The 55,692-nt window shown below is 40.9% G+C and carries 70 protein-coding genes, 1 tRNA gene and 2 riboswitches (1 of these 73 only partly in view); of the genes, 55 read left to right on the plus strand and 16 right to left on the minus strand.

Translation table 11 applies throughout. The features are described from left to right. Positions 1-183, plus strand: partial view of a DUF308 domain-containing protein gene (locus ES896_RS08265; protein WP_008342359.1) — the 3' portion only. Its footprint begins 180 nt before the window's first position; the window shows 183 of its 363 coding nt (coding positions 181-363); the start codon falls outside the window, past its left edge; its stop codon occupies positions 181-183. 48 nt (positions 184-231) lie between these two features. Here the strand turns inward: ES896_RS08265 and ispG are convergent, their stop codons facing one another. Further along, positions 232-1,347, minus strand: coding sequence for a flavodoxin-dependent (E)-4-hydroxy-3-methylbut-2-enyl-diphosphate synthase (gene ispG, locus ES896_RS08270; protein ID WP_008342357.1), 1,116 nt, complete (start codon positions 1,345-1,347; stop codon positions 232-234). A gap of 106 nt (positions 1,348-1,453) precedes the next feature. After that, positions 1,454-1,756 (minus strand): hypothetical protein, encoded by a 303-nt coding sequence (locus ES896_RS08275; protein WP_007501268.1) that lies wholly within the window; start codon positions 1,754-1,756, stop codon positions 1,454-1,456. Positions 1,757-1,942: 186 nt separating this feature from the next. On the opposite strand from ES896_RS08275, the gene ES896_RS08280 reads away from it, so the two are divergent. Next, on the plus strand, positions 1,943-2,488 hold the full coding sequence (locus ES896_RS08280; RefSeq protein ID WP_135226696.1) for a GNAT family N-acetyltransferase: 546 nt from the start codon (positions 1,943-1,945) through the stop codon (positions 2,486-2,488). A gap of 39 nt (positions 2,489-2,527) precedes the next feature. Here ES896_RS08280 and ES896_RS08285 read toward each other — a convergent pair whose 3' ends face one another. Beyond that, on the minus strand, positions 2,528-3,280 hold the full coding sequence (locus ES896_RS08285) for a DUF1189 domain-containing protein (RefSeq protein WP_007501266.1): 753 nt from the start codon (positions 3,278-3,280) through the stop codon (positions 2,528-2,530). A gap of 143 nt (positions 3,281-3,423) precedes the next feature. Here ES896_RS08285 and ES896_RS08290 point away from each other — a divergent pair, with 143 nt between their 5' ends. The 9 genes from ES896_RS08290 (at position 3,424) to pstB (ES896_RS08330) (ending at position 13,025) form a co-directional block, all read left to right on the plus strand. Continuing rightward, on the plus strand, positions 3,424-3,909 hold the full coding sequence (locus ES896_RS08290; RefSeq protein WP_048001748.1) for a DUF456 domain-containing protein: 486 nt from the start codon (positions 3,424-3,426) through the stop codon (positions 3,907-3,909). 183 nt (positions 3,910-4,092) lie between these two features. Beyond that, complete coding sequence (sodA, locus tag ES896_RS08295) at positions 4,093-4,701, plus strand: superoxide dismutase SodA (RefSeq protein WP_007501264.1); 609 nt, start codon at positions 4,093-4,095, stop codon at positions 4,699-4,701. Positions 4,702-4,824: 123 nt separating this feature from the next. Beyond that, the gene (locus ES896_RS08300; RefSeq protein WP_008342348.1) at positions 4,825-6,111 is read left to right on the plus strand and encodes an MFS transporter; all 1,287 of its coding nucleotides are present in this window, start codon (positions 4,825-4,827) and stop codon (positions 6,109-6,111) included. Between the two features lie 122 nt (positions 6,112-6,233). Next, on the plus strand, positions 6,234-8,369 hold the full coding sequence (locus ES896_RS08305; protein ID WP_039964027.1) for a peptidoglycan D,D-transpeptidase FtsI family protein: 2,136 nt from the start codon (positions 6,234-6,236) through the stop codon (positions 8,367-8,369). A gap of 214 nt (positions 8,370-8,583) precedes the next feature. After that, a complete protein-coding gene (locus ES896_RS08310) occupies positions 8,584-9,501 on the plus strand; it encodes a phosphate ABC transporter substrate-binding protein (RefSeq protein ID WP_135226697.1) in 918 nt (305 codons plus the stop codon). Positions 9,502-9,580: 79 nt separating this feature from the next. Beyond that, a complete protein-coding gene (gene pstC / locus ES896_RS08315) occupies positions 9,581-10,507 on the plus strand; it encodes a phosphate ABC transporter permease subunit PstC (RefSeq protein WP_017357999.1) in 927 nt (308 codons plus the stop codon). Next, positions 10,507-11,391 carry a phosphate ABC transporter permease PstA gene (pstA, locus tag ES896_RS08320; protein ID WP_007501259.1) on the plus strand — a complete coding sequence of 295 codons (885 nt, stop codon included), beginning with the start codon at positions 10,507-10,509 and terminating at the stop codon, positions 11,389-11,391. The genes pstC and pstA overlap by 1 nt, the downstream gene beginning before the upstream one ends. A gap of 23 nt (positions 11,392-11,414) precedes the next feature. Further along, positions 11,415-12,227 (plus strand): phosphate ABC transporter ATP-binding protein PstB, encoded by an 813-nt coding sequence (gene pstB, locus ES896_RS08325; RefSeq protein ID WP_007501258.1) that lies wholly within the window; start codon positions 11,415-11,417, stop codon positions 12,225-12,227. A 15-nt stretch (positions 12,228-12,242) separates the two neighbouring features. Further along, complete coding sequence (gene pstB, locus ES896_RS08330; RefSeq protein ID WP_017367606.1) at positions 12,243-13,025, plus strand: phosphate ABC transporter ATP-binding protein PstB; 783 nt, start codon at positions 12,243-12,245, stop codon at positions 13,023-13,025. Between the two features lie 44 nt (positions 13,026-13,069). On the opposite strand, the gene ES896_RS08335 is transcribed toward pstB (ES896_RS08330), so the two are convergent. Together ES896_RS08335 and ES896_RS08340 are read right to left on the minus strand one after the other, a co-directional pair. Further along, a complete protein-coding gene (locus ES896_RS08335) occupies positions 13,070-13,570 on the minus strand; it encodes an endolytic transglycosylase MltG (RefSeq protein WP_008342335.1) in 501 nt (166 codons plus the stop codon). Beyond that, complete coding sequence (locus ES896_RS08340; protein WP_003217285.1) at positions 13,567-13,914, minus strand: hypothetical protein; 348 nt, start codon at positions 13,912-13,914, stop codon at positions 13,567-13,569. Before ES896_RS08340 ends, ES896_RS08335 begins: the two co-directional genes overlap by 4 nt. Before the next feature lie 451 nt (positions 13,915-14,365). Here ES896_RS08340 and rpmG point away from each other — a divergent pair, with 451 nt between their 5' ends. The 11 genes from rpmG to ES896_RS08395 all read left to right on the plus strand — a co-directional run bounded on the left by rpmG (position 14,366) and on the right by ES896_RS08395 (position 24,132). Further along, positions 14,366-14,515, plus strand: coding sequence for a 50S ribosomal protein L33 (rpmG, locus tag ES896_RS08350; protein ID WP_008360061.1), 150 nt, complete (start codon positions 14,366-14,368; stop codon positions 14,513-14,515). A 49-nt stretch (positions 14,516-14,564) separates the two neighbouring features. Then, positions 14,565-15,125, plus strand: coding sequence for a 5-formyltetrahydrofolate cyclo-ligase (locus ES896_RS08355; protein WP_135226698.1), 561 nt, complete (start codon positions 14,565-14,567; stop codon positions 15,123-15,125). Positions 15,126-15,210: 85 nt separating this feature from the next. Further along, on the plus strand, positions 15,211-15,675 hold the full coding sequence (locus tag ES896_RS08360) for a hypothetical protein (protein WP_135226699.1): 465 nt from the start codon (positions 15,211-15,213) through the stop codon (positions 15,673-15,675). Positions 15,676-15,775: 100 nt separating this feature from the next. Next, entirely contained in the window at positions 15,776-15,949 is a 174-nt protein-coding gene (locus ES896_RS20105; protein WP_017367602.1) for a hypothetical protein, read from the plus strand. An 86-nt stretch (positions 15,950-16,035) separates the two neighbouring features. After that, a complete protein-coding gene (locus ES896_RS08365; RefSeq protein ID WP_135226700.1) occupies positions 16,036-17,574 on the plus strand; it encodes a rhomboid family protein in 1,539 nt (512 codons plus the stop codon). Between the two features lie 70 nt (positions 17,575-17,644). Beyond that, a complete protein-coding gene (locus ES896_RS08370) occupies positions 17,645-17,848 on the plus strand; it encodes a YqgQ family protein (RefSeq protein WP_008342322.1) in 204 nt (67 codons plus the stop codon). A gap of 13 nt (positions 17,849-17,861) precedes the next feature. Continuing rightward, a complete protein-coding gene (locus ES896_RS08375; protein WP_007501244.1) occupies positions 17,862-18,815 on the plus strand; it encodes an ROK family glucokinase in 954 nt (317 codons plus the stop codon). Between the two features lie 212 nt (positions 18,816-19,027). Next, the gene (locus ES896_RS08380) at positions 19,028-20,947 is read left to right on the plus strand and encodes an LTA synthase family protein (protein WP_041091022.1); all 1,920 of its coding nucleotides are present in this window, start codon (positions 19,028-19,030) and stop codon (positions 20,945-20,947) included. Positions 20,948-21,031: 84 nt separating this feature from the next. Continuing rightward, positions 21,032-22,156, plus strand: a complete 1,125-nt coding sequence (locus tag ES896_RS08385; RefSeq protein ID WP_135226701.1) for a M14 family metallopeptidase — start codon at positions 21,032-21,034, stop codon at positions 22,154-22,156. Positions 22,157-22,486: 330 nt separating this feature from the next. After that, positions 22,487-23,740 (plus strand): MFS transporter, encoded by a 1,254-nt coding sequence (locus ES896_RS08390; protein ID WP_135226702.1) that lies wholly within the window; start codon positions 22,487-22,489, stop codon positions 23,738-23,740. A 77-nt stretch (positions 23,741-23,817) separates the two neighbouring features. Beyond that, the gene (locus ES896_RS08395; protein ID WP_017367597.1) at positions 23,818-24,132 is read left to right on the plus strand and encodes an MTH1187 family thiamine-binding protein; all 315 of its coding nucleotides are present in this window, start codon (positions 23,818-23,820) and stop codon (positions 24,130-24,132) included. Between the two features lie 24 nt (positions 24,133-24,156). Here ES896_RS08395 and ES896_RS08400 read toward each other — a convergent pair whose 3' ends face one another. Beyond that, a complete protein-coding gene (locus tag ES896_RS08400; RefSeq protein WP_003217333.1) occupies positions 24,157-24,330 on the minus strand; it encodes a DUF2759 domain-containing protein in 174 nt (57 codons plus the stop codon). 160 nt (positions 24,331-24,490) lie between these two features. Between ES896_RS08400 and ES896_RS08405 the strand changes: the two genes are divergently transcribed. After that, entirely contained in the window at positions 24,491-25,129 is a 639-nt protein-coding gene (locus ES896_RS08405) for an MBL fold metallo-hydrolase (protein ID WP_017357989.1), read from the plus strand. 48 nt (positions 25,130-25,177) lie between these two features. Here ES896_RS08405 and ES896_RS08410 read toward each other — a convergent pair whose 3' ends face one another. Beyond that, entirely contained in the window at positions 25,178-25,420 is a 243-nt protein-coding gene (locus ES896_RS08410) for a DUF2626 domain-containing protein (protein WP_003217440.1), read from the minus strand. A 212-nt stretch (positions 25,421-25,632) separates the two neighbouring features. On the opposite strand from ES896_RS08410, the gene ES896_RS08415 reads away from it, so the two are divergent. Then, positions 25,633-26,013, plus strand: a complete 381-nt coding sequence (locus ES896_RS08415; protein WP_007501232.1) for a Spx/MgsR family RNA polymerase-binding regulatory protein — start codon at positions 25,633-25,635, stop codon at positions 26,011-26,013. Positions 26,014-26,068: 55 nt separating this feature from the next. Here the strand turns inward: ES896_RS08415 and ES896_RS08420 are convergent. Then, positions 26,069-26,139 (minus strand) — tRNA-Gln (locus ES896_RS08420). A 99-nt stretch (positions 26,140-26,238) separates the two neighbouring features. Here ES896_RS08420 and ES896_RS08425 point away from each other — a divergent pair. The 9 genes from ES896_RS08425 to ES896_RS08465 all read left to right on the plus strand — a co-directional run bounded on the left by ES896_RS08425 (position 26,239) and on the right by ES896_RS08465 (position 31,773). Then, on the plus strand, positions 26,239-27,108 hold the full coding sequence (locus ES896_RS08425) for an STAS domain-containing protein (RefSeq protein WP_135226703.1): 870 nt from the start codon (positions 26,239-26,241) through the stop codon (positions 27,106-27,108). A 457-nt stretch (positions 27,109-27,565) separates the two neighbouring features. Further along, the gene (comGA, locus tag ES896_RS08430) at positions 27,566-28,636 is read left to right on the plus strand and encodes a competence type IV pilus ATPase ComGA (protein WP_135226704.1); all 1,071 of its coding nucleotides are present in this window, start codon (positions 27,566-27,568) and stop codon (positions 28,634-28,636) included. Continuing rightward, positions 28,617-29,657 carry a competence type IV pilus assembly protein ComGB gene (gene comGB / locus ES896_RS08435; RefSeq protein ID WP_135226705.1) on the plus strand — a complete coding sequence of 347 codons (1,041 nt, stop codon included), beginning with the start codon at positions 28,617-28,619 and terminating at the stop codon, positions 29,655-29,657. Before comGA ends, comGB begins: the two co-directional genes overlap by 20 nt. 17 nt (positions 29,658-29,674) lie before the next feature. After that, positions 29,675-29,968 carry a competence type IV pilus major pilin ComGC gene (comGC, locus tag ES896_RS08440; RefSeq protein ID WP_008342186.1) on the plus strand — a complete coding sequence of 98 codons (294 nt, stop codon included), beginning with the start codon at positions 29,675-29,677 and terminating at the stop codon, positions 29,966-29,968. Then, entirely contained in the window at positions 29,961-30,407 is a 447-nt protein-coding gene (comGD, locus tag ES896_RS08445) for a competence type IV pilus minor pilin ComGD (RefSeq protein ID WP_035702770.1), read from the plus strand. The genes comGC and comGD overlap by 8 nt, the downstream gene beginning before the upstream one ends. A gap of 19 nt (positions 30,408-30,426) precedes the next feature. Beyond that, the gene (gene comGE, locus ES896_RS20395) at positions 30,427-30,705 is read left to right on the plus strand and encodes a competence type IV pilus minor pilin ComGE (protein WP_268438649.1); all 279 of its coding nucleotides are present in this window, start codon (positions 30,427-30,429) and stop codon (positions 30,703-30,705) included. Beyond that, positions 30,647-31,144, plus strand: a complete 498-nt coding sequence (comGF, locus tag ES896_RS08455; protein ID WP_019743636.1) for a competence type IV pilus minor pilin ComGF — start codon at positions 30,647-30,649, stop codon at positions 31,142-31,144. The genes comGE and comGF overlap by 59 nt, the downstream gene beginning before the upstream one ends. Continuing rightward, positions 31,141-31,524 carry a competence type IV pilus minor pilin ComGG gene (locus ES896_RS08460; RefSeq protein ID WP_008342190.1) on the plus strand — a complete coding sequence of 128 codons (384 nt, stop codon included), beginning with the start codon at positions 31,141-31,143 and terminating at the stop codon, positions 31,522-31,524. Before comGF ends, ES896_RS08460 begins: the two co-directional genes overlap by 4 nt. A gap of 60 nt (positions 31,525-31,584) precedes the next feature. Then, a complete protein-coding gene (locus ES896_RS08465) occupies positions 31,585-31,773 on the plus strand; it encodes a YqzE family protein (RefSeq protein WP_008360237.1) in 189 nt (62 codons plus the stop codon). Positions 31,774-31,807: 34 nt separating this feature from the next. Here ES896_RS08465 and ES896_RS08470 read toward each other — a convergent pair whose 3' ends face one another. Further along, positions 31,808-32,134, minus strand: a complete 327-nt coding sequence (locus ES896_RS08470) for a DUF3889 domain-containing protein (RefSeq protein WP_019743005.1) — start codon at positions 32,132-32,134, stop codon at positions 31,808-31,810. Positions 32,135-32,386: 252 nt separating this feature from the next. On the opposite strand from ES896_RS08470, the gene tapA reads away from it, so the two are divergent. Genes tapA through tasA form a run of 3 tightly spaced genes read left to right on the plus strand, consistent with a single transcriptional unit; the run spans position 32,387 to position 34,395 of the window. Then, positions 32,387-32,914 carry an amyloid fiber anchoring/assembly protein TapA gene (gene tapA / locus ES896_RS08475; RefSeq protein WP_135226706.1) on the plus strand — a complete coding sequence of 176 codons (528 nt, stop codon included), beginning with the start codon at positions 32,387-32,389 and terminating at the stop codon, positions 32,912-32,914. Between the two features lie 49 nt (positions 32,915-32,963). Continuing rightward, a complete protein-coding gene (gene sipW, locus ES896_RS08480; protein WP_008342194.1) occupies positions 32,964-33,536 on the plus strand; it encodes a signal peptidase I SipW in 573 nt (190 codons plus the stop codon). A gap of 58 nt (positions 33,537-33,594) precedes the next feature. Further along, complete coding sequence (tasA, locus tag ES896_RS08485; RefSeq protein ID WP_008342195.1) at positions 33,595-34,395, plus strand: biofilm matrix protein TasA; 801 nt, start codon at positions 33,595-33,597, stop codon at positions 34,393-34,395. Positions 34,396-34,462: 67 nt separating this feature from the next. On the opposite strand, the gene sinR is transcribed toward tasA, so the two are convergent. The 4 genes from sinR to ES896_RS08505 all read right to left on the minus strand — a co-directional run bounded on the left by sinR (position 34,463) and on the right by ES896_RS08505 (position 37,663). Then, entirely contained in the window at positions 34,463-34,798 is a 336-nt protein-coding gene (sinR, locus tag ES896_RS08490) for a transcriptional regulator SinR (RefSeq protein WP_017357978.1), read from the minus strand. A 33-nt stretch (positions 34,799-34,831) separates the two neighbouring features. Next, positions 34,832-34,996 (minus strand): anti-repressor SinI family protein, encoded by a 165-nt coding sequence (locus ES896_RS08495; protein WP_008342197.1) that lies wholly within the window; start codon positions 34,994-34,996, stop codon positions 34,832-34,834. Positions 34,997-35,180: 184 nt separating this feature from the next. Beyond that, positions 35,181-35,978, minus strand: a complete 798-nt coding sequence (locus tag ES896_RS08500; RefSeq protein ID WP_019743007.1) for a YqhG family protein — start codon at positions 35,976-35,978, stop codon at positions 35,181-35,183. 14 nt (positions 35,979-35,992) lie between these two features. Continuing rightward, positions 35,993-37,663 (minus strand): DEAD/DEAH box helicase, encoded by a 1,671-nt coding sequence (locus tag ES896_RS08505; RefSeq protein WP_135226707.1) that lies wholly within the window; start codon positions 37,661-37,663, stop codon positions 35,993-35,995. Between the two features lie 250 nt (positions 37,664-37,913). After that, positions 37,914-38,021, plus strand: a riboswitch (glycine riboswitch). 3 nt (positions 38,022-38,024) lie between these two features. Then, a riboswitch (glycine riboswitch) is annotated at positions 38,025-38,120 on the plus strand. A gap of 104 nt (positions 38,121-38,224) precedes the next feature. On the opposite strand from ES896_RS08505, the gene gcvT reads away from it, so the two are divergent. From gcvT to gcvPB, 3 genes are read left to right on the plus strand one after another with little or no spacing between them, the layout of a single operon-like run. Next, on the plus strand, positions 38,225-39,322 hold the full coding sequence (gcvT, locus tag ES896_RS08510; protein WP_017357975.1) for a glycine cleavage system aminomethyltransferase GcvT: 1,098 nt from the start codon (positions 38,225-38,227) through the stop codon (positions 39,320-39,322). Between the two features lie 16 nt (positions 39,323-39,338). Further along, the gene (gene gcvPA / locus ES896_RS08515; RefSeq protein ID WP_048001391.1) at positions 39,339-40,685 is read left to right on the plus strand and encodes an aminomethyl-transferring glycine dehydrogenase subunit GcvPA; all 1,347 of its coding nucleotides are present in this window, start codon (positions 39,339-39,341) and stop codon (positions 40,683-40,685) included. Then, complete coding sequence (gene gcvPB / locus ES896_RS08520) at positions 40,678-42,138, plus strand: aminomethyl-transferring glycine dehydrogenase subunit GcvPB (protein WP_039964018.1); 1,461 nt, start codon at positions 40,678-40,680, stop codon at positions 42,136-42,138. The genes gcvPA and gcvPB overlap by 8 nt, the downstream gene beginning before the upstream one ends. Before the next feature lie 39 nt (positions 42,139-42,177). On the opposite strand, the gene ES896_RS08525 is transcribed toward gcvPB, so the two are convergent. Next, entirely contained in the window at positions 42,178-42,558 is a 381-nt protein-coding gene (locus ES896_RS08525) for a rhodanese-like domain-containing protein (protein ID WP_024718853.1), read from the minus strand. Between the two features lie 219 nt (positions 42,559-42,777). On the opposite strand from ES896_RS08525, the gene ES896_RS08530 reads away from it, so the two are divergent. From ES896_RS08530 to ES896_RS08540, 3 genes are all read left to right on the plus strand, one after another. Then, on the plus strand, positions 42,778-43,614 hold the full coding sequence (locus ES896_RS08530; protein WP_039964017.1) for a lipoate--protein ligase family protein: 837 nt from the start codon (positions 42,778-42,780) through the stop codon (positions 43,612-43,614). 85 nt (positions 43,615-43,699) lie between these two features. Further along, positions 43,700-44,134, plus strand: a complete 435-nt coding sequence (gene mntR, locus ES896_RS08535) for a transcriptional regulator MntR (RefSeq protein WP_003215946.1) — start codon at positions 43,700-43,702, stop codon at positions 44,132-44,134. A 306-nt stretch (positions 44,135-44,440) separates the two neighbouring features. Beyond that, positions 44,441-45,316 carry a patatin-like phospholipase family protein gene (locus ES896_RS08540; protein WP_008342205.1) on the plus strand — a complete coding sequence of 292 codons (876 nt, stop codon included), beginning with the start codon at positions 44,441-44,443 and terminating at the stop codon, positions 45,314-45,316. Here ES896_RS08540 and ES896_RS08545 read toward each other — a convergent pair. Further along, complete coding sequence (locus ES896_RS08545) at positions 45,313-45,708, minus strand: SA1362 family protein (RefSeq protein ID WP_007501201.1); 396 nt, start codon at positions 45,706-45,708, stop codon at positions 45,313-45,315. The two genes, ES896_RS08540 and ES896_RS08545, sit on opposite strands and share 4 nt — an antisense overlap. Positions 45,709-45,746: 38 nt before the next feature. Then, a complete protein-coding gene (locus ES896_RS08550) occupies positions 45,747-46,703 on the minus strand; it encodes a DUF1385 domain-containing protein (protein WP_017357970.1) in 957 nt (318 codons plus the stop codon). Between the two features lie 221 nt (positions 46,704-46,924). Between ES896_RS08550 and ES896_RS08555 the strand changes: the two genes are divergently transcribed. The 13 genes from ES896_RS08555 (at position 46,925) to ES896_RS08615 (ending at position 55,585) form a co-directional block, all read left to right on the plus strand. Continuing rightward, positions 46,925-47,452, plus strand: coding sequence for a YqhR family membrane protein (locus ES896_RS08555; RefSeq protein WP_135226708.1), 528 nt, complete (start codon positions 46,925-46,927; stop codon positions 47,450-47,452). Between the two features lie 109 nt (positions 47,453-47,561). Continuing rightward, positions 47,562-48,005 carry a type II 3-dehydroquinate dehydratase gene (gene aroQ, locus ES896_RS08560; RefSeq protein WP_007501195.1) on the plus strand — a complete coding sequence of 148 codons (444 nt, stop codon included), beginning with the start codon at positions 47,562-47,564 and terminating at the stop codon, positions 48,003-48,005. Beyond that, a complete protein-coding gene (locus tag ES896_RS08565; protein WP_007501193.1) occupies positions 48,002-49,063 on the plus strand; it encodes a M24 family metallopeptidase in 1,062 nt (353 codons plus the stop codon). Before aroQ ends, ES896_RS08565 begins: the two co-directional genes overlap by 4 nt. Before the next feature lie 25 nt (positions 49,064-49,088). Then, a complete protein-coding gene (gene efp, locus ES896_RS08570) occupies positions 49,089-49,646 on the plus strand; it encodes an elongation factor P (RefSeq protein ID WP_007501192.1) in 558 nt (185 codons plus the stop codon). Positions 49,647-50,012: 366 nt separating this feature from the next. Continuing rightward, positions 50,013-50,294, plus strand: a complete 282-nt coding sequence (locus ES896_RS08575; RefSeq protein WP_017367580.1) for a YqhV family protein — start codon at positions 50,013-50,015, stop codon at positions 50,292-50,294. Positions 50,295-50,360: 66 nt separating this feature from the next. Then, entirely contained in the window at positions 50,361-51,284 is a 924-nt protein-coding gene (spoIIIAA, locus tag ES896_RS08580; protein ID WP_041506965.1) for a stage III sporulation protein AA, read from the plus strand. Beyond that, positions 51,278-51,793 (plus strand): stage III sporulation protein SpoIIIAB, encoded by a 516-nt coding sequence (gene spoIIIAB / locus ES896_RS08585; protein WP_007501189.1) that lies wholly within the window; start codon positions 51,278-51,280, stop codon positions 51,791-51,793. Before spoIIIAA ends, spoIIIAB begins: the two co-directional genes overlap by 7 nt. Before the next feature lie 19 nt (positions 51,794-51,812). After that, positions 51,813-52,019, plus strand: a complete 207-nt coding sequence (gene spoIIIAC, locus ES896_RS08590) for a stage III sporulation protein AC (RefSeq protein WP_003153142.1) — start codon at positions 51,813-51,815, stop codon at positions 52,017-52,019. After that, positions 52,016-52,429, plus strand: coding sequence for a stage III sporulation protein AD (spoIIIAD, locus tag ES896_RS08595; RefSeq protein ID WP_087978339.1), 414 nt, complete (start codon positions 52,016-52,018; stop codon positions 52,427-52,429). Before spoIIIAC ends, spoIIIAD begins: the two co-directional genes overlap by 4 nt. Before the next feature lie 19 nt (positions 52,430-52,448). Beyond that, positions 52,449-53,642 (plus strand): stage III sporulation protein AE, encoded by a 1,194-nt coding sequence (gene spoIIIAE / locus ES896_RS08600; RefSeq protein WP_135226709.1) that lies wholly within the window; start codon positions 52,449-52,451, stop codon positions 53,640-53,642. 14 nt (positions 53,643-53,656) lie between these two features. Then, complete coding sequence (gene spoIIIAF / locus ES896_RS08605) at positions 53,657-54,289, plus strand: stage III sporulation protein AF (protein ID WP_007501185.1); 633 nt, start codon at positions 53,657-53,659, stop codon at positions 54,287-54,289. A gap of 28 nt (positions 54,290-54,317) precedes the next feature. Further along, positions 54,318-54,953 carry a stage III sporulation protein AG gene (gene spoIIIAG / locus ES896_RS08610; RefSeq protein ID WP_370539206.1) on the plus strand — a complete coding sequence of 212 codons (636 nt, stop codon included), beginning with the start codon at positions 54,318-54,320 and terminating at the stop codon, positions 54,951-54,953. After that, on the plus strand, positions 54,953-55,585 hold the full coding sequence (locus tag ES896_RS08615; protein ID WP_024718861.1) for a SpoIIIAH-like family protein: 633 nt from the start codon (positions 54,953-54,955) through the stop codon (positions 55,583-55,585). Before spoIIIAG ends, ES896_RS08615 begins: the two co-directional genes overlap by 1 nt. The last annotated feature ends 107 nt before the right edge of the window (positions 55,586-55,692 follow it).

Genomic DNA, 55,692 nt, shown 5'->3' on the forward strand with positions numbered 1-55,692 from the left:
GGCTATACAGCACTCGCGATTGCGATTATCTCACTATTTGTCTTGCCGGTGCTATTAGGCGTAGCGGCAATCGTCGTTGGTTATATTGCAAGAAGAAAAGGAGCACATGCGCTTGGCGCATGGTCAATCGGGATCGGAATCGTTTCCGTCATCCTCGGCATCTTTATCACCCCGTTCTTTTAACAGGACAGGAACAGAAAAACGCCTGACAGTGATGTCAGGCGTTCTTTGTTATGCGTTCGCTTGTTTTGCTTTTTCAGCTTCCATTTTCGCATAATGTTCTTCAGCGATTTTATCGATTTCTTTTTTCAGTTCTTCGACCATTGTTTCTTCTGGTACTTTCCGAACAATTTCACCTTTGCGGAATAAGAGGCCTTCACCTCTAGCACCAGCGATGCCGATATCAGCTTCACGCGCTTCACCCGGACCGTTTACAGCACATCCGAGAACAGCTACTTTAATTGGTGCTTTAATTTTAGAAATATATTCTTCGACTTCATTTGCAATGCTAATGAGGTCAATTTCAATTCGTCCACAAGTTGGACAAGAGATGAGTGTGGCTGCATTTGATGCAAGGCCAAATGATTTTAATAATTCACGTGCCACTTTGACCTCTTCGACCGGGTCAGCACTTAATGAAATACGGAGTGTGTTACCAATCCCCATATTCAAGATTGCGCCAAGACCAGCTGCACTTTTAACCGTACCTGCAAATAACGTACCTGATTCTGTAATCCCAAGATGAAGAGGATAATCAAAGGCTTTTGCTGCTTTTTCGTATGCCTCGATCGCAAGGTTTACATCAGATGCTTTCATACTGACAATGATGTCATGAAAGTCTAGGTCTTCTAAAATTTTAATGTGATGCAGTGCACTTTCAACCATACCATCTGCTGTTGGATAGCCGTATTTATCAAGAATCTTTTTCTCGAGTGAACCGGCGTTTACCCCAATACGAATTGGAATGCCTTTTTCTTTTGCCGCTTTCACAACAGCTTCGACTTTTTCTCGTCTTCCGATGTTTCCTGGGTTGATACGAATTTTGTCTGCACCTGCTTCAATGGCTTTCAGTGCAAGCTTGTAGTCAAAATGAATGTCGACAACAAGGGGGATGTTGATTTGTTTTTTTATGTCCGCAATCGCATTTGCTGCACGCTCATCTGGGCATGCGACACGCACGATTTGACAGCCAGCTTCTTCTAAACGTTTAATTTCAGCTACTGTCGCTTCGACATCATGTGTTTTGGTTGTCGCCATACTTTGAATGACGACTTCATTGTTTCCACCTATAGTTAAAGGTCCCACTTTGACGGGACGCGTTTTTGTACGATGTGTGACTTCACTCACTTGTCAATCGCTCCTTAGTGTACATGCAATTCGTTTGCAGTGTACGACGTGTTTTACATCTCATATTGTAACAGTCTCTTCGTATGAATGACAAGGAATTAACGTTTTATCTCTTATAGACCGGAAACTTGTATGTGCTGCCTGCCCGAATTTCGTTCGCTTTGACGCCTTGATTCAGTGCTTCAAAGTCTTCGATCACTTCATCTAATGGCTTACTTGTATGCACGATAGAGACGACGGTTTGTCCTTGTTTAACAGTGACAGTTTTATATGCCTGTTTTTCAGCTGTTTGAAAGGCGCTGGCGGGAACAGCAGGGCCTTCCTGAACGGGGATCGTTCCATTTTTCAAATCAAAAAAGATAATAAAGAGGACAAACAAACTGACTAGTAAAAAAATAATTCGCCGCATTTTACTCACCGCTTTTAAGAGTTTACTTCAGTGTATGTTTGTCCCTGAGTTGATAGAACCAAAAAGAGTGAAAAAGCTAGGGAAGGGCGGTTCTAGTGAGTTCTATTATGACTTGTAATCGGAAAAATCTTTGATAAGCCGAAGCGCTTTCTTTATTATGATAAAATAAAAAAAGGGGGAGAGTATATGAAGAAAATCAGTCAGTATATATATGTAAGAACACTAACAGAAAGTGATGCAGAAGCTCTATTAACACTTGAACGAGAAAACCGCACTTATTTTCAGCAATTTACACCTTTGGTTCAGGATGATTTTTTTACTGTACCTCGTCAAAAGGAACGGATTAACCGCAGTATGCAAAGGCGTGCAAAAGATGAAGCCTACATGCACGGTATTTTCTTAAATGAAACAGATGCATTAATTGGAACGATCTCACTCCATTCTGTTGAAAGAGGACCGATTCAAGGGGCTTTGCTTGGATATGTGCTTGATGAAAGGCAAGGCGGGAAGGGGTATATGACAGAGGCGATTCGTTTGATTATCGATTATGCCTTTTATGAACTGTACCTTCACCGTATTGAGGCTGGCGTAAAACCATCTAACATTGGTTCCATTCGTGTGCTTGAGAAGACAGGGTTTGAAAATGAGGGACTTCATCGTAAAAAAGTAAAGATCAATGATAAGTGGGAGGATCACTATTTGTTTGCGATCATCCATCCAGATGAGTCATAGGGTCAAAATAAATAAAAAAGCTCCCCGAAATGAGGGAGCTTATTTTTTTGCAGGTATTTCTTTAACGACAAGATATAAGAAAATAAAGTTAATCACCCAATTTAATAAAAATGAGTTCGCAACCGGCGTGTTTAATGCACTCATGATGGCGAAAAAGACGGTTGTTAATGTGAGTGAATAGGCAGAGAGCTTCCAAAGCATTTGAAAGGACAGCTCTTTTTGCTGCATTCGTTTAATAAATGTGCCAAGCATGGCTAGGAATGTTGCGCTGATGAACATGAGAGCAGCAGTAGATAGGTACAGCAGGACACAAATGACAGGGATAATGATCGCTTGATTCTGGTTTGTGACGCTGGCAAGTTCATCTTTTGTGAGTGTTCCGCCAAGCAGCTGGTATGGAATATCTGTCATTTGTCCGTCAATGGCAATCACTGCTTTTTCTTTCAATAACGCAATGGCTGTTTGTTTTGATTCAAGCTCACTTGATTTTATTTTTTCAGCGGGATCAAAGATAATCGTGATGCCGTTTTCTTCTTTTTCGATCGGCGTGCTTTGATCCGCTTGAAGCGTTCCTTTTTCAATGGAAAAGTCGGGTAAATCTTTTTTAATCACATGCTGAAATCCTGACATCGCATTTGAAATCTCTTGGCTCATATGATAGCCCTGGGGGACAGCTGCGATGATCGAAAGGATAAAGATGAATAAAATGGCCTTTCCAATCCCAGTAAAACGTGCTCTGGCAATATCTTTTGGTGAATAAATTCCTTTTAACAATAAACTAAATACGTTCAACCGATTCACTTCCTACATTCTTTTCTATTTCTCACATTGTATCAATGTCTATCCATCCAGTACAAGTACGGCCTTCATTGCTGGTTAAGATAGAAGGAATGAGGCATAATGTATACAGCATATAAAAAGGAGGCGGCTGCGGATTGGACGTGCTATATTGGGTTTTGATCGGCTGTGCATTTATCATTGCGTTTGTGGGACTTGTCTATCCAATCATTCCTAGTGTGGTTTTCATGGTTCTTGGGTTTATTTTATATGGGCTCTTTTTTAGCTTTGAGAAATTGACGCTCACCTTTTGGCTCATTCAAGCCATGTTTACAGCTGTGTTATTTGCCGCGGATTATGTCTCCAATCTGATTGGGGTGAAACGCTTTGGCGGCAGCCGGGCGGCCATTTGGGGAAGTACCATTGGGCTTTTAGCCGGTCCTTTTGTGATTCCGATTGCTGGAATTATCATTGGTCCATTTATCGGCAGTGTCATCGCAGAGCTGCTCGTTCATCAAAAAGATCTGAAGACAAGTGTGAAAGTGGGGCTTGGCTCATTAATTGGTTTTGTGTCAGGCGTATTTGTAAAAGGGTTGATTCAAGCACTGATGCTGGGAATCTTTTTGTTTTATGTGCTTCGCTAAATGGAAAATCGGTGTTTAACACTCTTTCTGAAGGGTTAAATACAAAATAAACACTGAAATGTTTCAGATCATGAGCAATAACGTTGAAACAAGCCGTTTCTTTTGATACTCTTTGATTAGGGTGAATTGCTTGCTTACTAAGGAAGCATTTCAGTACATACATTTCTAAGGAGGAATTTAACCATGGCTTTTAAACTTCCAGAATTACCATATGCTTACGATGCATTAGAACCACATATCGACAAGGAAACAATGACGATTCACCACACAAAACACCACAACACTTATGTAACAAACTTAAACAAAGCAATCGAAGGTGTATCAGCTCTTGAAGATCAATCAATTGAAGAGCTAGTGGCTAACTTGAACTCTGTGCCTGAAAACATTCGTACAGCTGTACGTAACAATGGCGGAGGACATGCGAACCACTCATTATTCTGGACGCTTCTTTCACCAAACGGTGGCGGCGCACCAACTGGTGAACTTGCAGATGCGATCGAAAAAGAATTAGGCGGATTTGAAAAATTCAAATCTGATTTCGCTGCAGCAGCTGCAGGACGCTTTGGTTCTGGTTGGGCATGGCTTGTTGTGAACAATGGCAAACTTGAAATTACAAGCACACCAAACCAAGATTCTCCTTTAACTGAAGGAAAAACACCAATTCTAGGACTAGACGTTTGGGAGCATGCTTACTACCTAAACTACCAAAACCGTCGTCCTGATTACATTTCAGCATTCTGGAATGTTGTGAACTGGGATGAAGTGGCTCGCCTTTACAGCGAAGCTAAATAAATGATTTGATTTGAAAAGACCTGCTTCTCTCTGAGAGCGGGTCTTTTTATATTTTCCCTCCTTTTTTTACATATCTGCCTTTTGATGAGACAGACTATTGTGTAGAAAAGGAGAATGAATGATATGAGCAGATTAAAGAAAATGTTCGGGGACATGGATGTCACAAGAGATTTATTGCTCCTCCTCACGATTGGCGGATTATACGCACTTGCGATTGCGCTTTCGAATACGTTTGTGAACGTGTATTTATGGAAACAGTCTGGGCGATTTACAGACCTTGCGATTTATAACTTGGCAATTGTTGTCCTTCAGCCCATTACCTTTTTATTTGCTGGACGGCTCGCTAAAAAAATAGATCGTGCATTTGTCCTTCGTTTCGGTGTCATCTTCTTAGCCGCTTTTTACTTAATTGTTCTCATGGCAGGAGAGCAAGCGGCAGCTCGGCTCGTGTTATTAGGCAGTGTGCTTGGAATCGGCTATGGTTTTTACTGGCTTGCCTTTAACGTGCTCACTTTTGAGATCACTGAACCTGAAACAAGGGATTTCTTTAATGGATTTTTAGGAGTGCTTACCTCTACAGCTGGTATGATCGGGCCGCTCATTGCAGGAATTGTGATTTCTCAATTAACGGATGATACAGGCTATACAGTGATTTTCACTTTATCGCTTTTTTTGTTTTCACTAGCGGTTGTGATGAGTTTTTTCCTCAAGAGGAGACAATCAAAAGGAAAATTTATCATTAAGCAAATTTGGAAAGAGCGCCATGCGGACGAGAATTGGCGTAAGATCACAACTGCTCACTTTTTTCAGGGGCTCCGTGAAGGCGTGTTTGTCTTTTTAATCAGTGTCTTTGTGTTTATTGCAACAAACAGTGAGCTTGCTTTAGGCACATTTGGTCTAGTCAATTCAGGTGTTGCCTTTTTTGCCTATTTTTTTGCTACTCGTTTGATTAAGAAAAAATGGCGCAAAAAAGCGATTATGTTTGGCGGGCTTATTTTATACGGCGCTTTATTTTTAATCGTCTTTCACTTGTCCTATGTATCACTGCTTATGTACGCTGTAGCCATTGCGATCGGCTACCCGCTTCTGCTAGTTCCGTATGTCTCTTTAACTTACGATGTCATCGGTCATGCCAGATATGCAAGAAAAGCCCGAATTGAATATATTGTCGTCAGAGAACTATTTTTAAATGCCGGGCGTATTTGTTCGATTGTCTTTTTTCTTTTATCTGTCACCTTACTGGGCGATCGGCTTGGGATTCCTGCTTCACTAGTCGTACTCGGAGCGGGGCACACCCTTATTTATTATTTTGTAAAGGACATTCATTTAAAAGAGAAAACAGCTGATATAGAAGAGGCTGACGGTCAAAAGCCTGTTTCTCAAACGAACCTTATGAAGGGAGAAAGGTAAAATTTCTTACCAATGGAACATCAAATTTCTAGATAAATGATAGAAAAACCGCTAAAATGATGATGGCACCTTTTATACACAAAAAGGGGTGCCATTTCTTTCTTGATAGAAAAGGTGATGTGATGAGAAACAAGAAAAACAAAAAAGACGCGAAGGAAGGGCGCAAAACACTTCCGATCCGGCTGAATTTATTATTTTTAGCTGCGTTCATTATTTTTACCGGTGTTGTGGTCAGACTCGGTTTTGTGCAGATTGTGAATGGAGAAGATTATAAAAAGCAGGCAGAAAAACAAGAAGACGTGAATGTCAGCTCATCTGCTCCGCGCGGAAAAATTTATGATCGAAATTATAACACGATTGTCAGCAATAAAGCGCTAAATGCCATTACATATACGAGAACCTCGACGACTTCACAAGAAGAGCGGCTCAAAGTGGCAACAAAATTAGCGGATATGATTCACGTAAGTACGAAGAAAATCACAGATCGTGATAAAAAAGATTTCTGGATCTTAACCCATCCGAATGAAGCGAAAAAGCTTGTTCAAAAGGAAGCCGATTTAAAGGGTGACGATAAGGTCTCTGATGATAAACTATACGAGCTCCAGCTGAAACGCATCACAGACAAGGAATTAAATCAACTGACGAAAAAAGATTTGCAAGTGCTTGCGATTAAAAGACAAATGGACGCAGGCTATGCACTTACGCCTCAATTCATTAAAAATGAAGATGTAAAGCCAAGTGAAATTGCTTACGTCTCTGAGCATTTGGACGAGTTGCCAGGTGTAGATGTCACAACAGACTGGTCACGCAGCTATCCTTATAAAGGATTGCTCCGCAGTATGCTCGGCAGTGTGTCTTCAAGTGATGAAGGTCTTCCGTCGTCACTGCTTGAACATTATCTATCACTCGGCTACAGCCGAAATGATCGTGTAGGAAAAAGCTATCTTGAATATCAATATGAAGATGTGCTGCAAGGTCAAAAAGAAAAAGAACAAAGTACAACAGATAAAGAAGGCAATGTCACAAGCTCTAAAGTGTTAACAGAAGGAAAGAGCGGGAAAGACCTTGTGCTGACGATTGATATTCAGCTGCAAAAAGCGGTGGAAAAAATCATCGAAAAGAACTTGAAAAGTGCGAAGCAAAGAGGCGGCACAGAACTTCTTGATCGTGCGTTTGTTGTCATGATGGACCCGAGAAATGGGGAAGTACTCTCGATTGCGGGTAAACAGATTACCAATAAGAATGGGTCATACAAATTTGATGACTATGCACTAGGAACGATGACATCATCATATGCGATGGGATCAGCAGTAAAAGGGGCAACTGTGCTGACAGGTTATAAAACAGGCGTCCTTCATATTGGAAGCACCCAATACGATGAACCGCTCTATATCGCTCAGTCACCGCCGAAAAAATCCTATCAAAATATGGGTCTCATTAATGATTTAACCGCACTAGAGCGTTCATCAAACGTGTATATGTTTAAAACAGCGATTGCAATTGGGAAAGGGGAATATCGTAAGAATCAGCCGCTCCCAATTGATACAAAGGCGTTTGATACGTTCCGTTACAATTTTAGTAAATTTGGTCTTGGAGTGGAGACAGGTATTGACCTGCCAAACGAAGCAACTGGCTATCGTGGAACATCTACACAATCTGGTCTTTTACTTGACTATGCGATTGGACAATATGACACGTTTACACCGCTGCAAATGGCGCAATACGTTTCAACGATTGCCAATGGCGGCTATCGTTTACGTCCTCAGCTCGTAAAAGAAGTGAGAGAGCCAGATCCGCAAAGAGGCATTGGGGCTGTAACGGAGTCCGTCAAGCCGGATGTACTGAATAAGCTCGATATGACAAGTGATGAGATCAAACGCGTACAGCAAGGATTCAAGCTTGTGATGCAGAACCCAAGAGGGACAGCATATTCGAACTTTGGCAACAAAAAATACAATCCAGCTGGCAAAACAGGGACCGCTCAATCATTCTATGACGGCCCGATTAAAAGCAAACGCGGCACACCAACATATAACACAACACTTGTTGCGTATGCGCCTGCTGATAATCCAGAAGTAGCGATTTCAGTTGTCGTGCCTTGGGTGTATCAAGATTACAACCAGCGCTATCCGATTACAAATGATATTGGTGAACAAGTATTAGACAAGTACTTTGAACTGAAATCGAAACAGGAAAGCAATGATACACAAGCGAAGAACAAAAACAAAATTGAAAATGAAGCAGAAACAAATAACTAGACCTATTCTAGGTAAAAACGCTCACTTTTTGTGGGCGTTTTTTTATATTTTCTTCAAACTTTTCGATATAAATTGACAAAAATCATAAAAAACCCCGCAATTTCTCTACAAATCTCCGACATTTACAAAACCTTAACATTCCATTTAAACGAAATTAATAAAGAACCTTTAATGTATTACTCGTAGGACAAATTATTCAGGGGGTATTCTTGAAATGAAAAAGAACAAATTATGGCTGCTTACTTTCCTTACTATCGCATTGTTAGCATTCGTCACAGCATGCGGAAACAGCAGCTCAAGCGGAGATTCAAAAGACAGTAAAGGAGATGCTTCAAACAAAGATGAGGCATCAGGTTCCATTACCATCTCAGGATCATCTGCGATGCAGCCTTTAGTTCTTGCGGCAGCAGAAAAATTCATGGATAAACATCCAAAAGCCGATATTCAAGTACAAGCCGGCGGTTCAGGAACAGGACTTTCTCAAGTATCAGAAGGATCTGTACAAATTGGGAACTCAGATGTATTCGCAGAAGAGAAAGACGGAATCGACGCAAAAGCTTTAAAAGACCACAAAGTAGCAGTTGTTGGAATGGCGGCAGCTGTTAACCCTGAAGTTGGTGTCAAAGACATCACAAAGGACGAATTGAAAAAAATCTTCACTGGTAAAATCAAAAACTGGAAAGAGCTTGGCGGGAAAGACCAAAAAATCACACTTGTGAACAGACCAGACTCATCAGGAACTCGTGCAACATTTGTGAAATATGCACTTGACGGCGCGACACCTGCAGAAGGAATCACAGAGGATTCTTCAAACACAGTGAAAAAGTTGATTGCAGAAACACCAGGTGCGATTGGGTACCTAGCATTCTCTTATTTAACAGATGACAAAATTACACCGCTTAGCATTGATGGTGTGAAACCAGAAGAAAGCAATGTAGAAAGCGGTAAATATACAATTTGGGCATATGAGCACTCTTATACAAAAGGTGAGCCAGAAGGTTTAGCAAAACAATTTTTAGATTACTTGATGAGTGACGAAGTACAAAAAGAAATCGTTAAAGACCAAGGCTACATCTCAGTCTCTAATATGAAAGTAGAAAGAGACGCAACAGGCAAACAAACAGATAAGTAAAAGGTCTTGAATTGATGATGAAGGAAAAGTGGAGCTTTTCACTTTTCCTTTTATGACATTCATAGGAGTGTAGAAAAAGATGAAACAGATAGAACATACAGAAGCGAGCGATCGACTGATCAGCTCGAAAAAAAATAGGCAAATGGATGAAGTAAGAGGAAGTATTTTGGTGAAATTTTGCGCATTCTTAATGATTGCTGTATCAATTGCCATCACAATCTTCCTTGGCATTAAGGGTTTACAATCTTTCATCGTAAATGGTGTAAGCCCAATTGAGTTCTTAACCAGTATCAATTGGAACCCTACAGCAGAAAATCCGCAATACGGCGCATTTCCATTTATCTTTGGATCAATCGCTGTCACGCTTCTATCAGCACTCATAGCAGCACCGCTAGGCATCGCAGGAGCGATCTTTATGACAGAAATTGCACCTGCATGGGGACGGAAAATTCTCCAGCCAGTGATTGAACTGCTTGTAGGGATTCCATCCGTTGTTTACGGATTCATAGGTCTTACAGTATTGGTGCCGTTTATTGGACACTTCAAGTCAAGCGGTTCAGGGCACAGTGTGTTAGCAGGAACGATTGTCCTGTCTATTATGATTCTGCCAACTGTTACATCCATTGCAACTGACGCAATGGCTTCACTTCCAAAAAGTTTACGTGAGGGATCGTATGCATTAGGCGCAACAAGATGGCAAACGATCAGACGTGTTCTTGTACCTGCAGCGCTTCCGACATTAATGACAGCAGTCGTGCTTGGAATGGCAAGAGCATTTGGAGAAGCCCTTGCCGTTCAGATGGTCATTGGAAACACGCGTAATCTACCAGAAAGTATTATGGACACAGCTGGTACATTAACAACCATTATTACGTTAAACATGGGACATACAACGTATGGAAGTGTTGAAAACAATACACTTTGGTCAATGGGACTTGTCCTTCTAGTTGTATCATTTATGTTCATACTCATTATCAGATACTTGTCATCTAGGAGGAAGATTTAATGAATAGCAAAATGACCGATCGTTTTGCCACAATCGTTTTTGGATTATGTGCCGCCATTATCACGGCGATACTTGTTGGCTTGTTTTCTTATATCATCTTCAACGGTGCCAAAGAATTAAATTTTGACTTTTTGACTACCCGCTCAAGTGCGATTGGCTCTGGTGGCGGTATTAGGGATCAGCTGTTTAACTCGTTTTACATTCTATTTATTACGATGCTGTTTACCGTGCCTCTTGGCGTGGGCGGCGGGGTGTACATGGCAGAATATGCACCTCAAAACAAAGTGACTGATTTTATTCGTACATGTATTGAAGTGTTATCTTCTCTGCCATCGATCGTCATCGGTATGTTTGGTTTGCTGATGTTTGTTAATTTAACAGGATGGGGCTATACGATCATCGGAGGAGCCCTTGCGCTGACTGTCTTTAATCTGCCAGTGATGGTCAGGGTGACAGAAGATGCACTTCGATCTGTACCGAAGGATCAAAAGGAAGCATCGCTTGCGCTCGGTGTGACAAAGTGGCATACAGTGAAGACGGTTCTGATCCCAGGTGCGATTCCATCCATTATAACTGGAGCAATTTTAGCATCGGGAAGAGTTTTCGGTGAGGCGGCTGCTCTTCTTTTCACAGCAGGTCTTTCAACACCGCGTCTTGATTTTACAAACTGGAGTCCTTTCTCCGATACGTCACCACTCAATATTTTTAGACCGGCAGAAACATTAGCCGTTCATATATGGAACGTCAATACACAGGGGATTATTCCAGATGCAGAGGCCATTGCAAATGGTGCATCAGCCGTACTTGTGCTCTCTGTATTAGTATTCAACTTAGCAGCTAGATGGCTTGGTTCATTTATTCATAAGAAGCTTACGTCAAAATAAATAGTGAGAGGTGTGAAGGGGATATGGTTCAAATGCTAGCAGAAAAAAAAGAGATTGCAGCAAAAAAGGCTCCACTTCAAGCGGAACAGATTCTACAGGTGCAGGATTTAAGTATTTATTATGGTGAAAAAAGAGCAGTCAATCAAATTTCATTTGAAATTGAAAAAAATGCAATTACGGCATTAATCGGCCCATCAGGGTGCGGAAAATCGACTTTTTTACGCAGCATTAACCGCATGAACGACCTAATTCCAGGTGCACGAAGTGAAGGGGCGATCATGTACGAAGGGTTAAATATTTTGGATGACCGTATTAATGTGGTGAATTTAAGAAGAGAAATCGGGATGGTCTTCCAAAAGCCAAATCCATTTCCTAAATCCATCTACAACAACATTACGCATGCGCTAAAATATGCGGGTGAAAAAAGGAAATCAGTGCTTGATGATGCGGTAGAAGAAAGTTTAACAAAGGCAGCGCTATGGGATGAGGTCAAAGATCGCTTGCACCGCTCTGCCTTATCATTATCAGGCGGCCAGCAGCAGCGCCTCTGTATTGCACGTACCCTTGCGATGAAACCTAGCGTGCTTTTATTAGATGAACCGGCTTCTGCCTTAGACCCGATCTCAAATGCAAAAATTGAAGAACTATTATCGGAATTAAAACATGATTATTCGATTGTCATTGTCACACACAATATGCAGCAAGCGTTACGTGTATCTGATCATACAGCCTTTTTCCTGAACGGTGATCTAGTGGAATACGATGCGACTGAACGTATCTTTACACGTCCTGCGCAGCAAAAAACAGAAGACTATATTAATGGTCGATTCGGATAAGGCGGGTGGATTTTGATGAATGCAGTAGCAACTGAAACAGCCAAAAAAGAAGTGTTTCGTGTGAATGATATGAACCTTTGGTACGGACAGCATCACGCACTGAAGCATATTGATTTAGACATTAAAGAGCATGAGGTCACAGCGATTATCGGTCCGTCCGGCTGCGGAAAGTCAACTTTTATAAAGACCTTAAATCTCATGGTCAAAACAGTGCCAGGTGTGAAAATCACCGGGGATATGATGTATAACGGTGACAATATTTTAAAAGGCCGTGTCGATCTAGTGGAACTGCGTAAAAACGTCGGGATGGTCTTTCAAAAAGGAAACCCATTCCCTCAATCTATCTTTGATAATGTCGTCTACGGGCCAAGAATTCACGGGGTGAAGAGCAAGCAGCAATTGAAAGAAATCGCTGAAAAAGCGCTTCGTGATGTTGCCCTTTGGGATGAAGTGAAAGATCGATTAAGTGCGCCTGCATTAGGTCTTTCCGGCGGTCAGCAGCAGCGTCTTTGTATCGCAAGAGCCATTGCCACAAGCCCGGATATTCTATTAATGGATGAACCAACATCTGCGCTTGACCCTGTTTCAACATTAAAGATTGAAGAATTGATCATGAAACTGAAAGAGAAATATACGATTGCCATTGTGACGCATAATATGCAGCAAGCGGCAAGGGTATCAGACCGAACAGCGTTCTTCTTGATGGGCGAGCTTGTTGAGGTCAATGATACGAATGTGATGTTCTCAGAGCCAAATGATCAAAGAACAAATGATTATATATCAGGACGATTTGGATAATCAAAAACCCCCTGGAGGTCAATGCCGCCAGGGGGTTTTTGATGTTATTTTGTTAAGGCTTTGACGATTTGTTTGAATGTCATACCTGTTTTTAAATTGAATTTGCCGGCACGAATTTCTTTATGGTAGCCTGCGTCTATCACGTAATCATTAAAATCTTTAGACGAGTTGATGATTCCGTCCTTTTCAAGCATGTCTGAAACATCACTTGTGCTCATACCGTTTTTAATCACGAATTTAACCGTTTTGCCTTTTGGCTTGTCCGTTGTTTGTTTATCGTTCTGAGAATCGCCGTCTTCATTTGCTTTCAGCGCTTTTTCTTTATAATCAAGAAGTTGTTGATATGTTTCACGGCTGACGGAGACTTCTTTTTTAGAGTCTAAGTAATTTTTCACGTCAGTGTCTGTCACTTTCGCTGCGAGGGTTTCTTTTGTTGTAGAATCAGCTGCCGCTTCATCTTTTCCAGTAAGGAAAAAGACGATCGCCAGAACACCAGTTGCAAGAATCATACCTGCTGCAAACGTTTGGATGCTTTTTTTCGTCATACAAGCACCCTCTCGTTGTCTTTAATGATCATGTTCACATCTTCTACAGATACATGCTCAGCGCGCGCAATCGCCTCAGGAGACATGCCATTTTGATGCTTTGAAATGATTTGTCTTGCAATAGATGGATCAATTTCTGAATGCTTGCGGACAACGATGTTTGTTTCAAGCAATTCTTCTTCAAGAACCTTCATTTTCTTTTTCAGTTTATAGATTTCTTGCATTGCAGATAGTTGAAGTGTTTCAAGTTCCTGTTCGACTTCTTTAATCGGCTCTCTTTGAAAATATGAGAATGCAATCAGTACAATACTGACAACAAGCAATCCGATAATTGCAATTTCCATGTTTCATCACCTTTTATTCATATTTTAATGCTGAAAGCCAAAAAAGGCTCTCATGATTGTTTCAGACAGTTTTCGACCCTTCTTTTTTATACCATAAAAAAGCTAGTTTCAAAAGGAATTGCTGAAAAAATCACCTTTTTTTCATCATTTTTCTTTTTATAGGGAAACCGAGTATGAAAACCTTGCCCGCTGTTAAAATAAAAGAAGACGGATCAGATGAAAAAAAGCTGTGGAACAAAGAGGGGGTTCTCATGTATACAGTACGACAAAGAACGTGTTTTTATAGGGGAGAAGGCGATTTTTCATCACATGACCAGACAATATGGATCAGGATGCGGGTGGAATGCATTGAAAAATGAAATTGGTGAAAAAACATTCTAGCATTCCTTAGCTAGAAGTGGTATTATAGTTAGGTCTGAATGTGAATTGATTTTAGTTTGGAGGGAAAAACATGCGCGTAAATATTACTCTAGCTTGCACTGAATGCGGTGAGCGTAACTATATTACTAAAAAGAATAAGCGAAACAATCCAGATCGCGTTGAATTCAAAAAGTATTGCTCACGTGATAAAAAACAAACTTTACATCGTGAAACAAAGTAAGCAGCAGGGAATTTTCCTGCTGTTTTTTTATGATGGGAGATGAACCTGTATGAAAAAGGAGATCCGCCTTCAAACATTAGCCATGCTTGATCAGATAAGCGCTGAAGAGTTCAATCGCCACGCCGCTCTACTTCATGAACACGTGTTGCAGCTGCCAGCATGGAAACAGGCGAAAACGATTGCTTTGACTATGTCTAGGCGAAAAGAAATACCGACAATGCCTCTGATTGAAAAAGCGTGGGAAGAAGGAAAAACAGTTTGTATTCCCACCTGTTTTCCGAGAACAAAAGAGATGGTGTTTTATGAATATACACCTGAAACAAAGATGAAATCTAGCTACTTTGGGCTATTGGAGCCAGACCCTCTTGAGTCTACAGCTGTACATAAAGAAGCCATTGATTTGATCATTGTCCCTGGGGTGTGCTTCGATCAGCGCGGCTACCGTATCGGTTACGGAGGCGGCTATTATGATCGCTATTTAGCGGACTACCACGGGGTAACCATTGCCCTTTGTTTGTCTTTACAGCAGACGAGGCATATTCCGGCTGAAACGCACGACATACCGGTGTCTATGATTGTCAGTGAAAAAGGTACGTTATATCAAAAGTGAAAGCCCGCTCATTGTCCAAAAACGGGCTTTTTGTGTTGAGATCGTTTCATTAGCTCATGGCATTTTAGCTAGTAGGAGGCGTGTTTTGAAAAAATTTCGAGGAAAGAAAAGATACTTCCGTAATTTGTGGGAGGAAGTGAATACTTTTGACTTACAACTTGATCATGATTATTGGTTCGATTTTTTTCATACCCATCTTGATTTTTGGGGTGTTGGGAAAAATAGCTTGAAAATAAGAAGAGAGCATATTAAAGCTCATGTCGCCTTGTACAATAGAACACTCAAGCTGCTCGAAGGTTTTGAAAAGCCATATCAAACATGGATTTGTATTTACGAACAAGATCCTGCATTAGACGCAGTATATATCCATACACCAAATCCAAACGACCACAACTTCCCGCACAAGATCGAAGAGTTAGAGTGGAATGGTAAACTGCCTCATACGTTCAAGGATTTGATTGACCTTCAACAATTTGATGTATCTTATCTTCAAACAGAGTATGGAGAAGAGTTTTATATTCAATCAAAAGAACAAGGGATTAGGCTGTGAAAACTGACTAATAAAAGACGCCATTGTCAGCGATAAAAATGATGGTTCATGCATAAACAAATCCTATTTAAGCCACGATACGAACATAGGAGGGAATATGATGAATAAAATGATTTGGAGCATTGTGTTCACACTGTTTGCATTCGTTCTTGTGCAAAATCGTTATCGGCTCATGAATTTGATCTTAGGTCAAAACCAAGTGCGTCACTTTTTTATTAAATGGCTGATGAAAATCCCATATTTTCGGACGAAATTTATTCGCCAAGCATTCTAATCCCGCAAAAGCCGGGATTTTTTTGTTGAGAAATGCGTATAAGAGTAATTCTTGCTATAATAATGTAAAAAATGGAGCGCGAATGAATGAATGTCATAGATAGTCTATTTTGGCGAGTGATTGATGAACTCAGACAAAAAGGATACGAGATGATTCAAAGTCCGTACCCAGAAGATGAAATCTTTTTTGAAGCACCACGAAACTCAGGATATGATCTCATCCGTCTATATAGAAGAGATGTGAATTTTAGACAGGAGATCGTTCGAGATATGGAAGAGCAGGCCTTTCGGATGAATCAGTTAAGAGAAGCCATGCGTAAACGTTCTCTTCATCTCCTGCAGCTACAATTTACAGCTGATCATCCAGTAGATGATTGGGAAGACATAAACGGTCAACCGCAAAAACAGCAAAAGGTGACGGTGACACCTGTTTTACTGAATGAAGAAACCCTTCAAAACGATGGACACGAGCTGCAAAAATGGTTTAATACATCACTCTCGATTGATGTAGAAGAGGCGAAAGCAGATACAGTCGAAGATGTGATGCAGCTTAAAATGAACGTGCTTCAGGCATTTCAAGATCAGGAAAAGCAGCGTGAACGAGAACGGGCCGTTTTTCAAAATGGCAGACCGATTTTTACCTATTTGTTAATTGCAGTTCAAGTGGTGATGTTTCTTTTACTTGAATTATCTGGTGGAAGTACCAATACAGCCACTTTAACAGCATTCGGTGCGAAAAATAATGTGCTGATTTTAGAGGGTGAATGGTGGCGTTTTGTGACACCTATGTTTTTACACATTGGTTTGACGCATTTACTCTTTAATACATTTGCTCTTTGGTCCGTTGGAGCGGCTGTTGAGAGAATTTATGGTTCAGGAAGATTTTTGCTCATTTATTTAATTTCCGGCATCTTTGGCTCCATAGCGAGCTTTGTGTTTAATACAGCCATCGCAGCAGGAGCATCAGGTGCGATCTTTGGCTGTTTAGGCGCATTGTTATATTTAGCGATCTCTAACCGGAAGCTCTTCTTTCGTACGATGGGGACAAATATTATCGTGATTATCCTCATCAACTTAGGGATAGGTTTCACTGTATCAGGGATTGATAATGCAGGGCATCTTGGGGGGCTTGCTGGCGGATTTTTAGCCGCTTTAGCGGTCCGTCTTCCTAAACAGTTTCAGCCTGTCAAAATGCTTCTTGCTAGTCTTCTTCTCCTTCTTATTGGCGGCTTTGGATTGTATACAGGGTTTCATTCAGACGATCAAAAAGAAGCGGCGGCAACTAGCGAGGCAGCGAGTTTATTTGATGAAAAGAACTATAGCGAAGCAAGTCAGCGTCTAGAGGAATATGTAAAGCAAAAGGATGCCTCAGCTGAAGCACTTCATATATATGCGCTTTCCGAAGCGCAGCTTGGACATCTTGACAAGGCCATTGAGTATTTGCAAAAGTCGCTTGAAAAAGATCCAAATGAGCCGAATAAATTGTATCACTTATCGTTGTTATATGTAGAAAAAGGCGAGACAGAGGAAGCAGACGACTTCATCGAAAAAGCATTAAAACAAGATCCGCAAAATGACCAATTTTTAAAGTTGAAACAATATATTGAAAACACTCAAACACGTTGAATGACTTGACTGAAAGCGTATTTATGAATACGCTTATCCTATCTGTTGATTTAGAGAAATGGTGAAAATAATGAAAACGTTATATGATGTACAGCAGCTGCTCATGAGATTTGGAAATTACGTGTATTTCGGAGATCGTGAAGTGGAATTAGAATTTATGGCAGATGAATTGAAGGAAATGTACACATCGGGCATCATCGATCGAACTGAATGGTCAAACGCAATGACCATCCTTCAAATGGAACTAGCCAAATTAAATCGAAAAACAATGTGAAGGTGGAGGACATATGACAGGGGATTGGTTTGTAGGAGTTGATCTTGGCGGTACGACAATTAAGCTTGCGTTTATTAATCTTTATGGTGAAATTCAGCATAAGTGGGAGATTCCTACGGATAAATCTGGGCAGACAATTACAGTCGACATTGCCAAGTCAATTGACCATAAACTAGTTGAGATCAGCATGCCGAAATCAGCACTAATTGGGATCGGTATGGGGGCACCTGGACCAGTGGATAAAGTATCCGGAATTGTCTATAAAACAACGAATCTGGGCTGGACAAACTATCCCTTGAAAGACCATTTAGAGGCAGAGACAGGACTTCCATCTGTCATCGAAAATGATGCGAATATTGCTGCACTCGGTGAAATGTGGAAGGGTGCAGGTGATGGCGCCAAAAACATCCTGATGGTTACACTGGGCACAGGGGTTGGCGGCGGTATTATTGTCAATGGAGAAGTGGTTCAAGGCGAAACAGGTGCTGGTGGAGAAATTGGTCATATTTGTGCCGTTCCATTTCAAGGAGCACCATGTAACTGCGGGAGAACAGGCTGTATTGAAACCATTGCGTCTGCCACAGGTATCGTCCGAATCGCAAAGGATACATTACAAACAAAGAGCCATACATCATCACTTGGCTCACTTACTTCGCTGTCTGCAAAGGATGTATTTGAGGCAGCAGAAAACGGAGACGAACTGGGGATGCGTGTCGTAGATGAAGTGACAACCCATCTTGGTCTTGTCCTTGCGAATCTGGCTAGTGCCTTAAACCCAACAAAAATCGTCATTGGCGGGGGTGTATCTAAAGCGGGCGAGCTTCTTCGCAGTAAAGTAGAGCGTGTCGTCAAGCATCATGCCTTCCCCCCATGTGCTGAGGATGTTGAAGTGGTGATTGCCTCACTAGGAAACGATGCAGGCGTGATCGGCGGTGCATGGATGGCAAAAAACAAGTGGCTGTCTTGAACAAAAATGTCATAATGATGTCATTTTTATTAAAATCAGCGATAGATAGGCATGAAATTGAATGATTAGCATATTCATAAGTTTGTCATGGGGAAAAAGACATTGATTTTCCAGCATAGACAGGATAAGATATACTTTAGTTATTTTTGAAGAAGCACCAATAATTGGGGATGTCCCTAACCTGAGTGCGTTTTTAGCATAAGGAGGTTACAATGCGAAAGAAAAGATTAAAGGCGATGTCATTTTTACTGATTGCGACTTTGTTAATGTGGGTGAAAACCTATGTTATCTATAAATCTAGCTTTAATATCAAAATTGAAAATTTCATGCAGGAATTTATCCTGTTTATTAATCCGCTTAGCTTTCTCTTGTTTATCTTCGGTATCGGTTTATTCTTTAAAGAAAAAAATCGCAATCGATATATCATCGTGACGAGTTTTGTTCTGACATTTATTTTGTTAGCTAACATTGTATTTTATCGATTCTACAGTGATTTTCTAACCATCCCCGTCCTATTTCAAACAAACAATATGGGTGACCTCGGGTCAAGTATTACCTCTTTAATTGAACCAGTTGATTTTCTGATGTTTGTTGATATCATCATTTTAATTTGGCTCTATAAAAAACAGCCTTCCTTTAGAACAGATGTAACGATTTCACGTAAGGGACGTGCAGCTTATTATTTATTTGTGGCAGCCACTTTCTTCTTTAACCTTGGTCTGGCTGAAACAGAAAGACCAGAGCTGTTAACTCGTTCATTTGACCGTGAGATGCTAGTGAAAAACATCAGCTTATATAACTTCCATATTTATGATGGGGTTCTGCAATCGAAGCAATCCGCTCAGCGAGCACTTGCCGACAGCAATAGCTTAACTGAAATTGAAAACTATGTAAGCGCAAATCAAACAGACCGTAATGAAAAGACGTTTGGTCAAGCAAAAGGACGAAATGTCATTCTAGTATCGCTTGAGTCTACTCAGAGCTTTGTGATCAATGAAAAATTGAATGGGAAAGAGATCACCCCGTTCTTAAACAAATTGATCAAGAAAAGCTACAATTTCAGTAATTTCTATCATCAAACGGGTCAAGGGAAAACATCCGACTCCGAGTTTATTGTTGATAATTCACTCTATCCGCTTGGAAGAGGAGCTGTATTTTTCACAAATCCAAGCAACGAGTTCAAAGCCGCACCTGAGTTGTTAAAAGAGGAAGGCTATCATTCTTCTGTTATTCATGCGAATAACAAAAGTTTCTGGAACCGTGACCTGATCTATGACAGCTTTGGCTACGACAAATTTTTTGATATTAAATCATTCGATGTAAATGAAGAAAATTCAGTTGGCTGGGGACTAAAAGATGGTCCGTTTTTTGAGCAGTCAGTAGATTTAATGAAAACGATCCCGCAGCCGTTCTATACGAGATTGATTACATTAACGAACCATTTTCCATTTGACTTAGATGAAGAAGATAAGCTCATTGATGAATATGACTCAAAGAGCAAAACGTTGAACAAATACTTCCCTACAGTGCGTTATCAAGATGAGGCACTCAAGCTTTTCTTTAAAAAAATGAAGGAAGCAGGGTTATACGATAACTCCATTTTTGTGTTATATGGTGATCACTACGGGATTTCTGAAAACCATAACGAAGCAATGGGACAATTCTTAAACAAAGACATTACACCTTTTGAAGAAGTTCAGCTTCAAAAAGTACCATTTGTTGTACACATTCCTGGTATCACGGATAAACATCCAAAAGAGATTGATACAGTTGGCGGCCAAGTGGATATCCGTCCAACAGTCATGAACCTTCTAGGAATCGATACAAGCAAGCAAATTCAATTTGGTCATGACCTATTATCAAAAGATACAAATGACTTCACAGTGCTTCGAGATGGAAGTTTTATTACGAAGGACAGTGTTTTCACAGCCGGTGTTTGCTACAACAAAGAAACGGGTGAGCCGAGAGAAGATGAGTCTGTTTGTCAGTCTTATGAAGAAAAGGCAAAACAAGAGCTTCAATTCTCTGATCAAATTATCTATGGAGATCTCCTTAGATTTTATGACCGAAACAACTCGGACCATTCACCATCTAAAAAAGAAGATGACACTGAGCTAAAAAAGGCGTCTTAATTTAAAAGAAAACCTCTGCTATTTACATGCAGAGGTTTTCTTTTTTTACTTACTGGCTCATATAGTGTGAGAGGAGGGATGTAAATGAACATAACGTCGTTTGGCACAATTGAATGGCATCTGGGTGAAGCAAGGAAGGAGGATGTGGCAAAGCAGCTTGGTATAGGGAAAGAAGCTTTCTATTTGTCCAATCAGTCAAATACTGAGCACCTCCTTTTACCGGGGTATAGACTTCCAGAAGGGACCCATTCATTTCAATCGGTAGGTGATGTGCAAAGCTTCATTGCGCCTTACCGGCTCCAGCAATCAGATGATTGGATCAGCGGAACATTTGAATATGATAGCACTCACTTAGAAGGAGAGCTTCAATATTTGAAAGCTGTTTTTCCTTTTCTTCAGATGAGTGTGATTGGTCAATCAGTGCTTGATACGCCCATTTATGAAATCCGTACGGAGCCTGTACAACATTTACATTCCATACATGTTAATGCCTCTTTTCATGCAAATGAATGGATCACGACCTCCGTTTTATTAAAATGGCTTAAATCACTTTGTTTAGCGGCCTCTGACCCAGTGCAAGCAAGACATCATGAAGCGGTTCGTATATTGCAGACCACTGCTTTATCTATTGTACCCATGGTAAATCCAGACGGTGTTGATTTGGTTCGCAATGGTCCAGAATCTTTAGGGCTGTGCCGTGAGGAGTTCGCACCGCTAAATGGTGGATTTTCCGATTATCGAGAATGGAAGGCAAATATTCGAGGAATTGATTTAAACAATCAATTTCCTGCTTATTGGGAAATCGAATATTATCGTAATAAGCCGAAGGCACCGTCTTATAGGGATTTCCCAGGGCATCAGCCGTTAACAGAACCAGAAGCGAAAGCAATGGCACATCTCGCTTTAAGAAAACGCTTTGATCGACTGATTGCCCTTCATACACAAGGAGAAGAGATATACTGGGGTTTTCTTGGCCACGAACCGGCCATATCAAAAGAGACGGTCCAACGGTTAGAACGGGTGAGCGGTTACAAAGCGATTCAATATCTTGATAGCTATGCAGGTTATCGAGATTGGTTTATTTATCAATGTAAAAGTGAGGGCTATACGGTGGAACTTGGGCGAGGTAAGAACCCGCTTTCTATGAGTCAATTTGATTCGATCTATGAAAAAACAAAGCGGTTATTGTGGGAAGCATGTAAGTATTAAAAGCACCTAGCCGGTGCTTTCAGCGTGTAGACAAACCCTCGCATTCTTTGTCAGTCCTGCGCTTCGGTGCTCACGAATGTTAAATTCGCTCCGCGCCGATGCTCGTCCTTCCTAGGGCTGCAAAGGTTTTCTATCACGCTGAAAAGAAGACAAAGGGCTAAAATCAAGTTCATTTTCGCCCTTTGTCAACAATCTTTTAATACGTTCAAACCAATCAATTTCTTATGGTCAATAAAAACCGTGCTGATGTGATTGACGAGAGCATCCCTGTAAGCTATTGTGAAAGAGTGGATGTAAAAAAAAGGATATGAATTAGGGAGATGTCGATGATTGAATGCTCAAAGCCTGTGGAAACGGAATTTTACTTATCTATTTGTTTCTAAAATGTGTAAAATTACTGCTGATAGTTTATCTTTTAACACCATTTTGTGGCTTTTAGTGCTAGGGGGAAAAGGAGCAATTGGAACAGCATTTTTTATTGCCGTTAGTTTTGTCCCTCAAGCCATTATTGGGCCGTTTATTACCCCAATGATGAAGCCGCATCAATTGAAATTTTGGATGTGCTTTGCTGATTTAACTCGGGCGGCGATTATACTTGTGATTGTGGTGAGTTACTTTTATGATTTTTCTCCTTTAGCACTCATCATTGGCGGTATGTTGCTGCATTCAGCGACTGGTGGTTCCTATGAACCAGCTTCGGTGTCTATTATTCCAAAGCTTGTGCATGAAGATGTGATACAAATGGCGAATGCAACCATTCAATCAGCCAGTCATGTGGTCAGGCTTGTGACTGTGACGATTTGTGGTGTCATGATTGCATTTGTAGGGGTAGGATATACAATGCTTGTGATTATTCCTCTTTACCTCATGTCCGCTTTGCTGGTTTTGCTGATTACATATAAAACGGAAGCGATCATGGATAAAGGAAAAAAAGGATTATCATACGGAAAACGATTAATAAGGGGATTTTCACTTGTGAAAAGTCATCATATTTTGTTTCCATTAGCCATTTTTTGTGTCTGCTCCAATTTTGCTGCGGCACCGTGGGAGGCATTGTCGGTTATTTATTTAACAGAAGATTTACATAGTGGACCAGTAGTATATTCATTCATCAAAGTGACCACGGCATTAGGTGCATTTTTGATGGGATTCGTTTTAACAAAGGTGAAAGTGAATCGATACGGTCTGTTGTTTATCGGGGCAGGGATCGTTGATGGAATTGCATTCTTCATTACAGGGATGAATGCCTTATTACCACTTGTGTTTATATCTGCATTTGCCTTAGGTGCAGCCATTAGTGCAGTCAATGTACCTGAACATACGATGATTCAATTGTCAGTAAAAGCGGAGGATCAGCCGCAAGTGTATGCGATTATTAACATGATCTCGTATTTAATGATACCGTTAGGCGCTCTCATTGGTGGCTATATGGCGACGTTATTCGGTTCAGGATATGTCATTGCAGCTGGTGGACTGATCGAAGCCATTTCAGGTATATGCCTGCTCCTTTTCACAAAGATTGGGAAGGTAGAGAGAGTAGATTTGACGATAGAACGGGACAAACCAAGCTTAAACGCCACATGATCATGGCATTTTTGAATCACGATGGGTTACAATGAGAACGAGAAAGAAATAGGATGTCATTGAAAGGAGCAAGAACCATGGCGATAGCAGATGTCACCATCATTCCAATAGGCACTGAGACACCAAGCGTGAGTGCATATGTAGCAGATGTACAAAGACTGTTAGAGGGCTTTCAACAAGAAGGGAAAATCAAATATCAGCTCACACCAATGAATACTTTAATTGAAGGGGAGCTATCCGTTTTATTTGAGGTCATTCAGCGTATTCATGAGGCTCCATTTGAAAAGGGTTTACACCGAGTAGCAACCAATATCCGCATAGATGACAGAAGAGATCAAACGACCACCCTTTCAAGCAAATTAGAAAGCGTGAATAAACATTTGAATCAATAGAAAAAGCCTGCTGATTGCAGGCTTTTAATGTGCAGTTGGATAACCGCTATAGATGATGGTCATGACGGTAAACCATCCAAAAACCAAAAATGTGGCGCCAGCGAAAGCAATGGCCAGTACGTTCACTTTTTTGAGTGAGCGATAGATGCCGAGAGCGGCTAAAATCGTGACTAGACCAAAAATAATGACGAGCATCATATGAAAGTCCCCCTTTGTCATCAATCCCCTTGATTTCCTTTCTTTTCATTTTAACCGTTTTCATAAAGCTTGTCGAGTACATTCAAGTTGACGATTGTTTGAATTTTTATTGAATAGCCTTCATAATAAAAAAGAATGAAAAAAGTAGTAGGTGATGAAAATGAATTGGAGAAGAATGCCGCTAGGTTATGTGCAAGCGAACGCATATATTTGGAAAAATGAACAGGGAGAATGTTTAATTTTTGATCCAGGCGGCGAAGCGCAAAAGCTAATTTCTTATGTGAAAGAAAAACAGCTGAAACCTCTTGCTGTCTTATTGACACATGCCCATTTTGATCATATTGGTGCAGCAGATGAGGTGCGTCAAGAATGGGGAATTCCGCTTTATGTCCATGAAAAGGAAAAAGAATGGCTGACAAATGCTCAGCTAAACGGTTCAGCTCGACTAATTGGTAACGGAATTACGGTCAAAGAAGCTGAACAATTGATTACGTCAGAAGGACCTCTTCAAATTGGATCGTTTACATTAGAAATGTTCCACACACCAGGTCATTCACCTGGCAGTGTGTCTTACTATTCAGCGGAAGAGGGATTTGTGATTTCTGGTGATACTTTATTCCAAGGCGGTATCGGGAGAACTGATTTAACGGGTGGTAATCAAGACGTGCTACTTCAATCGATACATGACAAATTGTTGTCATTGCCAGAATCAACTCTTGTGTTAAGTGGACATGGCGAGGAAACAACTGTGCTTACAGAACAGGAGCAAAATCCGTTTATCAATGGGTTTTCTTTATAATCGCACGCACGAAAAAAGCATCTCTTTCAAAGGAGATGCTTTTTTCTATTAATGTCCGGTACCGGGAACCATGATGAAAATCGAATAATATGTAAATCCGGCAAAGAAAATCGTCAAGTACGCTCCGAAAATGTAAATATACATTCTTTCGGATAAATTCAAGTAGGATAAAAATACAAAAAGAACGGTTTGACCGAAGAACAGCAAGGATGCATCTTTCATATGTCCTAAATAGAACATGACAGCAAAAATACCCGTCCAAAACCCAAGAACGCGGAACATGCGATTCATTTCTTTCCCTCCCCTTAAAAAACCCCTTTGATTCATATTATAGCTGATGATCACTTGTTATGTAAACATTTACATTTTTGACAACGTGTGAACATTCATTCTTTCGTTAGAAAAAATTTTTTTGAAAAAGTGATGAAAAAGTGTTTATGCCTAAATTTATGAGGGTACTTAGTCCATAAGAGAAAAGGTTAACGACCTAAGGAGGAAGACTAATGAGTGACATTACTTTTTATTCATACCCAAGCTGCACGTCTTGCCGCAAAACAAAACATTGGTTAAAGGCGAATCAAATTGATTTTAAAGAGCGTCACCTTTTCAGAGAAACGCCAACTCTAGACGAATTGAAAAAAATCCTTTCCTTAACAACAGAAGGAATGGATGAAATTTTAGCTACTCGAAGCCAAGCTTTTAAAAGCTTAAATTTAAATATTAATGATCTAAAAGTAAATGAGGTACTTCAGCTTCTCATTGAAAAACCAAAGCTGCTCCGGAGACCTATTATCATTGATGGAAATAAATTAGTGGTCGGCTATAATCCAGGAGAACTCATGAAAATTTCAAAAAAGAAAGCGATTCATCAATCGGTTTCCTAATCAAAAACGAAGATCAGCTGAATGATGTTTCAGCCGTCTTCGTTTTTGTGCTGAACTGGGCTAGCTGGGTTCGAACCAACGATCACGGAGTCAAAGTCCATTGCCTTACCACTTGGCTATAGCCCATTATGAAACGTGTAATGCTATTGTTCACCATCTGCGGTCATTTATACATAAAAAGTTGGTTGTCACTAGTTGTAAGTGAAAAAGGAGCGAACGACAGAAATGAAAAATGAAAAATCTGAGCATTTATATGAATTTATTCTTAAAGAAGCCCCTGTCATGACCGAAGAATGGCTGAAAACAAGAACAGAAGAAGGCTCATTATATTCCAAACATGCTTCAGAGGAGACAGAAAAGAAGCTGAAAGAACAAAACACAGCATTTATCCAAACGATTGCAGCAACGTTAGTCACGCTATCAGATAAAGTAGAAGATCATCTAAAAAAGTGGTCAGTTGATATTGCCCGCGATCGAGCTGTTCATGAAGTACCTTTATATGAAATCATCGGACAATTTAAGGTGTTCCGCCACATTTTTTGTTCCAGAATTGAGACCTTTACACAACAAACAGAGCTTGAAGTGACGCTCAAAGATGTGTGCGATTGGAATCAGCATTTTCACGCCACATTTGATGACATGATTGCGCGTTTATCAGAAGAGTATGACCGCGTGACAATCAATCAGCTTAATGCACAAAGAGAAATGATTCAAGAGCTTAGTGCGCCTGTTATTCCAGTTTCAAAAGAGATCGGTATTTTACCGCTGATTGGTGAAATTGATACGTACCGGGCGAAAATCATTTTGGAATCAGTACTAGAACAGGCATCTAGACTGCGTCTAACCCATTTATTTATTGATATATCTGGCGTTCCTGTTGTTGATACGATGGTTGCTTATCAGCTGTTTAAAGTGGTTGATAGTGCGAAGTTGCTAGGAATTGAGACGATTATATCAGGCATTCGCCCAGAAATCGCTCAAACTGTAGTGAAACTCGGCATTGATTTCTCAAAAGTAAATACTGAACACAGCCTTGCAAAAGCTTTAGAAAAAAGAGGATTTCGCATCTTTGAAGAGCAGCAAGAAGCAACGTGAACCAAAAAATGTTACTAGTAAAAGTAACGGGTCCGTTGAAAAGGATAAACAATATAATGAGCATATGAATGAGATGACCAATTCGCATACAGATTTGGTCTCTTTTTTTACCCATAAATCAGACACGAAAGGATATTCTTTATCTTCAAATCAGTAATCTATTAAGGAGGATTAAATTTGGAGACACCTCCTTGTAACAGATCATCCATAATGAAAGAACCAAATGAAATAATCATCAAAAAGAGGTGCCAATAGCACTTCTTTTTTATTTTCTCCTCTGAACGGAATCAGTTGTTGTAAAAGTCAAATTTTTTGATATGTCCTTCTGTTATTTATAGATGAAATACACCTCAAATTGAACATTTTCACACCTTTTTAGTCATGAAAATCATGAAATACACTTTTGTCAGGCATGTTTCTCCATCATACAATAGGTTCACTGAAAGGAGTGAATCACTTGTATGGTATTGAATATTTGGGGCAAGAGCTGTTAGAAGAGGCGTGCCGAATGAGAGCATCTGATGTGCATATTGTTCCGAGAGAAAAGGAAGCTTCAGTCTCTTTTCGTGTAGACGCTGACCTCATTCAGCAGCGAATCATTGACAAAAAGAGTGGAGAGCGGCTCATTGCTCATTTCAAATTTTTATCTTCTATGGATATTGGTGAAAGAAGGAGACCACAAAATGGGTCATTGGCTGTGATGCTAAGACACGGTCAAGTGTTTGTTCGGCTTTCTACATTACCGACTGTAAATGATGAAAGTTTAGTGATTCGGATTTTACCGCAGGATCATGTGCCGAAAACAAAGTATTTGTCACTGTTCCCGAAGGCTTCAGCGAGATTATTATCGTTTCTGAATCATTCGCATGGGCTCATTTTATTTACTGGACCAACAAATTCAGGGAAAACGACAACACTTTATTCATTGATCCAGTTTGCCAAAAAACATTTTAATCGAAATATTATTACCCTTGAAGATCCTGTGGAAACAAGAAATGAAGAAGTGCTGCAGGTTCAAGTAAATGAAAAAGCTGGTATCACGTATGCGGCAGGTTTACGCGCTATTTTAAGACATGATCCAGATATGATTGTGCTTGGAGAAATCAGAGATACGGAAACAGCCCGAACAGCTATTAGAGCAGCTTTGACAGGTCATTTAGTCATGAGCACACTGCACGCAAAGAATGCAAAAGGAGCTCTTTATCGAATGCTCGAATTTGGTGTGACGATGAATGAACTCGAACAAACAATGGTTGCCATTGCTGCTCAGCGGTTAATCGAACTCGCATGTCCATTTTGCGGCGAAACGTGTGAGCTTTATTGCAAACTAAATCGGCCAGTCAGACGAACAAATGTATTTGAATTGCTTTACGGAAAGGAGCTTGGTGAGTGTATCAAAGAGGCAAAAGGTGAATACGCTCATTCGTCATACGAAACACTGCAAAGATTAATTCGGAAAGGAGTGGCACTCGGCTATTTATCAAAAAGCACATATCATCGCTGGGTTTATGAAGAAGCGAACCTCTAAAGCCTGGTCTAAAAAAGAACAAGCTGAATTCTTATCGAAACTGGCTCAGTTGATTCAAGCTGGATATACATTGGTTGATGCACTAACGATGATGAATATTCAGTTATCAAAAAAACAGCAGCAGAGATTAACGTCAGGCATTCAGTGGCTGCTTGAAGGGGAGCCTTTTTATGTTGTACTTGAGCGACTTCATTTTCAGCGGGAAGCCGTCGCTATTCTTTGTTTTTCAGAGAAACATGGCAGCCTAGCGCGAGCTCTTGAACAAAGCGCCCGTTTTCTAGAGAAAAAAATCATGCAGGTAGAGACATTCAAACGTATGTTACGATATCCAATTTTTCTTATGTTTACGGTTTTTGTTGTGCTCATCATTGTTCAGCAAATGATCGTTCCTCAATTTTCTTTATTATATTCATCTATGAATACAAGCATGTCATGGCTCATTCAAGGAATGTTTGGCCTCTTCCAATTCCTACACGCTTTGCTGCTCATGATCGGTTGTATATGTATCTGTCTTTTTGGATATTATGAGCTCTTTTTTAAGAAAAAATCGACCCTTGAGAAACTGAAAGTCATCAGCAGGCTGCCGGTGGTATTTAAAGGGGTGCAGCTGATGCATACGTATCTTTTTTCCCTTCAGCTAAGCGGACTTCTTCAAGCTGGGTTATCGATTTACGAAAGTTTGCAAGCTTTTAAACAGCAGACCTATTTACCCTTCCTTCAAGAAATGTCTGAACAAATGATAGGAGAGTTAAGAAAAGGTGAGAGTATGGAACATCAAATAAGCCGGTCTCCTTTTTTCGAAAGGCATTTTGCGGCTGTCATTAAGCATGGGGAAGCAAGTGGGATGCTAGCAAGAGAAATGTACACATATAGTCAATTTCTTTTAGAGAATGCAGAATTGAAAATTGAAAAATGGGTTTCATGGCTGCAGCCTGTCATCTATGGCTTAACAGCATTTCTTATACTCATTGTGTATTTATCTATTCTTTTACCAATGTATCAACTAATGGAACAAGTGTGAAAAGGGAGGACAAAGGCATGAATGATAAAGGATTTACACTGTTAGAAATGTTAATTGTCATGCTTGTGATCTCCATTCTTTTATTGATCACCATTCCAAATATCACTCGGCATCATCAAAGCATTCAAGCAAAGGGCTGTGAAGGGCTGAAATCAATGGTGAGTACACAGGTAATGGCATATGAATTAGAGCATGATGGCAAGACGCCATCTTTAGCTGAATTAGAAAAAGAAGGCTATGTCAAAAAGGGATTAACTTGTCCGAATGGAAAGGCAATTTTCATTCAAAATGGGGATGTGAAAAATGAATAAATCGCTTTTCCAGGAGAAAGGATTTACACTCATTGAGCAGCTCTTGATCGTCATGATTTTCTCTATCTTATTATCGATAATAGGTGGAAAAGTTCCCAAAATATTAGAAAGTGCTGAAGCAAAAAAGCAAGTGAACTTGCTAAAACAAGATCTTCAATTGGCATCTTATACTGCATTTATTAAAAAAACACGAGTAACTGTTGAGTTTCACCCGACCAATGTATCTTATCAAGTCATCGAGCAGAATAGTGAGCAGATCATTGCTTCTAATCCACATAAAAAAGGCACCATCAAGCAATCCACATTTCAAAAAGGCCTTCACTTTAATAAAAACGGACATCCAAATAGCGGCGGTTCTCTCATTGTTCAATTTGGCAGTCAAATATATAAACTCACGATTTACTTAGGGAGCGGGCGGATTCATGTTCAGCAACAATAAAGGATTTAGTACGTTTGAGATGCTCTTTTCTTGCCACCTCTTTCTATTTGCTGCTCTTGTGCTCGTGCCATCCTTTGAAAAACTGACAATAGGGAAAGAAGAATTAAGAGCCAAACTGGAAGCTTATCAAATTTTACATGAGTATATGAATAAAGCTTTTATAGAAGGTCAAAAGAAAACAAGTACAAAGAAACGAGGCCAGATCACATATGAATTCATTTGGGGTCAGGAGAAGGGATGTGTTTCATACAAAGTACAAAAAAAGAAGACGATTTGCTTTCGACATTTGGAGCGATGAACAAGGCTTTACACTCGCTCAAGCAATATGGCAATTGCAGCTATTTTTGCTGCTTTCTTTTGGCTGCATGCTGCTTTTATCAATTGTTGAAAAAGCTCATCCGTTTGCAGAAATCAACAAATTTTCGCAAATGGAGTGGAAACAAACGGTCCTGCAATTAGAGGAGGATCTAAATTGTGCTGTCGCTGTAAGAGCGGTGAAAAATGGAACAGCACTGGAGTATATTTCTAATCAAGGGCGAGTGGTGACGATTGAGCCGTATCAAGAGATGCTTCGTAAACGAACGGATCAGGCAGGCCATCTCCCTTTATTACAAAAGGTGAAACAATTCCATGTAAGAACAAAAGAGCAAACCACCACTCTCCAAGTCACAGATGTATTTGGTCAAGTACATGAAGCTGTTTTTTTCACTTACAAAGGAGTGATTCCTAAAACGTGAAAAGAGAAGACGGGTTTATTTATCCTCACGTACTTGCTGTCATTCTTTTATTTTTATTGATTCTAGGCTCAATGACCATTGGGTTTCAAAAAGAGTTGAAAAGTGCAGAGCTCACGATTTCTTTTTATCAAAAACAGCAGTTATTTCGTTTAGGTCTAAGTGAAGCTGCAAACAAATTAAATCGTATTTGTGATCAGCCATTGAGCCCAATTTTCACAGAAGAAGGTCGAGTGACGTTGAAGCGAATTGGGTGTGATGACAGAAAAAAGCTAGTCCGCCTCTTGGTTAACATCGAGACAAAGGGTGGTGTAACTGACGAGCGGGAACTAGAGATGAATAAGGAGACAGGAGAAATCAATCAATGGATCAGCACTTATTAGCGAGTGTATAAAACGATACTATTCTTGGTAACACTTTAAGGAAGAAGAGGTGAGTGTTCGATGAAGACAAATGATTATGTAAAATATATGACGCAGGAAATTATTAAATATATGAATACACCACGTGACGAGCGGAAAGAACATAAACAGGAAAAAATGGAGACGAAACCACCATTTTCTCAGCGTTTATTCGGTGTTCTGCCTTTTGGCTTTTCAATGATGCTAAAAAAACGTCATCGACAAAAGTAAAAAGCCGCCAGCAGGCGGTTTTTTTAATGCCATTTTAGCTGTATTCTTCCACAACAATGACTTTATTGACCTTGTTCGAGTAAGGGTTATAGGAAATGGTGACATATACCCCAAATTCTTTGGCCTGATCTTTCAACGTAATATGATATTGCTTCACGGATTCTTTCTCCCGGTGCCGATCCCACACTTTTTGTTTGAATAAAACATGTGCTAACGGATACCGTTTTTTTGCTTCTTTGACTGCCCTTGTTTCCCATTGATCTGCGGCAACAGTGATTCCTTTTGCCTCCGCTAGATGGGCGCTTTGGATCAAAGGGCTTAACAGTAAACTGAGCATGATCATGATTCTTCTATAATTCAACTAACATCACCTCACCAATTATTATCCTGACCAAATCCTGCACTTTTATGTAAATTTTTAAGAAGTACAAATGTCACAGAAAAAAATATTGAATATGGCGAAAGAATGAGAAAATGGAAGAATTTTCTCGGTAATGTTCTTGTTTAAGAACAAAATGGACTAATTTGACGTTTTGGATTTTATAGGTAATTCCTTATACTGAGTGTAATCGTTCTTTTTAAAGAACAATTGTTCAAGGAGTTGAAAGATTCAATGAAACAGCCGCTCTTTGTACTATTTTGTGCTATTTGTTTGATTTTCACTTCTTTTTTTATTACGTCTACTAATGCTTCTTTTAACGATGTTGAGCATTCGAATTTTGTCATGAAAACATGTGAAAATTTCGAAGAGACAGATCAGCATTGCCAGCCGAAGAAATGGGATAGAAGCCATTTGAAACTGATCGATCAAACGATCATTGAGGGGACAGTCTGTGCGCCTCAAAAGCTGAGCATGTCACTAAAAAATATTGGACAACCCATCGCGCACTCTGAATGGAAGTGGGAACTACATAAAGTAGAGAGTGTTCAGATGCCATTACAAGATGGCCATGTTATTGAAAAAGGTGCTATACAGTCCCTCTCATCAGAAGAAACGACGACTGTCACGTCAGTTAAAGCAAAAACAAATGGAATCTATGTGTTTAAAATCTATTATCCTAAAGGGTTTGGTGGTTCTGAAAAGCCATTCTTTACGTCTCGACATATGCAGCTTTCGAATTGTCAAGAAAAGGTGTCCTAAAGGGGACTAGTCTTTTGAATGAAACATGATATGTAAAGGGGAGAAAGGTATGAAAAAGTGGATGAAAATGTCTGGGAGTATTCTTTACGCGCTGGTCTTCACGATGATGATTGTGTGTATTATTGTCGTGTTGTCATCAAGAACAACAGGAGGAGATCCTCAGATTTTTGGTTATGAGTTCAAGCAAGTATTATCTGGATCAATGGAACCTGAATTTTCGACTGGTTCATTGATTGTCGTGAAACATGTCACCTCACCTGAAACACTCAAAAAAGGGGATATTATTACGTTTCAAACGAAGCAAGACCAATCCTTTGTGACTCACCGCATTGTTGGGGTGAAAGGAAAAGGAGTAAATACAGCCTTTGAGACAAAAGGAGACCACAATATGTATCAAGACGGCACGCTCGTCAAAGCGAATCAAGTGACTGCGCAGTATACGGGAGTGAACATTCCTTATGCAGGAAAGCTTCTTTCGTATGCAGGAACTTCTGCTGGGACCGCTCTTTTGCTCATTATTCCAGGGGTGATGCTGCTTGTTTATTCAACCATTCATTTTGTTGGTGCTGCCAAACATAGAAGACATACGGCTGAGTTACATATGTCAGAGGAACAAGCATAAATTTTCGTTTGTAACCTAAATCAGGTTTCAATAAAACAATTTATTAGGGGGTTCAATCATGGCAATGAAAAAATCAATTCGTTTAGGTGTTTTATCAGGAGCATTAGGTCTTGCTTTAATTGGAGGGGGAACATGGGCTGCATTTAATGATGTTGAGACGGCAAACGCGGTCTACTCTACAGGAGAGCTGAATCTATCTGCAAAAGAGAATTCCGGCGCCATCAACCTTGCGAACATAAAACCCGGTGACCGTATAAAGAAGGAATTTAATTTTGAAAATAAAGGGTCTCTTGCAATTAATCAAGTGCTGATGAGTCTTGATTATAGCCAGTTTCAAGATGGAACATCAGCGAAAAATGGCGGGAAGAATACAGCTGAAGAATTCCTCAGCCAATTTCAGGTGAGTGTTCTAACGGTTGGAGCCGAAGGTGGGAATGGATACCCGAAAAATATTATTTTAGACCATGCAAACCTGCTTGACCTGCATCTATTAACGTCAAAGCAGGATCAGACCGCATTTGAAAAGCTTCGTCATGCCGTCGATGAGAAGTTTTTACATGAAAGTGGTAAAATTAATGTTGCCACCGTTGATGGATCAACAGCTCCAGAGTATGACGGCATTCCAAAGAATCCGTTTGATTACGATAAAATGGAAATGATCATTGAATTTGTCAATGACCAGACGAAGGATAAAGCGGGTAACTATATCCAAAATAAATACCAAGGCGATGCGATTCAAGTTGATCTTTCCTTCGAAGCGACTCAGTGGAATGGTTTAACGATCAATCCAAAAAAGCATACGGATGAAAAAGGCTACGTGAAAGAAAACGAAAAAGCACACAGCGAAGATAAAAAATAAAGTCAGTCTTTAGACTGATAACAAGATCTGCATAGCAATTGGAGGAGTATGCGCTAAAATATGCGCATTACTCCTCTTCTTGCTTTTTTTTCCAGATTTGATAATCTAAAAATTCACGAAATTGCTTTTTCGAAACCCCTGATGTCATTGCATCTCGAACTAGTTTTTCCCATTCACTATCTAATTGACCATCGTATTCGGTTTCATCATTTTCGTTTAACAGTGTATGAACCGAGACGTCCAGAACAGCGGAGACTTTTTCAAGAAATTGAATGGAGGGGTTTGTTTGCAAGTTTCTTTCTATTGAACTTAAATAAGACTTCGCTACCCCAGCCTTTTCGGCCAGTTCTGATAGTGAGTAGCCTTTTTCATTGCGGTATTGTTTAATACGCTGGCCAATCAATGTCATCACCTTCCTTTCGATATTATAGCACATTCAGAAAGGTTTGATAGAATGACTTCTTGCCATAGGGGGAGACTCAGAGGACTTTTCGCGTGATTTGAGAAAATGACGGACTTCTTCTACTGTTAGTCCTGCTTTGCGCGCTTCGCGTAATAATTGAACCCATTCACTGTCTAATAACTTCGTTTTCTTTTCCATACAAATACCCTCCTAAAATACTGAATCGTGTATTTCAGGCACTTAACGCATGAAATGGAAAAACACAGGTGATAAGACCTCATAGATTGCTTGCGTCATGTTTCCGCCCAATACAAACAGACAAACGTTGCTTTTGATTGATCGAAAATTTGATATCACATGAAAGGGAGGGAGACTCGCTAAGTCAGCCTCCTCTTTTTTGCTGTAAGTAAAAAAGTCCGCCATTTTCAATCGTAAGACTGATTTTTGGTTCGTATAAAGTTTTAAGTGCTTGTCTTTCTATTTCATATTCTACAGATGTGTCTGAAGTCCCTTCATAAAATTGGTTTAAAAGTTCCGAGTCTTCTTTCCACTTTTGAACAGCTCTTACCGCCCAATCATCCGGCTCTTCATTGGCATAACGTTCCATCAGGCTGTAAAGCCGTTTGACGCCGCTCTCTGGCTTAATCATCGTACTCATTGTGAAGCAATAATCAGGAATTTGAGACGATAGCTCACGCGCTTCCAGCTTCTCTTGAAATTGTTCGATGACTTCTCCGCGTATTAGATGAAGTCCAAGAGACAGCAGTTTATCTTTTTTACGGTCTGCCTGATAGGATATTTTGACATTGAGACCAAGCCACGGCTCCAGTGCGATCTGGCTGTTTGTGAGCGGTCTGACTTTTTCGTACAGCCGAATAAAACGGCCTTGCTGTTTCACAGCCTCGAATATTTGGAATAAACGAGGGGAGCCGAAGTGGACAAATTCTCCTTCGACCGAGTCATCAGCTTTTTTTTGATCGGTGATCAAAGTCAATTGCCGCGGCTCAGGTACGCCTCCCGTTTTTTCGAGCCAATGCCAATAAAAAGGGCGGTTCATGATCAATTTATCCATTTCGATTGTCAGTTGTACGGTCAGGTGCCCTGCACTTTCTTCAAGTATGTCGCATTGATTTGCCTGAAAGAAACGGAGAAGAAATGTGTGAATCTCGCGCTGCTCCATTGGTCAACTCTCCTTTATGAACCTTGCTGTCTTTCTTCTAAAAGCGGTGTTTGTGCTTCAGTTAAATAGGAAGCAAATTGGGTTAATTTCTTTTTCATGTCTACGTCAGACTCGTGCTGGAAGAGAATCTGATGCAATTCTGTTTCAGCATCTTGGATATCAATTCGGGTTAAAATATCATCTAGATCGCCAATGACGTTTTCAAACAGCTGAATTTTTTCATATAAAAGTTTTAAAATATGTTCTTCGACTGTCCCGCTGGTTGCTATATTGTAAATGTGAACATCCCGCTCCTGACCGAGCCGGTGAATACGTCCAATTCTTTGTTCCAAGCGCATTGGGTTCCACGGAAGGTCGTAGTTGATGATTTGGTTGCAAAACTGAAGGTTGATCCCCTCGCCGCCTGCTTCTGTCGCGATGAGCACTTGCGCCCGCTCTCTAAATAAATCTTTCATCCAGTCTTTTTTACTCCGTTTAAACCCGCCTCGAAAAGGGACCGAACTGATGCCGTTTTGCTGGAGAAACCATTGTAAATAAATTTGTGTCGCACGGTATTCAGTGAATATAATGACTTTTTCGTTTAATTGCTGAATGAGTTTAACGACTTCAAGTGCTTTAGAATTTTGTTCTACCTGGTTGATTTTCTCCATGATGTGCATCATAGCAGAAGCGCCTAGAATGTGTTTTTCCTCTTCTTGCATTTTTTTGATGGTCATATAGACGGCCTCACGGCTCGAACAGCATTCTCGTTCTAAGGTCATAATTGAAAACATGTGCTTCGTATAGGAAGGGTTTTCTTTTAACTTACAAATTTCATCATATAATGCTTGTTCTGTTGGGGAGAAATCAATAGAAATTGTCTTCACATGACGCTTTGACCACTCGATGCCAGTGTCTTGTCTCCGGTTCCGAATCATGACTTTATTGACTAACTGTTTTAGCCGGTCATGGTCTTCAAGTTGAAGGTCTTTTTTGGCAAAGAGGTCTTTAAATTGTGTTTCATTACCTAAATGGCCTGGCTTCAACAGAGAGACGAGATTAAAAATTTCTCCTATCCGATTTTGGATAGGTGTGGCTGTGAGCAGTAGGCAGAACTTTTTATTCAAATTTCTCACAAACTCATAGTTTTTCGTTTTATTGTTTTTCAGTTTGTGTGCTTCATCAATAATGACCATATCGTAGGAGATGGATAAGATCGTGTCTCGATGCGGCTGTCTTTTGGCTGTATCAATTGAGGAAACCACAACATCGCACTGCTCCCACACATAGCTCTTCTTTTGCTCGACAGCATCTATGTAAAATTTTGTCCGCAGTTCTTGTACCCATTGGGACACAAGGGAGGCGGGTACGAGAATGAGAATCTTTTTGGCAAGTCCGCGAATCATGTATTCTTTGATAATCAGTCCTGCTTCAACGGTTTTTCCAAGACCCACTTCATCTGCTAAAATGGCTTTCCCATTCATCTCTTCTACGACTCTTCTAGCGACTTCGAGCTGGTGTTTTAAAGGAGTAAATGCAGGCAGGTGCGCAGGTGCTTGCAGTCCTTCAAATGAATCAATGGCTGTCACTTTTTGTACCTGTGCTGCTAAACGGTACATATCCCAATTCGCCCAGGGACCGTCTGCTGTAAGCCGCTTTTGAAATTCACTTGCCCATTTTTGATCAAATATCGTTTGAATATTCAATGTGACCGCCTGCCTTTCTGGTAGAGTGATGATAAAATCGTTCTGTTTTTAAACGCTTCATTTTTTGATAGCGATTTAAAAGATGTTATATATCAATAAAAGCGAACGATAATGAATGATTATTTTAAAAATGTTAATGATTTTTCTGTTGCTCTTCATCCATTTCTAATGGTAGGATGTTGGTAAGTGATCTAGAGAATAAGTCACCCATTTTGATAGTATGTCCAATAAAGGTGAAGAATATGAGCGGATGATGGTATGGGGAGAGACCTAGCGGTTATTTTGCACTGACAGGCGCCGAAGGAGCAAGCTGAATTGGTTCAGTGAATCTCTCAGGCAAAAGTACTCTTACCGGACGCAACTCTGGAGAGTGTTTGCGCAGCGATTTTTAGCAAACCACCAAAGGGGAAAACGCACAATGATGTTGTGCTGTAAACTTTCAGGTGCAAGGACAGAGACTTCTTTTTGATAAAAGGGAGCGCTCTGTCCTTTTTTGCTGTGATTTTTTTCTGAAAATTCAGCTTGTAATGTGCACTGTAAGAAAAAAGGGGGAAACGATTGATGTTGAAACGAACACCGCTTTTTCATGCGTATGAAACGTTTGGCGCAAAAACCATTGACTTCGGGGGCTGGGAATTACCTGTCCAATTTTCTTCCATTAAAGAAGAACATGAAGCTGTTCGAACAAAAGCAGGGCTGTTTGACGTGTCTCACATGGGTGAGGTGGAAGTCACAGGTCAGGGAGCCCTTCCTTTTTTACAAAGGTTATTAACCAATGATCTGTCAAAGCTGACAGACGGTAAGGCACTATATACAGCCATGTGTTATGAAGATGGCGGAACGGTGGATGATCTGCTCGTCTACCAAAAAGAAAAGAACAACTATTTACTTGTGATCAATGCTTCAAATATTGAAAAAGATGTGGATTGGCTGCTGAAACATCAAGGTGAGGAAGACGTTTCGATTAAAAATGTCTCTGATCAAACCGCCTTGTTAGCCCTTCAAGGACCTCTTGCTGCTGACATCATCAAAGGTGTTGCGGATGAAGAGGTAACGTCATTGAAGCCATTTACGTTTTTATCAAAAGCAATCATTGCGCAAAAAGAGGTGCTTGTATCAAGAACCGGCTACACAGGAGAAGATGGCTTTGAAATCTACTGCCAGTCAGAAGATGCTGTTCACCTTTGGACCGCTTTATTAGAAGCCGGACAGCCGAAAGGACTGATCCCATGTGGACTCGGTGCACGTGACACCTTAAGATTTGAAGCAAGACTCCCGCTTTATGGTCAAGAGCTCACGAAGGATATTTCTCCTTTAGAAGGCGGCATTGGTTTTGCTGTTAAAACGGATAAAGAAGCAGATTTTATCGGAAAAGATGCACTTAAAAAACAAAAAGAAGAAGGACCGAAGCGAAAGCTTGTCGGGATTGAAATGATAGATAAGGGGATTCCGCGGACAGACTATCCGGTCTTCTCAGGAGATAAGCAGATTGGTGTAGTCACAACCGGTACACAATCTCCAACATTAAAGAAAAATATTGGGCTTGCCTTGATTGAAACATCAGAGGCGCAGCTTGGGACAGAAGTGGAAGTGCAAGTTCGTAAAAAACGTCTAAAAGCCAAAATCGTCGCCACACCATTTTATAAAAGAGCCAAATAACGAGGAGGAATAGAGGATGAAGCACAGGTATTTGCCGCAAACAGAGCAAGATCAAAAAGAAATGCTGGATGTCATCGGTGTTCAGTCGATTGATGAGCTTTTCTCAGATATCCCAGAGAAAGTCAGATTCAAAGGTGCATACAACATCAAAGAAGCCGCATCTGAAACAGAGCTAGTGCGGGAATTGTCTCGTCTTGCTGCAAAAAATAAAGATACAGTGGCCTATGCCTCGTTTTTAGGTGCTGGTGTGTATGATCATTACCAGCCTGTGATTGTCGACCATGTGATTTCACGTTCTGAATTTTATACAGCGTACACACCTTATCAGCCTGAAATTTCTCAAGGTGAATTGCAAGCAATCTTTGAATTTCAAACAATGATTGCTGAGTTGACAGGTATGGATCTTGCCAATTCCTCGATGTATGATGGCGGAACGTCATTAGCTGAAGCAGCGATGCTGGCTGCAGGTCATACAAAGAAGAAAAAGATTGTGGTATCTGAGACGGTTCATCCTGAATCAAGAGCGGTGCTGAAAACATATGCGAAAGGTCAGCATATTGAAGTCGTCGAGGTACCTGCGCGAAAAGGTCAGACCGATCTAGCTGCATTAGAAGAAGCCGTCTGCGACGAAACAGCAGCGGTCCTTGTACAATACCCAAACTTCTTCGGTGTTGTTGAACCGTTAAAAGACATTGAACCGATTGCACATAAAGGGAAAAGTTTATTCATCGTCTCAAGCAACCCGCTTGCACTTGGTTTACTGACACCACCAGGAAAGCTTGGGGCAGATATTGTCGTTGGTGATGCGCAGCCATTTGGCATTCCAGCTGCATTTGGCGGACCTCATTGTGGATATTTCGCTGTGACGAAAAAATTAATGCGGAAAGTGCCGGGGCGTTTAGTCGGGCAAACAGAAGACGAGAACGGTGTGCGAGGATTTGTGCTGACCCTTCAAGCGCGAGAGCAGCATATCCGAAGAGACAAAGCGACTTCAAATATTTGTTCAAACCAAGCATTAAATGCGTTAGCCGCTTCTGTTGCAATGACGGCGCTTGGGAAAACAGGTATCAAAGACATTGCCTATCAAAACGTACAAAAGGCCCATTATGCCAAGACGCAGGCAGAAAAACATGGGTTACAGGCTGAAATAGAGGGCGCTCATTTTAATGAATTTGTGTTGAAACTGAATGAACCTGTGAAAGAAGCGAATGAGCGATTGCTTGAAAAAGGAATCATCGGTGGATATGACTTGGGACGGGATTATTCAGAGCTTCAGCAGCATATGCTCGTCGCTGTGACAGAACTAAGAACAAAAGAAGAAATTGATACGTTCATCAAGGAATTGGGGGATCGTCATGAATAAACAAGATCAGCCGCTTATTTTTGAATTATCCAAAGAAGGAAGAATTGGTTACAGCCTGCCTGATTTAGACGTACCTGAGGAGAAGCTCCCAGATTTATTTGATGAAGCGTATATCCGCCATGAAGATGCGGAGCTGCCAGAGGTTTCTGAACTGGATATTATGCGTCACTACACAGCATTATCTAGGCGTAATCACGGGGTCGATTCTGGCTTTTATCCTCTAGGCTCTTGTACGATGAAATATAATCCAAAGATTAACGAAAAGGTGGCACGTCTTGCAGGCTTCTCGCATGTGCATCCACTTCAAGAGGCAGACACTGTGCAAGGTGCATTAGAGTTACTTTATGATTTAGGTGACCATTTAGAAGAAATTACAGGAATGGACGCTGTGACATTACAGCCTGCGGCAGGAGCACATGGCGAATGGACGGGGCTCATGATGATTCGTGCATACCATGAAGCAAGAGGAGATCATAAACGAACAAAAGTCATCGTGCCTGATTCTGCTCATGGAACAAATCCCGCATCTGCAACAGTAGCTGGATTTGAAACGATTACGGTGGCATCTAATGAACATGGGCTTGTCGATTTAGATGACCTGCGCCGTGTTGTCAATGAAGAAACGGCGGCGCTCATGCTCACAAATCCAAATACACTCGGCCTTTTTGAAGAAAATATTTTAGAAATGGCTGAAATCGTCCACGGAGCAGGCGGGAAGCTTTATTATGATGGAGCGAACTTAAATGCCGTATTAAGCAGAGCAAGACCGGGGGATATGGGATTTGATGTGGTTCACTTAAATCTTCATAAAACCTTTACAGGTCCACACGGAGGAGGAGGCCCTGGTTCAGGTCCAGTTGGCGTGAAAAAGGATTTGATTCCATATTTGCCAAAGCCAGTGCTTGTGAAGAAAGAAGGTCGTTATTTCTTTGATTACGATCGTCCAGAATCCATTGGCCGTGTGAAACCGTTCTATGGGAACTTTGGTATCAATGTCAGAGCGTATGCGTATATCCGCTCTATGGGACCAGACGGCTTAAAGGCTGTAACTGATCATGCGGTGTTGAATGCAAACTATATGATGCGCCGCTTATGTGCTCATTATGATTTGCCATTTGACCGTCACTGTAAGCATGAATTTGTCCTTTCAGGTAAACGCCAAAAGAAACTAGGTGTGCGGACACTTGATATTGCCAAACGATTACTTGATTTTGGCTATCATCCGCCAACAATTTACTTCCCGCTAAATGTAGAGGAATGTATCATGATTGAACCAACTGAAACAGAATCAAAAGAAACCCTCGATGCATTTATTGAAGCGATGATTCAAATCGCAAAAGAAGCGGAAGAGAACCCAGAAATCGTACAGGAAGCACCACATACAACCGTTGTGAAACGAATGGATGAAACAAAGGCTGCACGGAATCCAGTGCTAGTTTTTGAAAGAAAATAAAAAGACTCATGGGGGCAATAGCTCCCAGAGTCTTTTTTGTTAGTTCTTTGTTTTAATGCGGCCGCCCCATTTTTTAAAGCCGCCCTTTAAATTATAAATCTCACGACAGCCATTTTTACGTAACGTTTGAGCAGCCTTTCCGCTTCTCAAATTATTTTGGCAATAGAGATAAACAGGCTTGTCAGGGCGTATTTCATTTTTGCGCTGCTTTAATTGTGAAAGGGGAATGTTTCTTGCGCCTAAAATATGTCCACCTTCAAACTCATTTGGTTCTCTCACATCAATGAGTTGGGCTTTGCGGTAACCTTTGATAAATTCTGCTTCCGTCAGCGTTTTCATAATGCGCTGCTGATAAATGTAACTGCCGATGGAATAAAGAACGAAAAGTCCACAAAGTGAGAGGACGATATAGTTGAATATTGGCAATACGACTCGACTCCTTCTTGAGCATCAGCACAGTCACCTGTCTGATGGTACGTTTTAGACAAATACTATTATAGTAAAGCAAAAGAAACTTGTCATCATAAATGGTAAGAATTATTTTCAATTCCTTCTCTATTTGATAGACTGATGAAGAGAGAAAATCGGTGGTCACCACCGTCATCTAACATTGACTACGTAAAAGAGAAGGGATTTAATATGCAAAAAGAGAAATGGTGTTTCATTGATACAGGAAACCAAGACCCTGCCTTTAACATGGCAATGGACGAAGCCTTGCTTTATTGGCATAGCGAGAAGCTGATCCCGCCTGTGATCCGTTTTTATGGTTGGAATCCAGCGACATTATCTGTTGGATATTTTCAACATGTTGAAAAAGAAATCAACATGGAAGCGGTTGAGCACTATGGTCTTGGATTTGTTCGCAGGCCTACAGGAGGCCGCGGCGTTCTTCATGATCAGGAATTGACCTACAGTGTCATCGTGTCAGAAGAGCACCCAGAGATGCCGGCGACGGTGACAGAGGCATACCGCGTCATTTCAGAAGGGATTTTAGAGGGCTTTAAAGAACTGGGACTCGATGCGTATTTTGCCATTCCTCGTACAGAAAAAGAAAAAGAAAGCTTAAAAAATCCAAGATCGTCTGTATGTTTTGATGCGCCTTCATGGTACGAGCTTGTTGTAGAAGGCAGAAAAGTAGCAGGCAGTGCGCAAACAAGGCAAAAAGGTGTGATCCTCCAGCATGGCTCGATTTTAATTGATCTTGATGAGGATAAATTGTTTGATTTATTTCTGTATCCAAACGACCGGGTGAGAGAGCGGATGCAGCGCAGCTTTAAAAACAAAGCGGTGGCGATCAATGAAATTTCAGATCGAACATGTACGATAGACGATGCGCGTGTTGCATTTAAACGAGGGTTTGAAAAAGGATTAAATATCGAGCTTGTGCCTTATGAGCTGACAGATGAAGAGTTGGCATTTGTTCATCACCTCGCCAAAACGAAATACGCCACAGATGATTGGAATTACAAGCGTTAAGACGAAGGACTCTTCTTGTTTTTTAATGGGCGATGGTGTAGAATTGTTATGATTATTAAGTAAAGGTGCATTTTGGAGGGGTTTTATGACTACACCTAGTATGGAAGATTATATTGAACAAATTTATATGCTGATAGAAGAAAAAGGATATGCAAGAGTATCTGATATTGCAGAAGCCCTCGCTGTCCATCCCTCCTCTGTAACAAAAATGGTTCAGAAGCTAGATAAAGATGAATACCTCATTTATGAGAAATATCGTGGTCTAATTTTAACCCCGAAAGGCAAAAAAATTGGAAAACGTCTCGTATACAGACATGAACTGCTAGAGCAATTTTTAAGAATCATTGGTGTAGATGAAGAGAAAATTTATGATGATGTAGAAGGTATTGAGCATCATCTCAGCTGGAACAGCATTGACCGCATCGGCGATCTTGTCCAATTCTTTGAAGAAAACGATGAGCGATCCGTTCAGCTGAAAGCGATTCAAAAGAAAAACGAACAAACAAATCAAGAATCTTAAGAAAAAGGACACCTGTCGAAGGGTGTCCTTTTAAATTGTTGACAAAGGGGTAAAATATACTTTATTTTAGCTCTTTGTCTTCTTTTCAGCGTGAAAGAAAACTTTTGCAGTCTAGGAAGGACGAGCATCGGAGCGGAGCGAATTTGACATTCGTGAGCACCGGAGCGCAGGACTGACACCGAATGCGAGGGTTTGTCTACACGCTGAAAGGACACCTGTCGAAGGGTGTCCTTTTTGAATATAGTTCTAATGAAAGGCAAATGCTCCTACACTATTAATAGTGTGACAAGAAAAGGGGGCTCCTTGATGAAGATAGATGGTGTGTTCTCAGGTGGAGGCATTAAGGGTGCAGCACTTGCAGGCGCCTATGAAGCGCTTGAAGCAAGAGGGTTTCAATTTGTCCGTCTCGCTGGAACAAGTGCGGGAGCGATCATTGCTTCACTCATCGCAGCGGGTTTTACGAGTCAGGAGATTCGGGAGCTGTTAGACGAAATGGATGAGCATCAATTGCTTGACCGAAGGTGTCAATTCATCCCGTTTAAAATGCTCAGATGGGTGTCTATTTATTGGCGTCTTGGCCTTTACAAAGGTGACCGTCTAGAAAAATGGCTGACAGACGTGTTAAAACGAAAAGGTGTCACCGTATTCGGGGATCTGAAAAAAGATACGCTCAAAATCGTCGCTTCTGATTTAACAAATGGCAAAATCCTTGTGCTTCCAGATGACCTTCCTTCCTATGGGTTAAATCCAGAACGGTTTTCTGTTGCCAGAGCCATTCGGATGAGCTGCAGTCTGCCGTATTTTTTCGAACCTGTCAAACTGAGGTCTTCAAAAGGAATTTGTACCATAGTGGATGGCGGCGTGCTCAGCAACTTTCCGATTTGGCTTTTTGCTGAAGAGAAAAAAAGACCGTTTGTCGGTGTCACATTAACCCCAAACGAAAAAGAACGCCCTCAACATTCCATCCGCAATGCGTTTGAACTGTTTGGCGCTCTATTTGAAACGATGCGTGGTGCTCATGACGAAAGACATATTGCCACAAAACACGAACGTCATATTATTTTTATTCCTGTAGAACACGTCATTGCCACTGATTTTCAGCTGATGACAGAAAAGAAAAAGGCGCTCGTCGATCTAGGCAGACAGAAGGCCGAGCAATTTTTAAAGAGCTGGACATTTTAAAATAAGGCGCGATTTTTCTTTTTGTTTTTCTTGCCTTCAATGACTGTCAAATGTGTTTGGCTTTTCTTTTTGAGAAGGACGGGCTTAGACTTGTGGTCAGTCGGCACGCTTCGCAAATGAGTGACCCGGTTTTTCATCTGGCTTTTCGTTTTTGGTTTAGGCTGCTGGTAGCGACGTTTTGATTGTTTGACTGCTTTACGATAAAGATTTCCTTCTGTTCCAGTTCTTCGATTCATCAGCCATCTAAATAAGAAAAATAGAACCGCTCCAACGATCACAACTGATAGCAGCATTGTAAAAAGTCTGCTTGGATTCGTTGTGAGTAAATACACAAATCCCAAAACACCTAAAGCGAAAATAATGGTAAAAGCAGGATGTACTCGGCGATTCATAACTGTCCACCTCCGAAAGAATTTACCGGATTTATAAACTAGATCACTTGATGAGCAGAATCTGATGCTTGTTTCGCAGATGCTTCCTCTAAACGAAGAAGTTCATTAAAACTTGCAATGGCTACCTCGACTTGATCATCAGAGGGTTCTTTTGTTGTGAGCAATTGCAGCCAAAGGCCAGGATAGCCAAGCACTTTAAGCACTGGCACGTCACGGAGTTTGTTTGTGAGCTGAAGCACTTCAAATGAAATGCCCAGAACAACCGGAATAAGCGCCAAGCGATTCAGAACTCTCACCCATAAAGGATCTGTCGGTACGAGTAAATAGACGAACATGCCGACAATGACAGTGAATAAAATAAAGCTGCTGCCGCATCGATAATGCAGGCGAGATTGGCTTTGGACATTTTCCACTGTGATGTCAAGATTCTGTTCATAGCAGTTTATGACTTTATGTTCTGCCCCATGATATTGAAATACCCTTTTAATTAAAGGGGTCATGGAAATAAAGTAAATATAGCCTAATAACAGGATCAATTTAAAGAATGTTTCCACTGCAATTTGTGCGAAGTTTCCAGAAAACACCGGACGCACAAGTTCAGCTAAAAAGACAGGCACTAAAGTAAAGACAAATTTACTAAAAAGAAGAGAGAGAACTCCGATCACAGCAATGCCAAAGATCATTGATAATTTCGAGCTTTTTTGTTCTTTTTCAAGAGAATGATCTTCAGAAGGATCTAAGTCATAGCGCTCGCTGGAGAAGTTTAAGTGCTTACTGCCGTTTGCGCTTGCTTCAACAAGTGCAGCAACACCCCTGACAAAAGGGATTTTCTTAAGAAAGGCGGTTCGTTTATTGGAGGTCCGGGGAAGCTTTAAAAACTCAATCGACTCATCCTTACGCCGAATCGCTGTCACATAGTTCATTTTACCTCCGAACATGACACCTTCCACAACTGCCTGCCCTCCATATGCTGGAGGTTTTGTTTGATTGGACATATTTCATCAACCTGCCTGTTTCCTGTAATTTACATGCATTTCCTTATACCTTTATTGTACAGGAAAAGAGGGGAAATCACTAGCTCACAGGTCGATTATCTACTAGAATTCTATCTACCTCTTTTTAGCCAGTATACCCTGTTATAAAAATTTTACACTCTCGCACGGAAATCCTTTTTTTTCATGACATTTTGGACATACTACTTGCTGGAGGTGTTCATATGAAACGTGATGAAAAGAAAAACCAAGAAGAAAAAAATCAATCAGTACAAACGTCTTCAATGGTGGCAAGGGCAGCAGCCACAGGTTTTGTCGGCGGAGTTTTTTGGGGCTTTATCGGATTTCTGACCCATGTGTTTCATTTTTCAGAGGTGAGTCCAAATATGCTGTTGCAGCCATTTGTGCTTGGTGAATGGAAAAAAGGCGGACTTGGTACATTTATGAGTATTGTACTTTTAGGGATTTTATCTATTGGGGCAGCCTTTATTTATTATGGACTGCTCAAACGGATCAAAGGTTTTTGGATGGGACTGATTTATGGAGGGATTTTGTGGCTGCTTGTTTTTTATGTATTTAATCCTATATTCCCCGATGTGAAGCGAGTGCAAGATTTGCAGCAAAGCACCATTGTGACGACATTTTGCCTATATATTTTATATGGCATGTTTGTCGGATACAGTATTTCATTTGAATATAATGAATTAACGAGTCAGAAGCTTGCAAGGGCACTCGGGAAAAAGACAGAATAAAGTGTAAATCCACCATTCATATGATAAAATTATTTTTGGAAACGAAAGGTTTCTAAGGAAAAAGAAACAGACATCGATATAGAGTGAATTAGGGTGAAGGAGTGGTCATATGCCTCATTTTCTAGTGCTGAATGGGCCCAACTTAAATAGGCTCGGCAAGAGAGAGCCAGGAGTTTATGGAAGTAAAACATTAACAGATTTAGAAACGGATTTGTTTCAGTTTGCAGAAAGAGCAAATATTCAATTGACGTTCTTTCAATCGAATCACGAGGGAGATTTGGTCGATGCGCTCCATGAAGCAGAAGATCAGTACGATGGCGTCGTGTTTAACCCGGGTGCTTTTACCCACTATAGCTATGCACTGAGAGATGCCATTGCAAGTATTACGTTACCTGTCATCGAAGTACATATCACAAATGTTCATAAGAGAGAGGAATTCCGCCATCATTCGGTTCTTGCTCCAGTATGCCAAGGTCAAATCGTTGGACTCGGTTTAGAAGGATATAAATTGGCGATTCGTTATTTAGTCAGTGAAGGGGGAGCAGTATCATGAAACTTGAAAAACTAAGAAAACTTTTAGCTGAATTAGACATAGATGGTTTAGTGATTACGAGCAGCTTTAATTTACATTATATGACGAGTTTTACTGGATCAGCCGGTCTTGCCATCGTTTCAAAGGATCGTGCCGCCTTTATTACGGATTTTCGTTACACGGAGCAAGCCAAGGATCAAGTAAAGGGCTATGACATCATTGAACATAAAGGAAACATTGTGGAAACTGCTGTCCAAACGGCAAACGAATTTGGGGTGAAACGTCTTGGTTTTGAACAAAACCATATGACATTTGCCACCTACCAGCAGTACTCGGGGAAAGCAAGCGGTATCGAGCTTGTTCCAGTCTCAGAATCAGTTGAAAAGTTGCGCTTGATTAAGTCTAATGAAGAGATTAAGATATTAGAGGAAGCTGCGAAGATTGCAGATCATGCCTTTGATCATATTCTCACGTACATCAAGCCGGGCCTGACAGAAATTGCGGTCATGAACGAGCTTGAATTTTTCATGAGAAAAGAAGGGGCAGAAGGATCTTCATTCGATATGATTGTTGCCTCTGGCGTTCGTTCAAGCCTGCCACACGGGAGAGCGAGCGAAAAGGTGATTGAATCTGGTGACTTGGTGACACTGGATTTCGGTGCTTATTATAAAGGCTATTGTTCAGACATGACAAGAACCATTGCTGTAGGAACACCAAGCGACAAATTAAAAGAAATTTATCATATCGTATTAGAAGCAGAAAACGCTGGTGTGGATAAAATCAAGCCAGGCTTAACAGGAAAAGAAGCTGATCGCATCACACGAGACATCATTGAAAAGTATGGCTACGGTCAATACTTCGGGCATTCGACTGGACATGGGCTTGGTATGGAAGTACATGAAGCACCTGGCCTTTCCTCACGCTCAGATGTCGTGTTAGAAGAGGGAATGGTTGTGACAGTTGAACCAGGCATTTACTTGCCGGATGTCGGCGGCGTGAGAATTGAGGATGATATTGTCCTGACAGCTGACGGCAATAAACGATTGACCCACTCACCGAAAGAACTTATCATATTATGATGGTGAAATGTAGGAGGATGACAAAATGATTTCAGTAAACGATTTTCGTACAGGCCTGACAATTGAAGTGGACGGCGGTATTTGGCGTGTAGTGGATTTCCAACACGTAAAACCAGGAAAAGGCGCAGCGTTTGTCCGTTCGAAACTGCGTAACCTGCGTACAGGTGCGATTCAAGAGAAAACATTCCGTGCAGGTGAAAAAGTAGCGAAAGCTCAAATTGAAACAAAAACAATGCAATATTTATATGCAAATGGCGATCAGCATGTATTCATGGATACAAGTTCATACGAACAACTTGAACTAAGCGAAGCGCAAATCAAAGATGAGCTGAAATATTTGCTTGAGAATATGTCGGTTCAAATCGTCATGTACGGTGATGAAACACTTGGAGTAGAACTTCCAAACACTGTAGAACTAGAAGTGGTAGAAACAGAGCCTGGTATTAAAGGTGATACGACATCAGGTGGATCAAAACCTGCAAAAACAGAAACTGGTTTAATCGTGAACGTTCCTTTCTTTGTGAACCAAGGTGATAAACTAGTGATCAATACATCTGACGGTTCATACGTTTCAAGAGCGTAATGAACAGAGAGACTGTAAACCTCGTGTTTACAGTCTCAGCGTGTAGGCAAACCCTCGCATTCGCCCGCAGTCCTGCGCGCTGGGGCTCACGAATGTCAAATTCGCTCCAGTGCTCGTTCTTCCTAGACTGCAAAGGTTTTCTATCACGCTGAAAAGAAGACAAAGGGCTAATGAAGTTCATTTTAGCCCTTTGTCAACTATCTGAGACTGTAAACCTTGTGTTTACAGTCTTTTTTATTTGGAAAAATAGGACGCCTCGTTATGACACCCCTTACTCTATTCTCTCATCCATCTCTCTTCCTTTTGAAAAACAAGACTACTTCTAGCTAGTGAAGCATATAGTGTAAAAAAAGCTGGAGGTTCTATATGAAACAATTTCTCCCGGGCATACACCCATCAGTCGCTGCCATGGCAGGGATGAGGTTTTTATCTGCCGCGATTGAACTGACGGCCGCCATCCTCATTTTAGTGACAAATGATGTGCGTAAAGCGGTTGTCATCAATAGTATATTAGCGATCATCGGGCCGCTCATTTTTATTATCACGATGACGATTGGAATCTATCAAATTGCAGGGCAGTTATCCTATGCGAAGCTTGTGTTTATTTTCATTGGTGTCGTATTTATTCTTGTTGGAATTTATAAGTGAAATGGCTTGGCATAATTAACGGCATACATCATACATTTTAGAGAAGAAAAAAAGGAGGGGAATTCGTTGCGGAGTTTGTTGGATATTCTCCCGCACTCAATTGGACAAGAACTCAGCATGTTAAAAGAAGCAGAGTGGGCGCAAATAGAAGAAATCCGCATTCGCACCGATCGCCCGATTGAGCTGATGCAAGGTGGAAAACCACGCTTTCTTTCCTATCATACAACAGGTGAAGATGCGGCTCAGCTATTAGGCAGGCTCAGTAATTACAGCATGTACACACTTGAGGAAGAGTTAAAACAGGGCTATATCACCATATCTGGCGGACATCGGGTTGGGCTTGCTGGAAAGGTCATCGTCGAAAATGGATTCGTCAAAGGCTTAAGAGATATTTCTTCATTTAATATTCGCATCGCAAAAGAGAAGATCGGAATTGCTTTGCCGTTTCTCCCTTATTTATATGAAAAACATTGGTGTAACACACTGATTATAGGTCCGCCGCAAACCGGGAAAACGACATTGCTGCGTGATCTAGCACGTCTTGTCAGTACAGGAACAACAGCCATTTCTCCTAGAAAAACAGGGATTGTAGATGAACGATCTGAAATCGCAGGTTGTATAAGAGGAGTGCCGCAGCATTCTTTTGGGCACCGGATTGATGTACTTGATGCGTGCCCAAAGGCTGAAGGATTAATGATGATGATCAGATCCATGAGCCCGGAAGTCATCATTGTCGATGAAATCGGAAAAAGTGAAGATGTACAGGCACTGTTAGAAGCAATCCATGCTGGAGTCACCATTATCGTCTCAGCTCATGGGTATTCACTTGAAGACTTATCTAAACGGCCATCATTTGAACCGTTATGGCAGCTTCGTGTGTTTGAGCGATATGTGGAATTAAATAGAGAAAAAGGGCCTGGCACGATCGGACGGATATTTGACCAAGAGGGACAAGAGCTGAAGCGGAGGCGGGGAGTGGACGTATGTTAAAGCTTATTGGTGCTATTTTCATTGTTGCGGCTACGACATGGGGAGGATTCGAGTTTGCGAAGCGGTACAGTGATCGGCCAAAGCAAATCCGCCAGCTCCGATTTGCACTCCAATCTCTTGAAGCTGAAATTATGTATGGTCAAACTCCTTTAGCTAGAGCCGCTGACCAAATTGCGTCCCAAGTAGGACCGCCTGTGAATCGGCTATTTGAACAATTTGCAGAAAAACTCAACGTCGGAACTTTTTCTGCGAGGCATGCATGGAATGAAAGTCTAGAGGATGTATGGAAAAAAACCGTATTAAAAAAAGGCGAATATGAGGCGCTGAAGCACTTTGGAGAAACCCTTGGTCAGCATGATGTGACGGCTCAACAAAAATATATCAAGCTAGCTTTAGGCCATTTGGAATCAGAGGAGAAAGAAGCTGAAGTCGCCCAAGCAAAAAATGAAAAAATGGTGAGAAGTCTTGGTTTTCTAAGTGGGTTACTACTGATTCTGTTATTGATGTGAGAGGAAGGGAGTCGAGAGCATGGGCGTTGATGTAAACGTCATATTCCAAATTGCGGGAGTGGGTATCGTCGTGGCTTTTCTCCATACGATTTTAGATCAAATGGGGAAAAAAGAGTACGCACAGTGGGTGACACTGCTTGGATTTATCTACATTTTATTTATGGTTGCTACCATTGTGGATGATTTGTTTAAGAAGATTAAAGCCGTATTTCTATTTCAAGGATAGGGGAGGGCTTACAAATCGAAATCATTCAAATTGTTGGACTTGGTTTAATCGCTACTTTTCTAGCATTAATCGTCAAAGAACAAAAGCCAACCTTCGCCTTTATGCTTGTTGTGTTTACTGGGTGTGTCATTTTCCTTTATTTAATCGATCAAATCTATGCCATTATCTCCATGATTGAAAAAATTGCAGCTAGTGCAGGCGTCAATATGAAATACGTTGAAACCATTTTGAAAATCATTGGCATTGCCTATATTGCAGAATTTGGTGCCCAGCTCACAAAGGATGCGGGACAAGGCGCCATCGCTTCAAAAATAGAGCTTGGCGGCAAGATTCTTATTTTGGTCATGGCGGTACCGATTTTAACGGTCATCATTGAGACGATCCTAGGTATGATCCCGTCCATGACTTGATGGAAAAGAGGTGATGATGATGAAACGGGTGACAGCTGTGCTGGGGTTTATGATGTTCTTTTGGCTGATCGTTCCGTATGCAGGTGCAGAAGAAAGTGTGCCTTTATCAAGTGAAGAACCGGTCGCAGAAGAAGTTGCGGGTGGACAGGCTGATGCCTTAGAGCTTCATTCTATCAGTGACTTTTGGGAAACGATATTGGACGAGTATGGCGGATTTCTGCCTGAAAGCCAAAAAGGTACAGTGAAGGAAATGATCGATGGCGATAAAGAGCTATCTCCCCAAACGTGGCTGAAGGCTTTTGTTCATTATCTGTTTCATGAGCTGATTGCCAATGGAAAGCTCTTAGGCACACTTATATTACTCACCATCTTTTGTTCGCTTTTGCAGCTTTTGCAAAATGCATTTGAGCAAAGCACTGTTAGTAAAGTTGCATACGCTCTTGTTTATATGGTGCTTATCATTATTGCATTAAACAGTTTTCATGTTGCGATCTCTTATGCAACAGAAGCCATTCAAACGATGACTAGTTTTATTCTTGCTCTTATTCCTCTTTTATTAGCACTTATTGCCTCATCAGGCGGGCTTGTCTCAGCCGGATTCTTTCATCCTGTGATTTTGTTTTTAATGAACACGAGCGGTGTTTTTATTCAATATGTCGTTCTTCCGCTCATCTTTTTATCAGCGATCTTGAGCATCGTCAGTACATTGACCGAACAATACAAAGTGACCCAGCTGGCCCAGCTGTTAAGAAATGTGGCGATAGGCGGGTTAGCCGTTTTTTTAACTGTCTTTCTTGGCGTCATTTCTGTGCAAGGTGCATCTGCTGCGGTTACGGATGGTATCGCACTTCGTACAGCCAAATTTATTACCGGAAATTTCATCCCCGTCCTTGGCAGAATGTTTACAGATGCGACGGATACCGTCATCAGTGCCTCTGTATTACTTAAAAATACGGTCGGACTTGTTGGCGTCGCTATTCTTATTTCAATTGCCGCTTTCCCTGCGATTAAAGTGCTCTCGCTAGCCCTTATATATAAGCTTGCTGCAGCCATTCTTCAGCCATTAGGAGGCGGACCGATTATCAGCTGCCTTGATGTCATTTCAAAAAGTGTGCTTTATATCTTTGCTGCACTTGCTGTCGTGTCGCTCATGTTCTTTTTAAGCATTACCGTCATTATCACAGCTGGCAACCTCACCATGATGATGAAGTAAGGAGGGGACACCATTTGAGTTTTCTCACAGAATGGATCACAAGTATTATTCTATTTATTTTATTTGCGATTGTGATTGATCTTTTGCTTCCCAATTCAAGCATGCAGAAGTATGCAAAAATGGTCGTCAGCTTACTGTTAATTGTGGTGATGCTCAATCCGATCTTTGCGTTATTCCGGGCAGATCCTGACCAAATTTTCTCAGAAATCATGAAAGGGAAGGACCAAGCGCAATCAGAAGAAATAAAAAATCAGATGAATTTAGAAAAAAAAGAAATACAAGCTTCACAGCGTGCATATATTTTAAAGCAAATGGCTGTCCAACTAGAAAAAAGCGCAAAGGAGCCACTGGAGAAGGAGAGCTATGAAATGAAACACGTAGAAGTGTTGGCAGATGAGGAGCACCTTGATCAGAATATGGAGGCAGATCAATTTCGCATCAAAGCAGTCCTTGTCCCGCTCACAGGTGATGCTGTAGAAACGGTGGCAAAGGTCGACATTGATCTCTCCAGGCAAAAGGAGGAAAGCGCCGGGGCGTCAGCAAAAGAGATGGCGAGGGTGAAAGAGACGCTTGCAGATGTATGGAATACACGGCCTGAACACATTGCGCTGAACATTGAGGGAGGTGACGCAGCAGATCATGAATAACAAAGACTGGAGACAAAAACTGAAATCAATGTTCCAAGCACCTGAAAAAGGTGAAGGGAAACCAAAATTAACGAAGCACCATTACTTACTGCTTGTCTTCATTATCGGCGTGTCATTCATGTTAGTCAGTCAGATTCTGTCACCGCCATCAAGCAAACAAGAGGCTGCTGTTCCTGCGTCTAAAAAAACATCCTCAGAAGAGCAGGCGGTGTTCAAACCATCCTCTTCAGGTAAGTCAAACAACTCAATAGAGGATGTTGAACAAGAATACGAAAATCAGCTGAAAGAGATTTTAGAAACGATCATTGGTGTTGAGGATGTTTCCATTGTGGTAAATGTAGACGCAACTTCTTTAAAAGTGTTTGAAAAAAACAAATCCAATAAAAGCACTACGACCGAGGAAACAGACAAAGAAGGCGGCGTGCGAAGTGTCACGGATCAAACAAAAGAAGAAGAGATTGTCATTATTAAAAATGGAAATGAAGAAACACCTGTTGTTGTCCAAACGAAAAAGCCAGATATTCGAGGTGTCCTCGTTGTTGCTCAAGGAGTAGACAACGTTCAAATAAAGAAAACCATCATTGAAGCGGTTACACGAGTGCTTGATGTACCGAGCCATAGAGTGGCTGTTGCCCCTAAAAAAATCAAGGAGGATTCGGAATGATGTTAAAAAAACAAACGGTTTGGCTATTAACGATGCTAAGTTTAGTTGTCGTATTAAGTGTGTACTATATCATGTCTCCACAAGGTGAGAATGCTGTGACAGTAGAAGATACAAAATCAAAAGGAATGGAAGAGAAAAAGGCTGAGCCAGAAAAAGGGACTGACAAAGGAACCGAAAAGAACGCAGAAGAGAAATCAACTGACAAAGAAACCAATGCGAAACAAGAAGATGTTGAAACAAGTGGAGAAGAAGGAAAGGCTGTTTCAGAGCAGACCGATGATGAACTTTTCACAACCTACAGACTTGAACTGGAAGATAAGCGCAGCAAGCAGCGTGAAGAGTATAATGAAATCGTGTCTAGTGATGATGCAACAGCGCAAGAGAAAAGTGAAGCTTATGATCAAATGACAGCGCTTAGTGAGGCAGAAGGAACAGAGCGTCAGCTGGAGACATTAATCAAAACAAAAGGATATAAAGATGCGCTCGTCAGTGCAGAAGGAGATAAAGTGAACATCACGGTTCGTTCTGATAAAAAATCAAAGTCCCAAGCAGCAGATATTATTGATTTGGTCACAAAAGAAATGAGAGGGCTTGATAACGTAGCCGTCACTTTTGAGCCATCGAATCAATAAAAAATGCACAAGCGCCCTTTTCTGAAAAGGGCGTTTTTTCATGCGGGTTGACGCCCTTTTTCAGATGCTTGCGCGAGGTGTCTCATCACATTAATAGTTGAATTCAA

This window comes from Bacillus sp. 005/A4HT-01/001 (assembly GCF_004634445.1).
Taxonomy (GTDB): Bacteria; Bacillota; Bacilli; order Bacillales; family Bacillaceae; genus Bacillus; species Bacillus altitudinis.

Coding starts and splice junctions, on each gene's coding strand:
- ES896_RS08275 (WP_007501268.1), bottom strand. CDS start 1,756: ATGCGGCGAATTATTTTTTTACTAGTCAGTTTGTTTGTCCTCTTTATT.
- ES896_RS08280 (WP_135226696.1), top strand. CDS start 1,943: ATGAAGAAAATCAGTCAGTATATATATGTAAGAACACTAACAGAAAGT.
- sodA (WP_007501264.1), top strand. CDS start 4,093: ATGGCTTTTAAACTTCCAGAATTACCATATGCTTACGATGCATTAGAA.
- ES896_RS08300 (WP_008342348.1), top strand. CDS start 4,825: ATGAGCAGATTAAAGAAAATGTTCGGGGACATGGATGTCACAAGAGAT.
- ES896_RS08305 (WP_039964027.1), top strand. CDS start 6,234: ATGAGAAACAAGAAAAACAAAAAAGACGCGAAGGAAGGGCGCAAAACA.
- ES896_RS08310 (WP_135226697.1), top strand. CDS start 8,584: ATGAAAAAGAACAAATTATGGCTGCTTACTTTCCTTACTATCGCATTG.
- pstC (WP_017357999.1), top strand. CDS start 9,581: ATGAAACAGATAGAACATACAGAAGCGAGCGATCGACTGATCAGCTCG.
- pstA (WP_007501259.1), top strand. CDS start 10,507: ATGAATAGCAAAATGACCGATCGTTTTGCCACAATCGTTTTTGGATTA.
- pstB (WP_007501258.1), top strand. CDS start 11,415: ATGGTTCAAATGCTAGCAGAAAAAAAAGAGATTGCAGCAAAAAAGGCT.
- pstB (WP_017367606.1), top strand. CDS start 12,243: ATGAATGCAGTAGCAACTGAAACAGCCAAAAAAGAAGTGTTTCGTGTG.
- ES896_RS08335 (WP_008342335.1), bottom strand. CDS start 13,570: ATGACGAAAAAAAGCATCCAAACGTTTGCAGCAGGTATGATTCTTGCA.
- ES896_RS08340 (WP_003217285.1), bottom strand. CDS start 13,914: ATGGAAATTGCAATTATCGGATTGCTTGTTGTCAGTATTGTACTGATT.
- rpmG (WP_008360061.1), top strand. CDS start 14,366: ATGCGCGTAAATATTACTCTAGCTTGCACTGAATGCGGTGAGCGTAAC.
- ES896_RS08355 (WP_135226698.1), top strand. CDS start 14,565: ATGAAAAAGGAGATCCGCCTTCAAACATTAGCCATGCTTGATCAGATA.
- ES896_RS20105 (WP_017367602.1), top strand. CDS start 15,776: ATGAATAAAATGATTTGGAGCATTGTGTTCACACTGTTTGCATTCGTT.
- ES896_RS08365 (WP_135226700.1), top strand. CDS start 16,036: ATGAATGTCATAGATAGTCTATTTTGGCGAGTGATTGATGAACTCAGA.
- ES896_RS08370 (WP_008342322.1), top strand. CDS start 17,645: ATGAAAACGTTATATGATGTACAGCAGCTGCTCATGAGATTTGGAAAT.
- ES896_RS08375 (WP_007501244.1), top strand. CDS start 17,862: ATGACAGGGGATTGGTTTGTAGGAGTTGATCTTGGCGGTACGACAATT.
- ES896_RS08380 (WP_041091022.1), top strand. CDS start 19,028: ATGCGAAAGAAAAGATTAAAGGCGATGTCATTTTTACTGATTGCGACT.
- ES896_RS08385 (WP_135226701.1), top strand. CDS start 21,032: ATGAACATAACGTCGTTTGGCACAATTGAATGGCATCTGGGTGAAGCA.
- ES896_RS08395 (WP_017367597.1), top strand. CDS start 23,818: ATGGCGATAGCAGATGTCACCATCATTCCAATAGGCACTGAGACACCA.
- ES896_RS08400 (WP_003217333.1), bottom strand. CDS start 24,330: ATGATGCTCGTCATTATTTTTGGTCTAGTCACGATTTTAGCCGCTCTC.
- ES896_RS08405 (WP_017357989.1), top strand. CDS start 24,491: ATGAATTGGAGAAGAATGCCGCTAGGTTATGTGCAAGCGAACGCATAT.
- ES896_RS08410 (WP_003217440.1), bottom strand. CDS start 25,420: ATGAATCGCATGTTCCGCGTTCTTGGGTTTTGGACGGGTATTTTTGCT.
- ES896_RS08415 (WP_007501232.1), top strand. CDS start 25,633: ATGAGTGACATTACTTTTTATTCATACCCAAGCTGCACGTCTTGCCGC.
- ES896_RS08425 (WP_135226703.1), top strand. CDS start 26,239: ATGAAAAATGAAAAATCTGAGCATTTATATGAATTTATTCTTAAAGAA.
- comGB (WP_135226705.1), top strand. CDS start 28,617: ATGAAGAAGCGAACCTCTAAAGCCTGGTCTAAAAAAGAACAAGCTGAA.
- comGC (WP_008342186.1), top strand. CDS start 29,675: ATGAATGATAAAGGATTTACACTGTTAGAAATGTTAATTGTCATGCTT.
- comGD (WP_035702770.1), top strand. CDS start 29,961: ATGAATAAATCGCTTTTCCAGGAGAAAGGATTTACACTCATTGAGCAG.
- comGE (WP_268438649.1), top strand. CDS start 30,427: ATGCTCTTTTCTTGCCACCTCTTTCTATTTGCTGCTCTTGTGCTCGTG.
- ES896_RS08465 (WP_008360237.1), top strand. CDS start 31,585: ATGAAGACAAATGATTATGTAAAATATATGACGCAGGAAATTATTAAA.
- tapA (WP_135226706.1), top strand. CDS start 32,387: ATGAAACAGCCGCTCTTTGTACTATTTTGTGCTATTTGTTTGATTTTC.
- sipW (WP_008342194.1), top strand. CDS start 32,964: ATGAAAAAGTGGATGAAAATGTCTGGGAGTATTCTTTACGCGCTGGTC.
- tasA (WP_008342195.1), top strand. CDS start 33,595: ATGGCAATGAAAAAATCAATTCGTTTAGGTGTTTTATCAGGAGCATTA.
- ES896_RS08495 (WP_008342197.1), bottom strand. CDS start 34,996: ATGGAAAAGAAAACGAAGTTATTAGACAGTGAATGGGTTCAATTATTA.
- ES896_RS08500 (WP_019743007.1), bottom strand. CDS start 35,978: ATGGAGCAGCGCGAGATTCACACATTTCTTCTCCGTTTCTTTCAGGCA.
- gcvT (WP_017357975.1), top strand. CDS start 38,225: ATGTTGAAACGAACACCGCTTTTTCATGCGTATGAAACGTTTGGCGCA.
- gcvPA (WP_048001391.1), top strand. CDS start 39,339: ATGAAGCACAGGTATTTGCCGCAAACAGAGCAAGATCAAAAAGAAATG.
- gcvPB (WP_039964018.1), top strand. CDS start 40,678: ATGAATAAACAAGATCAGCCGCTTATTTTTGAATTATCCAAAGAAGGA.
- ES896_RS08530 (WP_039964017.1), top strand. CDS start 42,778: ATGCAAAAAGAGAAATGGTGTTTCATTGATACAGGAAACCAAGACCCT.
- mntR (WP_003215946.1), top strand. CDS start 43,700: ATGACTACACCTAGTATGGAAGATTATATTGAACAAATTTATATGCTG.
- ES896_RS08540 (WP_008342205.1), top strand. CDS start 44,441: ATGAAGATAGATGGTGTGTTCTCAGGTGGAGGCATTAAGGGTGCAGCA.
- ES896_RS08545 (WP_007501201.1), bottom strand. CDS start 45,708: ATGAATCGCCGAGTACATCCTGCTTTTACCATTATTTTCGCTTTAGGT.
- ES896_RS08550 (WP_017357970.1), bottom strand. CDS start 46,703: ATGTCCAATCAAACAAAACCTCCAGCATATGGAGGGCAGGCAGTTGTG.
- ES896_RS08555 (WP_135226708.1), top strand. CDS start 46,925: ATGAAACGTGATGAAAAGAAAAACCAAGAAGAAAAAAATCAATCAGTA.
- aroQ (WP_007501195.1), top strand. CDS start 47,562: ATGCCTCATTTTCTAGTGCTGAATGGGCCCAACTTAAATAGGCTCGGC.
- ES896_RS08565 (WP_007501193.1), top strand. CDS start 48,002: ATGAAACTTGAAAAACTAAGAAAACTTTTAGCTGAATTAGACATAGAT.
- efp (WP_007501192.1), top strand. CDS start 49,089: ATGATTTCAGTAAACGATTTTCGTACAGGCCTGACAATTGAAGTGGAC.
- ES896_RS08575 (WP_017367580.1), top strand. CDS start 50,013: ATGAAACAATTTCTCCCGGGCATACACCCATCAGTCGCTGCCATGGCA.
- spoIIIAB (WP_007501189.1), top strand. CDS start 51,278: ATGTTAAAGCTTATTGGTGCTATTTTCATTGTTGCGGCTACGACATGG.
- spoIIIAC (WP_003153142.1), top strand. CDS start 51,813: ATGGGCGTTGATGTAAACGTCATATTCCAAATTGCGGGAGTGGGTATC.
- spoIIIAE (WP_135226709.1), top strand. CDS start 52,449: ATGAAACGGGTGACAGCTGTGCTGGGGTTTATGATGTTCTTTTGGCTG.
- spoIIIAG (WP_370539206.1), top strand. CDS start 54,318: ATGTTCCAAGCACCTGAAAAAGGTGAAGGGAAACCAAAATTAACGAAG.
- ES896_RS08615 (WP_024718861.1), top strand. CDS start 54,953: ATGTTAAAAAAACAAACGGTTTGGCTATTAACGATGCTAAGTTTAGTT.